Genomic DNA, 56,473 nt, shown 5'->3' with positions numbered 1-56,473 from the left:
CCAGCCGTTGCGGTCCAGGTCATCAGTGACAGCAGGAGCAGGGCCGTCAGTCTGGGCATCACGGTCTCGTTATGGCATAGGGAGGATGTTTCGAGTGTAGACGGGCAATGGGGCGGGGGGCGTAGCGAAGGGGATTTTATCTGCATAAAACAAAACCCCCGGCAGGGCCGGGGGTTTTGAAGGTCACTCGTCGAGGAAGGAGCGCAGATGCTCGCTTCGTGTCGGGTGGCGCAGTTTGCGCAACGCCTTGGCTTCGATCTGACGAATCCGCTCGCGCGTCACGTCAAACTGCTTACCGACTTCCTCGAGGGTGTGGTCGGTATTCATATCGATGCCGAAACGCATGCGCAGTACCTTGGCTTCACGGGCAGTGAGGCCAGAGAGTACTTCACGGGTCGCTTCCTTGAGGCTCTCGACGGTGGCGACATCGATCGGCGACTGCATGGTGGAGTCTTCGATGAAGTCACCCAGATGGGAATCTTCATCATCACCGATCGGCGTTTCCATGGAGATCGGCTCTTTGGCGATCTTCAATACCTTGCGGATCTTGTCCTCAGGCATTTCCATGCGTTCGCCCAGCTCTTCCGGAGTCGGTTCACGACCCATTTCCTGCAACATCTGCCGGGAAATACGGTTGAGCTTGTTGATGGTCTCGATCATGTGCACCGGAATACGGATGGTGCGGGCCTGGTCGGCGATCGAGCGGGTGATCGCCTGGCGGATCCACCAGGTGGCATAGGTCGAGAACTTGTAGCCGCGACGGTATTCGAACTTGTCCACCGCTTTCATCAGGCCGATGTTGCCTTCCTGGATCAGGTCGAGGAATTGCAGGCCGCGGTTGGTGTACTTCTTGGCAATCGAGATCACCAGACGCAAGTTCGCTTCGACCATCTCTTTCTTCGCGCGGCGGGCCTTGGCCTCACCGATCGACATGCGACGGTTGATGTCCTTGATCTCGGCGATGCTCAGGCCGGTTTCGGCCTCCAGCGCGCTCAGCTTCTGCTGGCAACGAACGATGTCCGGTTGCAGGCGGGCGATGGCCTCGGCGTATTTGGTCTTGCCTTTGGCCAGTGCATCGGTCCAGCTTTCGTCGACTTCGTTACCAGGGAACTGACGCAGGAAGTCGGCACGTGGCATGCGGGCATCACGCACGCACAGCTGCATGATTGCGCGCTCTTGCTGACGCAGACGATCCAGGGCGCTACGAACGCGCTCGACCAGGCCTTCGAATTGCTTGGGCACCAGCTTGATCGGCATGAACAACTCGGCCAGGGCCAACAGCTCGGCAATGGCCTGCTTGTTGTCACGACCGTGCTTTTTCAGCGCCTTGCGGGTGATTTCCATCTGGTCGGCCACAGCGCCGAAACGCTGTGCGGCGACAATCGGATCAGGACCGCTTTCGGCTTCTTCTTCGTCATCGCTGGCTTCGGCCTCGTCGTCATCGCTGTCGTCGTCGGCCTTCTCGGCTTTCGCGTCGATGGGCGGCGGTACTTCGGCGGCAGGCGGCGTGGTGCCGTCGTCCGGGTCGATGTAGCCACTCAGGACGTCGGACAGGCGGCCACCTTCGGTGGTGACGCGAGTGTACTCGGAGAGAATATGGTCGACCGTGCCAGGGAAGTGCGCGATTGCGCCCATCACTTCACGGATGCCTTCTTCAATACGCTTGGCGATTTCGATTTCGCCTTCACGCGTGAGGAGCTCTACCGTACCCATTTCACGCATGTACATGCGCACGGGGTCGGTGGTGCGACCAATGTCGGTCTCGACAGCCGCCAGCGCTGCGGCCGCTTCTTCAGCGGCCGCCTCGTCGGTATCGGCGTCGGCCAGCATAAGGGCATCCTTATCTGGCGCAACCTCGAATACGTTGATCCCCATGTCGTTGATCATGCGGATGATGTCTTCCACCTGTTCCGGATCTGAAATATCCTCCGGCAGGTGGTCGTTGACCTCCGCGTAAGTCAGGTAGCCCTGCTCACGACCCAATAGGATCAACTCTTTGATACGAGACTGCTGTTGCGCTTTTCCGGACATAACACCCTATCCACTGAAGGTCTTGGCGGGCAAAAAACAAGCCGAGGATTATACCTGAGCTGTGACCTCACGCGCCAGTTGAGGTCGGGTTTGATGTGGAGACATTGCGTTTTAATAGTTCACGCATTTCATTCGCTATCTGGCTGGCGTCCTCCGCGGTCAGCCCCGGCTGCTTTGCTTTCCTGATGAGGTCTTCCAGGTTCTGTGCGTGTTGACCCGCGGATAACCTAGTAATGGTGTCTAAAAACTGTTGTTCAAGATTGTCGTTTGCAATCAACCACTCTTTTTCTGCCAATGCCTTGAGCAGGCGCCCCTGATCGGTTCCGTGCCAGCGAGCCATAAGCTGAATGGAGCTTAGCTTAGGATTTTTCTGCACGGCCTCGACCAGTGCTACCAGCAGTTGTGCATAGGTATTGCTCTCGTTTGCGAAATGATCAGCGGTTTCGACCTTGCTAGCCATCTGCGGATGATGAATGAGTGTGCGAAGAGCAATTAGAGTTGGTGCTTCGACGCCTACCGGCACGCGTGGGGCACGTGGCTGGTCGCGATCGCCGCGCTTGCCATTCTTGTCCCAGGGCTTCTTGTCCCATTTCTTGCCGCCGCTGCCGGTTTTTTTCGATGTCCATTCCTGCTGCGGCGCGTAGTCCTGCTGAGGATGATGATAGTCGGCGAAATCCGGCATCGCGTCGTAGTCGATGCCCGGGTCGTACGCCGGCGGTGCCTCCGCAGGGGTGCTATGGGCCAGTTGGTTGACCGCTTCGCTGTTGAGGCCGGTGATTTCGGTCAGGCGCTGGCGCATCAAGGTGCGCAGGTTGGCACCGGGTACCTTGTCGATCAGCGGGGCCGCGAGGGTGACCATGTGGGCCTTGCCTTCGAGGGAGCGCGGGTCGGCCTCTTCGATCAACTGCTGGAAAAAATAATCGGCCAATGGCTGCGCGTGTTGATTGATTCGCGCACGGAACGCATCGGTGCCTTCGGAGCGCACCAGGGTATCCGGGTCCTCGCCTTCCGGCAGGAACAGGAAGCGTGCCCGCCGGCCATCCTGCAGGCAGGGCAGCGTGGCTTCCAGTGCGCGCCAGGCGGCATTGCGGCCGGCCTGGTCACCGTCGAAGCAGAACAGCACGCTGGGCACGACACGAAAAAGTCGCTTCATATGCTCTTCGCTGGTGGCCGTGCCCAGCGTTGCAACGGCATTGCGCAGGCCTTGCTGAGCAAGGGCAATGACGTCCATGTAACCTTCGACGACGATGATCTCGTCGAGGTTGCGGTTGTTCTTGCGGGCCTCATACAAGCCGTACAGCTCTTGGCCCTTGTGGAATACCGGTGTTTCCGGCGAGTTCAGGTACTTGGGCTTGTCGTCGCCCAGTACCCGACCGCCGAAGGCAATGATTCGCCCGCGCGTATCGCGGATCGGGAACATCACCCGGTCGCGGAAGCGGTCGTAGCGCTTGCCGGTTTCGGCGTTCTCGATCAGTAGGCCGGCGTCGATCATGGCGCGTTGCTGCAGCGTGTCGCTGCTCAAGTGCTTGTACAGATTGTCCCAGCCGGGCGGGGCGAAGCCGAGGCCGAAGTCCCGGGCGATTTCGCCGGTCAGGCCGCGACCCTTGAGGTAGTCCACCGCAGCCTTGCGGGCCGGGTGGCTTTTCAGGGCTTGGCGATAAAAATCAGCCGCCGCCGTCAGCAGTGGATAGAGCGGCGAGTCGGTGGGCTGGCGTGGCTTGTGGCCCCGACCGCTTTCCTCGCGAGGAATTTCCATGCCGGCGGCTTTGGCCAGTTCTTCGACGGCCTGGGGGAAATCCAGGTTGTCGTGGTCCATGATGAAGCCGAGGGCATTGCCGCCAGCGCCACAGCCGAAGCAGTAATAGAACTGCTTGTCGGGGCTGACGCTGAAGGATGGGGTTTTTTCCTTGTGGAACGGACAGCAGGCGGTGTAGTTCTTGCCGGCCTTTTTCATTTGCAGGCGAGAGCTGACCACATCGACGATATCGGTGCGGTTCAGGAGGTCGTCAATAAAGCTCTGGGGAATCAGCCCGGCCATGGCGTTCTCATCATCACTGCGCGAAGAAATAGGGGCCCGGAATCAGCAGGCGTAACCGGGTTCTGGTCTTGAGACACTGTAAACGGTGGCTCGACCGGGTTGTCTGCATCATTGCTGTCGGGAAGTGTATCTGCCGATAATCCACTGACGTTAATTACCATCAGTATTCGACTGTTTGAATATGTTGCGCTGAATCCGGTAACGGCCGGTCAGGCCTCGGATAGCTCATCGAGCGGGCACGCAAGCAGGTGCCATGGGCTGATCGTCGTTAGAGGAATCAGGGTGTGCTCGTCAGTAGCCTTGGAAGGCTCGTCAGAAGAGACGTGCACCGCTGGCAAAAGAGCCAGGTCTGACGTGATAAAGCAGTTGTCTCGGTCGCGTCTGCGGCTTTGACAGTGAAGCATCAAGCGTTATTCCGCAAATGCCATAAGCCCGGCTTGAAGGCCGGGCTTGGCAGAAGCTTGCTACGAACGTCTGTGTATTAGTACAGACGTACGGCGCGGCGCTGTTCGCGCTGAACTTTCTTGGCGTGACGCTTAACAGCGGCTGCTGCTTTGCGCTTACGCTCGGAAGTCGGCTTCTCGTAGAATTCGCGGCTACGAACTTCAGCCAGAACACCGGCTTTTTCGCAGGAGCGCTTGAAACGACGCAGAGCTACGTCGAAGGGTTCGTTCTCTTTTACTTTGACGGCTGGCATCCAGAGCTACCTTCATTCATTACCGGGGTCAACATCCTCGCGGCAAAAGAGCACTTGAAGACGTCGGTTTTTAAGGGTTGCGGATGTTAACCCCTCAACGCCAGGAATGCAAAGCCTCTGATCGAAAACCGCTGGTCGGGGCACAACGTGGCGACTATTATGCGCGCCTTCGAATTCAGCCTCCACAAGGCGCAAACCCATGCTAGTACTGGGATTAGAAACGTCCTGCGACGAAACCGGCGTCGCGCTTTACGACAGTGAACGCGGCCTGCTGGCCGATGCGCTGTTCAGTCAGATCGACCTGCACCGCGCCTACGGCGGCGTGGTGCCCGAGCTTGCGTCCCGCGACCACGTCAAGCGCATGCTGCCCCTGATCCGTCAGGTCCTGGCCGAAGCCGGCTGTGTGCCGACCGAGATCGATGCCGTTGCCTACACCGCGGGGCCGGGCCTGGTAGGCGCATTGCTGGTCGGGGCTTCCTGTGCCCAGGCGCTGGCCTTTGCCTGGGGCATACCCGCCTTGGGCGTGCATCACATGGAAGGCCATCTGCTGGCGCCCATGCTGGAGCCGCAGCCGCCGGAGTTTCCGTTCGTCGCTTTGTTGGTTTCCGGCGGCCATACGCAGCTGGTCCGGGTCGACGGTATCGGTCAATACGCGCTGATGGGGGAAAGCCTGGACGATGCGGCTGGCGAAGCTTTCGACAAAACCGCAAAGATGATGGGCCTCAATTATCCTGGCGGGCCGGAAATCGCACGGCTTGCGACTCAAGGGGTCGAGGGGCGTTTCGTGTTTCCCCGGCCGATGTGCGACCGACCGGGACTGGATTTCAGTTTCAGTGGCTTGAAGACCTTCGCCCTGAACACCTGGCAACAGTGCGTCAACGCCGGGGGCGACCATGAGCAAGCCCGTTGCGACATCTCGCTGGCGTTCCAGCAGGCCGTGGTGGAGACTTTGACCATCAAGTGCAAACGCGCCCTGAAACAGGCCGGGCTCAAGCGCCTGGTCATCGCCGGCGGCGTGAGTGCGAACAAGGCCTTGCGGGTGTCGTTGGAAAAAATGCTTGGCGACATGAAAGGCGACGTTTACTACGCACGGCCGCAATTCTGCACCGATAACGGCGCGATGATCGCCTTCGCCGGCTGTCAGCGCCTGCAGGCTGGCCAGCAGGAAAGCCTGGCGATCAGTGTGCAGGCGCGCTGGCCCATGGAGCAGTTGTCGCCGTTGTGAAGTATTTAGAAATGCCGTTCGCGCCCGGCGAACAGGTCGCGTAGATTGCCCCGGTGACGCCAGACGATCAGCGCGACCAGTGCGGTCATCGGCAGCAAGGCCTCGGGTTCCTGCCAGGCCAGCAACGGCAGGGTCAGCGGGGTGGCGATCAGTGCAGCCAGTGAGCTGGTGCGGGTCAGGTAGAACATCAGCAGCCAGGCCGAGACGGCCAGCAGCGCGGCGGGCGGATACAGGCCCAGCAGCATGCCGGCGGCGGTGGCGACACCCTTGCCGCCCCGAAAGCGGAAGTACAGCGGGAACAGATGGCCAATGACCGCGCAGACGCCAATCCAGGCCTGTTGCTGCAAGGAAAGCCCTGCAAGGCTGGCGATCAGTACCGGTACAAGACCTTTGCAGAGGTCGCCGAGCAAGGTCAGGACGGCGAGTTTGCGTCCGGCCAGGCGCAGCATGTTGGTGGCGCCGGCATTGCCTGAGCCGCTCATTCGCGGATCGGGGTGCCCCGTCAGGCGGCTGAGCACAATGGCGAAGGACAGCGAGCCGAGCAGGTAGGCGAAGATCGCCAGTAACCAAAACATGCTAACTATTCCGGGCGAGGATGCCCTGATTCTAACGGCGCATTGCGCCCTTGTCGTGCTGCGGAGAAGAGTGCTTGGACAGAGTGTTTATCGAGGGCCTGGAAGTCGACACGGTGATTGGTGCCTACGACTGGGAGCGAGACATCCGACAGTGCCTGCGGCTGGATCTGAGTTTCGCCTGGGATAACCGCCCGGCCGCCGCAGGCGATGACCTGAATCTGGCGCTCGACTACGCCAGTGTCTCATCGCGTGTCCAGGCATTCGCCGAGCAGGCCCGGTTTCAGTTGGTCGAGACCTTCGCCGAGCGACTGGCTCAGGAACTGATGGACGAATTCAAGATTACCTGGCTGCGTCTGAAAGTGACCAAGCCTGGCGCGGTTCCGGCGGCCAGCGGAGTGGGTGTGGAGATCGAGCGCGGATGTCGCTGACACAGGTTTTTCTCGGGCTCGGTAGCAATATCGAGCGCGAAACCCATTTGTGCGCGGGGCTTGAAGCCCTTGCGGCGTTTCTGGTGGACATACGTTGTTCAGCGGTGTTCGAGAGCCAGCCGGTGGGCATCAAGAGTGGGCCATTCTTCAATTTCGTCGTGTCGGCCTTCACCGACTTGCCGTTGATGGAGCTGGACCGTCGCCTCAAGTGCATCGAGGCGGACAATGGTCGTTATGCGCCGGACCGCAAGGGATTGCCGCTGGACATCGACGTATTGTTGTATGGCGAGCAGGTTGGCAACTTCGATGGCTTGATACTGCCGCGGGCGGAAATTCTGAAAAATGCCTTTGTCTTGTGGCCATTGTCGTTGATTGCGCCGGATCGTGTTCATCCAGGCGTAGGCAAGAGTTTTGCCACGTTGTGGGACGAATCGCAGATTGATCAGGTCCTGGCACCGGTGGCTTTTGAATGGCGGGGCGAGCAGCTGACCTCTTCGGACTTGCTGCGATCTTCCTGACGCTATCGCGAGCAGTGTCCGTGATACCCGGATCCATCCTCCTGTGGGAGCGAGCCTGCTCGCGATGGCGGTCATCCGTCCACTGAAAATGCAAGTGGACACGCAACCACGGTCAGTGGGTCCCTTCCTTGTACGCTTTCAACGCCCTGAGCCGCTCGCGCTTGATCGCCTCCCCTAGCTCAGGCCCTTTAAAGCCTTTCTCCAGCAATGGCTGCACAGCCACCCCGCGTGCCGCTGCTGCCGCGCCGCGCAGATAGTCTGCCTGTGGATAATTGCGATTTTCCAAGCCCTTGCGGCCTCGGGCATCCATTTCGCAGGCTGCGATAAACTCTTCGAAGCGCTGGGGGCGGCGGAACACATCGAAGCTCTGTAGCAATTCGAGCAAGGTCGACGCTTTCAATTCAAGCGCGCGATGGCCATGGGTGTGATATTGCCCAACCAGTAGCGCCAACTCCTGGCAGTCGCGTGGCACCTTGAAGCGTTCGTTAACCGCCTTGATCGGTTTCAATCCCTTGTGCTCATGGGCGATGTGTCGCGGCCAATCCTGCTCGGGTGTCAGGGCCTTGCCGAGATCATGCAGCAGGCAGGCCCAGCGGACTGTCAGCGGTTGTTGATGCAGGGCGGCCTGCTCCAGCACGCTCAGGGTGTGCACGCCGGTATCGATTTCCGGGTGATGGGCTTCGGGTTGCGGCACGCCGAATAGCGCATCGACCTCAGGCATCAGGACCTTCAGGGCATCGCAGTCGCGCAGGACCTGGATAAACACCTGCGGCTGGTTTTCCATGAGGGCACGGGAAATTTCCTTCCAGCTGCGTTCGGGGGTCAGTGCTTCCAGTTCGCCAGAATCGCTGAGCTGGCGCATCAGCTCCAGGGTCTCGTCCGCAACCTTGAAACCCAGGGGAGCATAACGGGCGGCAAAACGGGCAACCCGCAAGACTCGGAGCGGATCTTCGGCAAACGCCGGAGAAACATGGCGCAGCAGGCGGGCTTCGAGGTCACGCTGGCCGTGGTAAGGATCGGTGAGGTTGCCATGATCATCTTCCGCCATGGCATTGATCGTCAGGTCCCTGCGAATCAGGTCTTCCTCAAGGGTGACTTCAGGGCTGGCATGAAATACGAATCCGCCGTAGCCCCGGCCGCTTTTGCGTTCCGTGCGGGCGAGGGCGTACTCCTCGCCCGTGCGCGGGTCGAGAAACACGGGAAAGTCAGCACCCACGGGACGAAACCCTTTGGCGAGCATTTCCTCGGCGGTGGCGCCCACCACGACTCGGTCGACGTCGGTGACGGGGATGCCTAGCAGGCGATCGCGAACGGCGCCGCCGACTTTATAGATCTGCATAAAAAACCTCCGTTGGTCCGACAGGATAACCTTTGCGTCGAATCAACGGAGGCGAAAACGGGATCAAAGATGGATGACGGCCAGGTCAAGGCGGCCGTAATCGCCTTCGGTCTGTTCGTTTCTGGGAGGGACATGGTGGGTTTTCATGACCTGGTCGCCCTGCAGGGTTTCCAGGTGAATGTCGAAGCCCCACAGACGATGCAAGTGCTTGAGCACTTCATCGGTGGAGTCTCCCAGCGGTTTGCGGTTGTGCGCCTGGTGACGCAAGGTCAGCGAGCGATCTCCCCGCCGGTCGATGCTGTAGATCTGTACGTTAGGCTCGCGATTGCCCAGGTTGTACTGCGCGGCCAGGGTCTCGCGGATGATGCGGTAACCGCTTTCGTCGTGGATGGCGGGCACCAGCAGGTCGTCCTTCTGGTCGTCATCGAGAATGCTGAACAGTTTCAGGTCGCGGATCACCTTGGGCGAGAGGTATTGGAGGATAAAACTCTCGTCCTTGAAGCTGCTCATGGCGAATTTGATCGTGGATAACCAGTCCGAGCCGGCAATTTCCGGAAACCAGCGACGGTCCTCCTCGGTGGGAGCCTCGCACATGCGCCGTATGTCGCGGTACATGGCAAAACCCAATGCGTAAGGGTTGATGCCGCTGTAATAGGGGCTGTCGAATCCGGGTTGGAACACCACGCTGGTGTGGGATGTCAGGAACTCCATCATGAAGCCGTCGGTGACCAGGCCTTCGTCATACAGGTCGTTCATCAAGGTGTAGTGCCAGAACGTGGCCCACCCCTCGTTCATGACCTGCGTTTGGCGTTGCGGGTAGAAATATTGGGCAATCTTGCGCACGATGCGCACAATCTCCCGCTGCCAAGGCTCCAGCAACGGTGCGTGTTTTTCGATGAAATAGAGAATGTTTTCCTGGGGTTCGGCAGGGAATCGCGCGTTGTCCTTCTCGCTGTACTTGTCGGCGCCCTTGGGAATGGTGCGCCACAGGTCGTTGATCTGCTTTTGCAGATGTTCTTCACGATCCTTCTGGCGCCGGCGTTCTTCTTCGGCGGAAATCGGATACGGCCTTTTGTAGCGGTCCACCCCATAGTTCATCAGGGCATGGCAGGAGTCCAGGAGGTCTTCCACGGCATCGATGCCGTGGCGTTCCTCGCATTGCATGATGTACTGCTTGGCGAATACCAGGTAATCGATGATCGAACTGGCATCGGTCCAGGTGCGGAACAGGTAGTTGCCCTTGAAGAAACTGTTATGGCCGTAGCACGCATGCGCCACCACCAGTGCCTGCATGCAAATGGTGTTTTCTTCCATCAGATAGGCGATGCAGGGGTCGGAGTTGATCACGATCTCATAAGCCAGCCCCATCTGACCGCGGCTGTAGGACTTTTCGGTGCTGAGGAAATGCTTGCCGTAGGACCAGTGGTGATAGCCCAGCGGCATGCCGACCGACGCATAGGCGTCCATCATCTGCTCGGCGGTGATCACCTCGATCTGGTTGGGGTAGGTGTCGAGGGCATAACGGTCCGCGATACGGCTGATTTCGCGGTCGTAGGCCTGGATCAGCTCGAACGTCCATTCGGAGCCGGTGGAGATGGGTTGGCGCTTCTGCTCTTTTTTGGCGGTCATGTCACTAACCTGCGCTGGAAGAGTTCACGGAAGACCGGGTAGATATCCCCGGCCGAGACCAGTTGCTGTTGTGCAAACGTGTCGGAAAAGGCTTCGGCGATGCGTTCGTATTCATACCACAGGGCCTGATGTTCCCGTGGGGTAATCTCCACATAGGTGTAGTACTGGACGAACGGCATGATCTGGTTGATCAGGATGTCACGGCAGATCGGTGAGTCGTCGTTCCAGTTGTCCCCGTCGGACGCCTGGGCTGCGTAGATGTTCCATTCGTTGGCCGGATAACGCTCGGCCATGATTTCCTGCATTAGTTTCAAGGCGCTGGAGACGATGGTGCCGCCGGTTTCCCGGGAATAGAAGAACTCTTCTTCATCCACTTCCCTGGCGCTGGTGTGGTGGCGGATGAATACCACGTCGATCTTGTCGTAGTTTCGCTTGAGAAACAGGTACAGCAGGATGAAGAATCGCTTGGCAATATCCTTGGTGGCCTGGGTCATGGAGCCGGACACGTCCATCAGGCAGAACATCACGGCCTTGGAGCTGGGGTTTGGCTGTTTGACCAACAGGTTGTACTTGAGGTCGAAGGTGTCGAGAAACGGTACCCGGTGGATCCGGGCGCTGAGTTTCTCTATTTCCGCTTCCAGGTCCTGAATATCGCCGAAATTGTCAGGTTCCTCGCGCTTCAGTCGGGTCAGCTCTTCCTTGACCTCGCGCAGTTTCGCCCGGCTGCTGCCCGACAGGGCGATACGCCGGGCGTGGGCTGACCGAAGCGTGCGGATGATATTGATCCGAGATGGATTGCCTTCATTGCTGATGCCGGCGCGCACGGTCTTGAAGGTATCGGTGCCGGTCAGGTTGCGTTTGACCAGGTTCGGCAGTTCCAGGTCCTCGAACATGAACTCCAGGAACTCCTCCTGGGTGATCTGGAATACGAACTCATCCATGCCTTCGCCGGAGTTGCCGGCCTTGCCGGGGCCCTTGCCGCCCCCTCCACCCGGTGGGCGGGGGATGTGCTCGCCGCTGGTGAATTCCTTGTTGCCGGGGTGCACGACGGTCTGTTTACCACCGCGGCCATGGTGAAGCACCGGCTCGTCGATGTCGCGGCCGGGAATGCTGATCTGTTCGCCATGCTCCATATCGGTAATGGAGCGGCGGCTGACCGCTTCTTCCACGGCCTTCTTGATGTGGTCACGGTAACGCCGCAGGAAGCGCTGGCGGTTCACCGTGCTCTTGTTCTTGCCATTGAGGCGTCGGTCGATCACATAGCTCATGGGGAGCCCTCCGGGGCAGCTTCAAGTTCCCAGCTTCAAGCTGCAAGCCGTGAGCACAAGGGCGGTGAGCGCCCTTGCAGCCCATGGCTTGGTGCTTGTCGCTTCACTGCCTTACTGCGATTTCCGGACCCGCAGATACCACTCGGAAAGCAGCCGCACCTGTTTGTCGGTATAGCCACGTTCGACCATGCGTGTGACGAAGTCGTTGTGTTTTTGCTGGTCCTCCTTGCTGGCCTTGGCGTTGAAGCTGATGACCGGCAACAGGTCCTCGGTGTTGGAGAACATTTTCTTCTCGATGACCACCCGCAGTTTTTCATAACTGAGCCAGGTGGGATTCTTGCCGTTGTTGTTGGCCCGCGCCCGCAGCACGAAGTTGACGATTTCGTTGCGGAAATCCTTGGGATTGCTGATGCCTGCCGGCTTCTCGATTTTTTCCAGCTCTTCGTTGAGTGCTACGCGGTTGAGAATTTCCCCGGTTTCCGGATCGCGGTATTCCTGATCCTGAATCCAGAAATCTGCGTACAGCACGTAGCGGTCGAAGATGTTCTGGCCATATTCGCTGTAGGACTCCAGGTACGCAGTCTGAATCTCCTTGCCAATGAACTCGATATAACGCGGGGCCAGGTACTCTTTGAGGAAGCGCAGGTACCGCTCACGGGTTTCCGCCTGGAATTGTTCCTGCTCGATCTGCTGTTCCAGCACGTATAGCAGGTGCACCGGGTTGGCGGCGATTTCGTGGGGGTCGAAGTTGAAGACCTTGGACAGGATCTTGAAGGCGAAACGTGTGGACAGGCCGTTCATGCCTTCATCGACCCCCGCATTGTCGCGGTATTCCTGGATCGACTTGGCCTTCGGATCGGTGTCCTTGAGGTTTTCACCGTCATACACCCGCATCTTCGAATAGATGTTGGAGTTCTCCGGTTCCTTGAGGCGCGACAGCACGGTGAACTGGGCCAGCATCTTCAGGGTGTCGGGGGCGCAATGGGCCTTGGCCAGCGAGCTGTTGAACAGCAGTTTGTCGTAGATCTTCACCTCATCGGTGACCCGCAGGCAGTACGGCACCTTGACGATGTAGATCCGGTCGATGAACGCTTCGTTGTTCTTGTTGTTACGGAAGGTGTGCCATTCCGACTCGTTGGAGTGAGCCAGCAGGATGCCGCTGAATGGAATCGCCCCCAGCCCCTCGGTACTGTTGTAGTTGCCTTCCTGGGTTGCGGTCAGCAACGGGTGCAACACCTTGATGGGCGCCTTGAACATCTCGACGAATTCCATCAGGCCTTGGTTGGCCCTGCACAACGCGCCTGAGTAGCTGTAGGCATCGGCATCGTTCTGTGGGAATTCTTCCAGCTTGCGGATATCGACCTTGCCCACCAGGGCCGAAATGTCCTGGTTGTTCTCATCGCCCGGTTCGGTCTTGGCCACGCCGATCTGGTTGAGGATCGATGGGTAGAGCTTGACCACCTTGAACTGGCTGATGTCACCGCCGAACTCGGCCAGGCGCTTGGTGGCCCATGGCGACATGATGGTGTTGAGGTAGCGGCGTGGAATGCCGAAGTCTTCTTCGAGGATCGCGCCGTCTTCGGTGGCGTTGAACAATCCCAGGGGCGATTCGAAGACCGGTGAGCCCTTGATCGCGTAGAAGGGCACCTTTTCGATCAGTTGCTTGAGTTTTTCGGCCAGGGACGATTTACCGCCACCCACCGGGCCAAGCAGATAGAGGATTTGCTTCTTCTCCTCCAGGCCTTGGGCTGCGTGGCGGAAATAGGACACGATCTGGTCGATGCATTCTTCCATCCCGTGGAAGTCTTCAAAGGCCGGATAGCGGCGAATCACCTTGTTGGAAAAAATCCGCGAGAGCCTCGAGTTGGTCGAGGTATCCAGCAGTTCGGGTTCTCCAATCGCCAGCAACAGACGCTCCGCAGCCGATGCGTAGGCACTGCGGTCCTGCTTGCAGAGTTCGAGGTATTCCTGCAGCGAGTATTCCTCCTGCCGCGTGGACTCGAAACGTTGCTGGAAGTGGCTAAAAATACTCATGACGTCACCTCGCTCGATACGTGGAGCCGGTGTCGGATCAATCAGTCGTTGCTGGTCAGCCGCTGGGAATCCAGCTGCCGTTTATCCCCCCAGAATGCTTCCAGGATGAAGGTCCCTGAAAGCTGACTCCCGATGATCCGCGCGCCGGTGTACCGGCTCTCCCCTGTTTTGGATGGCCTGAGGCTAAGAATAGTTCGGAATCGGAGAGGCACAGGTGGAATGCGTAATAAGTTATGGCAGACCGTTCGTCTGCTATCGCTCAAGCCCGCGGTCCACGCGGGTTTGGGCCGGGATAAAAAATTATTCGTGAGAGCCTTGCGCCGTTTCTGACGGATAAGTCGTGCGCCAGAGTTCAAAGCCGCCATCCAGGCTATAGACGTCGGTGAAGCCCTGTCCGACGAGATAGGCGGCTGCGCTCTGGCTGGAATTGCCGTGATAACAAACAACCACCACCGGAGCGTCAAGATCGGCCTTGGTGATGAAATCATGCAGGGAGTGGTTATCCAGGTGCTTGGACCCGCTGATATGAAGAGCGGAAAAAGTGGCGGGATCGCGGATGTCGACGACGACCGCGCCTTGCTCTCGCAGGGCTTGGGCCTGGGCCGGGGGAATACGTTTGAATTCAGTCATGGGGGGCTCCTGTAGCAGGCCAGGCGCCGATCAGACGGCGGTGCCGGTCGGCGATGACGCAATGGTCGGGTGTTGATGGGGATTGGCGTGACCCTGTTCGTCGCAGTCGCAACGCAGTCGTTCGCCGGTATCGATGTTCATCAGTGTCAGCGCTTCGCCCCACACGCAGCCGGTATCGAGGGCAAAGAGTCCTGGCTCGTCGCATTGGCCCAGCAGGGCTGCCCAGTGACCGAAAATGATCTTCAAGTTACGGGTCTTGCGCTCCTTGTGCTTGAACCAGGGCGCATAACCGGGCGGTGCGGTCTCGATGCCTTCCTTGCCCTTGAGGTCGAGTTTGCCATCGCGGGTACAGAAGCGCATGCGGGTGAAATAATTGGTGATGACCCGAAGGCGGGTCACGCCGGTGAGGTCGTTGTCCCATTTGACCGGGTCGTTGCCGTACATGCCGTCCAGGTAGGGACCGAACAGGTTGTCGTCGCGTAGCGCCTGTTCGACTTCGCCGGCGCACTTGAGCGCCCTGCGTAGGGACCACTGGGGCGGAATGCCGGCATGGACCAGCGCCAGGTTGCGCTGTTCGTCGTAGTGCATGAGCTTTTGCTGGCGCAGCCATTCCAGCAATTCGATGCAATCGGGGGCGTCGAGGATTTCCTTCAATGTATCGGATTTCTTCAGACGCTCGATGTTTTGCCAGACGGCCAGCAGGTGCAGGTCGTGATTGCCGAGCACGCATATCAGGGACTGGCGGATGCTGAAAAGAAAACGCAACGTCTCAAGCGATTGCGGGCCACGATTGACCAGGTCGCCCACCAGCCACAGCGTGTCCTTCTGCGGGTCGAAGGCGACTCGCTCGAGCAGGCACTTGAGTGGGCTGAGGCAACCTTGCAGGTCGCCGACCGCATAGGTGGCCATCAGTGCAAGGCTCCGGGCACCGCCAGGCGAAAGGGTTTGATGACGGCATCGAAGCGTTTGCCGTCTTCGGCCAGCATCTGGTAGGTACCCTGCATGGTGCCGACCCGGGTCGTCATCACGGTGCCGCTGCTGTAGCTGTGGCTGTTGCCGGCGTCGATCAGCGGTTGTTGGCCGACCACGCCCTCGCCACGCACCTCTTCGACATGACCGTCGCCATCGGTGATGACCCAGTGCCGCGACAGCAGCCTGGCCGGTAGCGAGCCGTTGTTGCGCACGGTAATGGTGTAGGCGAAGGCAAAACGGTTGTGTTCGGGTTGCGACTGTTCTGCCAGGAAGCGGGTGGTGACGCTGACGTCGACCTGATAACGAGGATCGGACATGCAAAAGGGCCTTAGAAGCGGGACGCGGGCGTGGCTGAAGGGATCAGTCTAGGCCAAGTATCGGGTAGTAAACCAGAGGGGCGTCCCACCCGAGACGGCGATTGTCCGTCAGATGGCTTCGGCTTGCGATGCGGTCTGTTCGCTGAGTTTGTCGGCCAGGCGCACGAAGGCCGCCAGATCCAGCTGCTCGGGGCGCAGGCTGCCATCGACGCCTGCGGCCTCGATTTCGGCGCTGCTGAGCAGCAACTTCAGCGTATTGCGCAGGGTTTTTCGACGCTGGTTGAAGGCTTCGCGTACCACGCGCTCCAGCAGGCGATGATCCTTGGCCGGGTGCGGTAGCACCGCATGGGGGACGAGGCGGACAATGGCCGAGTCGACTTTTGGGGGAGGGTTGAAGGCCCCGGGGCCGACGTTGAACAGGTGTTCGACCCGGCAATGGTACTGGACCATGATCGAGAGACGGCCCCAATCACCGCCGCCGGGACCGGCGGCGAGGCGTTCGACCACTTCCTTCTGCAGCATGAAGTGCATGTCACGGATCAGCCCGGCGTTGCTCAGCAGGTGGAAGATCAGTGGCGTGGAGATGTTGTACGGCAGGTTACCCACGACCCGCAGGCTGTTCGGCGCGGCCTTCAGGCTGTTGAAGTCGAACTTCAGCGCATCGCCCTGGTGCAGGTTGAAGTTGCTCTTGCCGGCGAATTGCTGATTGAGGATCGGAACCAGGTCCTTGTCCAGCTCCACCACGTCCAGTTGCGCGCCGCTACCAAGCAGACCCTCGGTCAGGGCGCCTTGGCCCGGTCCGATTTCCAGCATGCGGTCGTCGGGCTTGGCGTTGATGGAGCGCAGGATGCGATCGATCACGCCGGCGTCATGCAGGAAATTCTGGCCGAAACGCTTGCGCGCGCGGTGTTGGTATTGCTCGGTCATAAATGGGTCTCGGCCATCTGGTAGGCGGTTTCCAGCGCGACCTGCAGGCTGCCGGTATCGATTTTTCCGCTGCCGGCCAGGTCCAGGGCGGTGCCATGGTCCACCGACGTGCGGATGATCGGCAGGCCCAGGGTCACGTTGACTGCCGCGCCGAAGCCTTTGTACTTCAGCACGGGCAGGCCCTGGTCGTGGTACATCGCCAGCACCGCGTCGCAGTGCTCCAGATATTTGGGGGTAAACAGAGTGTCGGCAGGCAGCGGGCCATGCAGGTTCATGCCTTCGCTGCGCAAGCGCTCCAATGTAGGTTCAATGATGTCGATTTCTTCGCGGCCCAGGTGTCCACCTTCACCGGCATGGGGGTTGAGCCCGCAGACCAGGATGCGTGGCTGGGCGATGCCGAACTTTTCCCGCAGGTCGGCGTGCAGTATCCGCGTGACACGTTCCAGGCGTTCCGGGGTGATGGCGTCGGCAATGTCCCGCAAGGGCAGGTGAGTGGTCACCAGGGCCACGCGCAGGCCACGGGTAGCGAGCATCATCACGACCTGTTCGGTGTGGGTCAGGTCCGCGAGGAATTCGGTGTGCCCGGAAAAGGCGATACCGGAGTCGTTGATCACGCCCTTGTGTACCGGTGCGGTGATCATGCCGGCGAAAGCGCCATCCAGGCAGCCCTGGCCGGCACGGGTCAGGGTTTCCAGGACGAAGCCGGCATTGGCCTTGTCCAACTGCCCGGTGATGACCGGGGCGCCCAGGGGCGTATCCCAGACATACAGGCTGTTGGCCGGCGCTGGGGCATCCGGCCAGGCGTCCGGTGTCACTGCAAGCAGGTTGACGGCCACGCCCAACTGCGCAGCCCGCTCAAGGAGCAGGTTGCGGCTGGTGATGGCAATCAGGGGATATGGCTGGGGTTGCGCGGCGAGCAGCAGGCACAGGTCGGGACCTATGCCGGCAGGCTCGCCGGGCGTCAGCGCGAAACGCTTGGGTTTCACTGCGCTGCCTGGTCTGCACCAGGGAGTTTGATTTCAACGTAGGCTTCGTCGCGGATCTGACGCAGCCAGGTTTGCAGCTCTTCGTCGTACTTGCGATTACGCAGTACCGTCATAGCCTGTTGTTCGCGAGCCTGGGTGGTGCTGTCGGTGGCGCGACGACCAAGGACTTCCAGGACATGCCAGCCATAAGGGCTCTTGAACGGCTTGGACAGTTGGCCTTGTGGCGTTTCGGCCATGACCTTGCGGAACTCGGGTACCAGCGCGTTTGGATCGACCCAGTTAAGGTCGCCACCGTTGAGGGCCGATCCCGGGTCTTCCGAGAAGCTCTTCGCCAGTTCGCCGAAGTCCTCGCCCGCTTCGATGCGGTCGTAGAGTTTTTCCGCCAGGCGCTTGGTTTCGGCTTCGCTGCGAATCTCACTGGGTTTGATCAGGATATGGCGAACATGGACTTCGTCACGCACCTGCGCGCCGCCACCACGTTTCTCCAGCACCTTCAGGATAATGAAGCCGCCGGGAGTGCGGGCAGGCTGAGTAATGTCGCCTACTGCCATGGCGCTCAGTTCGCGGTCGAACGGAGGCGGCAGTTGAGCAGGTTTGCGCCAGCCCATGTCGCCGCCTTCCAGGGCGTTTTCGCTGCCTGAGCGGGCGACGGCCATCTGGCCGAAGTCGGCGCCTTGCTTGAGCTGCTGGTAGACATCCATTGCCTGGCGATAAGCGCTCTGAATCGCTTCGGAGTTGGCGCTTTCCGGGGTCGGAATCAGGATGTTCGCCAGGTGCAGCTCTTCGGAAAGCTGCATCTTGCCCAGGTCGGAAGCGAGGAAGTTCTTCACTTCCTGCTCGGAAACCTGGATGCGTTCAGCTACCCGGCGCTGGCGCACGCGGCTGATGATCATCTCGCGGCGGATCTGGTCGCGGGCGTCGTCGTAGGACAGGCCATCATGCGCCAACGCGGCGCGGAACTGGTCGATGGTCATGTTGTTGCGTTGGGCGATGGTACCGACGGCCTGGTTCAGCTCTTCGTCGGTGATGCGGATACCGGAGCGTTCGCCGATCTGCAATTGCAGGTTCTCGACGATCAGGCGCTCAAGCACTTGCTGATCCAGCACGCCCGGCGGTGGCAGGCCGCCGCCGCGTTTGGCGATGGTTTGCTGCACTTCATGGACGCGCTGGTCCAGCTGGCTCTGCATGACCACGTCGTTATCGACAATGGCCACCACTTTATCGATGGACTGTACCGCGGCGTTGGCCGCGGTACCCAGGAACAGCGCGCCCAGCATCAGCGGGCGCAGACAATCAGAAAGCTTGGTCTTCACGTTCACGATAACCTTGGATGCCTTTGTCGAGGAAGCTCTCTACCTTGGCGCCGGTGAGGCCGCCGAGTCCCTTCAGGACAATTTGGAGGAAGACGCCGTGGTCGCCTTTTTCGTTTTGTGGAGCTTCCTGACTGAGTTCGTCATAGGAAACCCAGTAACGATTGATCAGGCGCAGTTTCCAGCAGCAGTTGTCGTATTCGAAACCACCGAAGGCTTCCAGGGTACGATTGCGGTTGTAGTCATACTGCCAGCGGCTGATCGCGTTCCACTGCGGAACGATCGGCCAGATGACCGAAAAATCGTGCTGCTTGATCTTGTAGTAGTCCTTCACGTAGCCAGGTGTACCCGGGGTGCCGTAGTCGCCGCCACCCACTTGCCACCGACCGGTGGTCTGGTCGTAGCGGACCAGGTCATTGCGATAGCGATAACCGGCGTTGATGACCTTGTTCGGGTTGTCTTCCGGCTGGTAGTGGAACATCGCGCTACCCGAGCGAGGGCTATGGGTGTCCGGGTCCCAGTTGTAGTCGGCCGTGGTGCGCCAGTCGCGGTTCCAGCGGTATTCGTATTCCAGGGCATAAGGTGAAACGCTGGAATGAGCGTCTTCGCGGGTCTTGGCGTCGATGCCTGGCAGTTGGACTTCGCGATCCTTGAAGTAGAAGGCCTGGCCAACGCTGATGCGCTGGCGTTCGAAACCATTTTCTTCGATCCAGCGGTTGGTGACACCCAGGGACAACTTGTTCTCATCGCCGACACGGTCGGAGCCGGTGAAGCGGTTATCCCGGAACAGCGACGAATAGCTGAAGGTGCTTTCGCTGGTATCGAAGACCGGTATGTCGCTCTGGTCTTTCTCCGGCACATAGAGGTAGTACAGGCGCGGCTCCAGGGTCTGGCGATAGTTTTTGCCGAACCACTGGGTATCGCGATCGAAGTACAGGCCGCTGTCGATGCTGGCAATTGGAACGCCGCGGTTCTGGTTACGGCTGTACGTACCATTCAGACGGTCGCCTTCGGCATTCTGATTGGCAATATCCGCTTTGCCGCGATTATCCAGATCCAGATCGTACTGGGTGTATTGATACTTGAGCGATGGTTTGATGAACCCGTAGCTTGCGTTCATTGGCAGGCTGATGACTGGGGCCAGGTTCATCCGGTCGCCAGTAGCGCGTGCCAAGCCTGTGACATTGCGGTCCAGGAATGGAGAGGATATGCCGTCTTGATCGGTGTAGTTGCCGCTTCTCAAATCACGATCAAACCGCACAAACTCGGTGTTATACGCAATATCCAGGCCGCCAGGATGCTGTGGCAACGCACCGTTGAAGGTGATCTGTGGCAGTCGATCGTAAGGCGTGATATTCGAAATCGTCGCCATCTGATAGGCCTGGACGTTCAGGCGTGCCACATACGAGTCACCACGATAGCTGACCGCGCCCTGCTGGTTCACGTAGTCCTTGGACTCGACACCGATCTGGTCGGTCTGCAGGTCCTGGAAGTAGTAGGGATCGCTGATCTTGGTGTAGTCAACTTCTGTGAGCACTCGCGAATCGAGGCCGCCCTTGTGCTGCCAGTTGTACATGTAGCGGGTCTTGCTGTAATCGGTCTGCTTGGCGCGATCGTCGTCTTCATCATTGAGGTACGCAGCGCCGAACTGACCTTCGCTGGACTTGGTCAGGTAACGGAATTCGCCTTCCATCAACAGGCCACGCTTGGCCATGTAGCGGGGGTACAACGTGGCGTCGTAGTTCGGCGCCAGGTTGAAGTAATACGGGGTGACCAAGGTGAAACCAGTGTCGCTGCCACTGCCGATGGTGGGCGGCAGGAAGCCGGACTGGCGACGGTCATCGATCGGGAAGTAGATATAAGGCGTGTAGAGGACCGGGATGTCCTTGACCCGCAGCGTCACGTTGGTCGCGGTACCGAAGCCGGTGGCCGGGTTCAGGGTGATGTTGTTGCCCTTGAGCGTCCAGGCGTTGCTGTTCGGTTCGCACGTGGTGTACGTGCCGTCCTTGAGGCGGATGATCGCGTTCTCGGCACGCTTGGCATACAAGGCGTTACCACGGATACGTGACTTGTGCATCACGTATTCGGCGTTGTCGACCTTGGCTTCGCCGGTGTCCAGCTGGACATCGGCGTGGTCGCCGACAATCAGCGCGCCGTTGTCGCGGACTCGCACATTGCCGCTCAGCTCGCCACGGTTCTCGGCCTGGTACAGGCTGGCTTCGTCCGCCTCGACCTGCATGCTGCCCTGGCGCATGACCACGTCACCGGCCAGGGTCGCCACCTGCTGCTCCTGCTCATAGCGTGAAGCCTTGGCACCGAGGAAGGTCGGCGCGTCGCTTTTGGCCGTCTTGTCATTCATGCCTGGACGCGTCGGCTCGATGTAGGCACCGGAGCAATAAGGACCGGTTTCGGCCAATTGCGCAGGGGTGAGGTTCTCCCGTGGAACCCAGTCCAGGTGGCTGTAGTCTGCACTGCGCGACTTCAGGCCGCGGCCCTTGGCTTCGGTGACCAGCACCGGCTTGTCGCCGGCTGCTTCAACCGAACTGCTGCCGGCCGCAGCGTCGCCGCTGTCGGCAACGGCACTGCCTTCATGCACCGGACGTGGCGGCAATGCGGCGGCCGGGCTCTTGGGGGAACAGTCCCAGGCACCCGAAGCGGAGACGGAGCAGTCATACTGCTGCGCCGCGACAACGAATGAAGAGGCCAGGGGTTGCAGGGCCAGCAGACTGCCGGTGACCAGCAACGGAAATTTTTTACGAAACGCGGGGGATTTCAATGCCATCTTATTAGTCCGGGCTTCCTGCGTGCCATCTGCCCGCGGTGTGGGCCGCACGCCTCTCGATGGTCTGAAAAAGATGCTGGATAATAAAGCATGACCCGCTTGACGGCTAGGGCCGTCGGAGACCCTTGCAATGCCCGACCAAGATGTACGCTTGCAACACCTGAAAGTTTGGCTCGATGAGCAACTTCCGATCCTTTTTGCCGCACAAGGCTGGGGTGCCGTACCCCCGGCCACATTGACCGCGGCCAGCAGCGACGCGAGTTTCCGGCGATATTTCCGCTGGGAAGGCGAGGGCCACAGCCTGATCGTGATGGATGCGCCGCCGCCCCAGGAAAACTGCAAACCCTTCGTGGATATTGCGTTTTTGCTGGCGAAATCCGGAATAAACGTGCCGAAAATTTATGCGGAAGATCTCGAACGCGGCTTTCTTTTGCTCAATGACCTGGGCAACCAGACCTATCTGGACGTGATCGACGCGGAAAATGCCGATGATTTGTTCCGTGATGCCTTGCAGGCACTGCTGGCTTTCCAGCAATTGCCGATGGTCGCGCCGTTGCCCAGCTATGATGTTGCATTGCTGCGCCGGGAGCTGGAACTGTTCCCCGAGTGGTACGTCAAGCGCGAACTGGGCATCGAGTTCGATTCGACACAGCAACAACTCTGGCAAGAGGCCAGCGATCTGCTGATCGACAGCGCCCTGGCCCAACCCAAAGTGCTGGTGCATCGCGACTACATGCCGCGCAACCTGATGCTCAGCGAACCGAACCCCGGCGTGCTGGATTTCCAGGATGCGGTCTACGGCCCGGTGACCTACGACGTGACCTGCCTGTTCAAGGACGCCTTCCTCAGTTGGCCCGAGGCGCGTGTGCGTGGTTGGCTGGAGGATTACTGGCGGCAGGCTGGCGCGCTGGGCATCCCGGTCCAGCCGGATCTCGAAGACTTCCTGCGGGCCAGCGACCTGATGGGCGTACAGCGTCATCTCAAGGTCATCGGGATCTTCGCACGCATCTGCCATCGCGATGGCAAGCCGCGTTACCTGGGCGATGTGCCGCGCTTCTTTGCCTATATAGAGGCAGTCCTCGCGCGTCGTCCTGAACTGGCGCAACTGCACGCATTGTTGTCCAGTCTGCCTCGTCCGGCCGGAGCGACGGCATGAAGGCGATGATCCTGGCGGCGGGCAAGGGCGAGCGCATGCGTCCCTTGACCCTGACGACCCCCAAGCCGTTGATTCGCGTCGGCGGCATTCCATTGATCGAATACCATCTGCAGGCGCTGGTCTCGGCCGGTTTCAGCGAAATCGTGATCAATCACGCCTGGCTCGGTCAGCAGATCGAGGATCATCTGGGGGATGGTTCGCGATTTGGCGTGCGGATTCGTTACTCACCCGAAGGTGAGCCGCTGGAAACCGGCGGTGGGATTTTCCGGGCGTTGCCGCTGCTGGGCGATGAGGCGTTCGTGGTGGTCAATGGCGATATCTGGACCGATTACGATTTCAGTGCCTTGCGTGGGCGGTTTGAAGGGTTGGCACACCTGGTGTTGGTGGATAATCCCGAACATCACCCAGGGGGTGATTTCATCCTGGCCGACGGAAAGGTTCACGAAGGGGAACCGGCTGCCGACAAACTGACTTATAGCGGCATTGCCGTCCTGCACCCACGGCTGTTCGAGGGCTGCTCGGATGGCGCGTTCAAGCTCGCACCGCTGCTGCGCCGAGCTATGTCGGAAGGGCAAGTCAGTGGCGAGCGCCTGGAAGGGCACTGGGTCGACGTGGGAACCCATGAACGTTTGATGCAAGTCGAAACCTTGATAGAAGCGAGCCGTTGATATGTGGTGGCCAGGGACTCTGATCGGAGCCGGAGCGGGCTTTGCCATAGCCAGCATTCCGGGGGCCATGCTCGGTGCGTTGTTGGGGCAGGCGCTGGACCGGCGCCTGAACCTGCACGGCTGGGCACAGGTACGTGAGCGCCTGGGCGGTCGCCCGGCGTTGCGCAACGACGAACTGCTGTTTGTCTTGCTGGGCCGGTTGGCGAAAATCGATGGTCGGGTGGTCGACGGCCACATTCAGCAGGCCCGCCAGGAAATGCGTGCGCTGGACCTGAGTGAGCCGGCACAACGCCGGGCCATTGCGGCATTCAACCGAGGCAAGTCCGGAAACGATCGTTTGCGCGGTTATCTGCGCCGTCTCGCCACTCAACCCCATGCCGCCGAAGGTGTGTTGCGGGCCTGTTGGCGGATGGTCTGGGCGGACGGTCGCGCTGGCGTCAGTGAGCGCGAGTTGCTTATCCAGTGGGGCAAGTGGCTGGGCTGGACGCCCCAGCAGGTCCAGGCGCTGGCGATTGATTACGAACCACAGAAAGCGTCGCTGCCCAACAGCGGCGTGACCTATCAGGAAGCGTTGCGCTTGCTGGGGGTCTCAGCCACCACCGAGCCGTCGCAGATCAAGCGGGCCTATCGTCGGCTGCTCAGCCGTCACCATCCGGACAAGATTGCCGGCAGCGGCGCAACACCCTTGCAGGTGCGCGAAGCCACGGACAAGACCCGGGAGCTGCATAACGCTTATCGGTTGATTCGGGAGCGGCGGGATTTTCGCTAGTTCATTGAATAGATCGTGGCCCAGGGGCGGCTTCGCCGCCCGCGGGGATGAACAGACCGGTGCCTGGCGAAAGAACCGAGTAGGTGTCATTCACCGGGATTCTGCGGGTTCAACCACCCTCGAACCCGCCGAAACAATTGCTCCTGCTGCGCCGCCGCATTGGGCAAGGCCTTGAGAGAAACCTGGCTGAAATTCGACCCCTTCAGGCGTTTGCTCGCCTGCAAGCGTTCCAGCGCTGCGTTGCGATCCAATGGTTTATCCATATAGAAGACATCGGCAGTCGCCAGCTTCAACGTCGGCGTCAGTTCGGCCAGGCCGGGTTTGGCGGTGACCGGGGTTTGCGCGGCGACCATCACGAAACGTTCTATTTGCGAAGGTTGCTTTTCGCTGACGTAGCGCGCCGCCCAGTAGGCGCCAGTGCCGTGGCCCAGCAGCACGATGCGACGCGAGCTTTGTTGCTCGGCATAAGCCAGTGCCGCATCGATGCGGGCGAAAATGCGTTCGACATCGGCCTTGGCATGTTCCTCATCGGCTTCGGCGACGACCGGGTCGACGGCATCTGCCTCGCCACCGGCCACCTGTTCGATCGGGGCCGCAGTCGTCGCGTCCGGGGCAGCGGCGGCTGTGTCGGCTGGTTTGGTTTGCGGCGGAGGTTCCACTGCGCGGGGTGCGATGACATCGCTTTGCGGGTCCGGCAGGGTGATACTCAGGGTGTTCCATTCGACATCGGGCAGTTTTTTCCGCAACGGCCCGATGACTTGGGGCCAGTCGGCGGTTTCACCCGCACCAGGGATTATGATGACCGCGCCCTTGGGGTCGCTGGTGTTGGCCGGTTTCCAGAGTGCCAGGAAGGTGTCGCTACCGGTCTGCAGCTGTTGCTGTTCCTGGGGTGGGACTTTTCGTTCCAGCGCGACCGCTTCTTCCTGGCTACGCTCCAGCAGGGGCTGGCGTTCGAGCGGTTTTGCCTCGGTGGGTTGATCCGTCACGGCGGGCGCCGGTTCGTCAGCCTGCACAGAAAACGCAGTCGGCAGGATCAGCGACAGGCACAATGCTGGCAATGCCAGGCGGTGGACAAAGGGCATCGGATATTCCAGGGCCAGAAGTATTCCCGGCAGCCTAATGGGTTGGTCAGTATTTGTCAGTGCATGAGACTTCAATGATGCGTTTTTGCTGCCTGTGGGTTATCGGCTGTTTATGGTTTCCCTTGATGACGTGGGGTGCCCCCGCGCCTTCTGCCCATGGGGTGCAATTGAGTGCCGGGCAGCGCCAGTGGCTGGCACAACATCCCCAGTTGCGGGTTGGCCTGGTCCTGCAGGCGCCGTATGCGCAGTACGATCGGCGCTTGCAGCGCCTGTCCGGCACCAACGTCGAGTTGATGCAGTGGCTGGGCAAGGTATTGAATGTCGAGCTGACCTGGCGCAATTTCCAGGACGTGGCGCAACTGGAGGCCGCGCTGCGCGACGGTGAGGTGGATATCGCCCCGGGCCTGACCCAGACCCCGGGTGGACTCAGGCTCTGGCTGTTTTCCGATCCGTACATGCGCGTGCCGCAGTTGATTGTCGGTGAGCAGAAAAGCGCCGAGGGCGTGGAGCTGGAAAAGCTCGGCGCCCAGGTCCGGGTCGCGGTGCGCATGCCCAGCGCCACGGCGGATTACCTGCATGGCACCTATCCGATGCTGAACCTGCAAGGCGTACCGATGGAGCGTGAGGCCCTGCAGCTGTTGCTCAGCCAGCAGGCCCGGTACGCCGTGGTCGATGAAGCGCAGTTGGGCAGGCTCATGATCGAGCCGGAGTTCGCCGAGCTGGTGGTGGTCGGCGACATCGGCCTGCCGCAACTGCTGCGGGTCGCTACGCGTCGGGATTGGCCGGAGCTGGCCGAGATCGTCGACAAGGGGCTGCAGGCGATTCCGGCCAAGGAGCTGGAGCAACTGCACAGCCGCTGGCTCAAGCCCAAGTATCCGCGCCTGACCGAGACCCCGGGGTTCTGGCAGAACCTGACGTTGTTGATGCTGGCCTTGCTATTGAGCGCCATCGCCATCGTATTCTGGCAGCGTCGCCAGCAACGTGGGCTGGAGCGTCGTCTGCGCTCCGCGCGCGAGGACATCGCCCAACGTGCGGCCAGCGAAGAAGCGTTGCGTCTCACCCAGTTTTCCATCGATCAAAGTACAGTCGGCATTCTCTGGGTCAACTGGGACAGTCATGTGCGCTATGCCAACCGCGCCGCTGAAACCATGCTTGGCTATGGACCCGGTGCGATCATCGAGCGACCTTTGATCGACTTCGAACCGGGCCTGCACATGGATCGCTGGTTGAACCTGTGGAAGCGCGCCCGGGCCAGCGAGGATGGCCCACAGAGCTTCGAGACCGAGTGCGTGCGGGCCGATGGCAGTATCCTGCCGGCCGATGTTTCCTTGAGCTTCCTGCGTTTCCGTGATGCCGAATACCTGGTGGTCTACCTCAACGACGTGACGGAGCGCCGTCGTGCGCTGGCGGCGTTGCGCGAAAGCGAAGCACGCCTGCAAGGCATCGCCGCCAACGTGCCGGGCCTGGTCTTTCGCCTGGAACGGGCACCGGTGACCGGTCAGATCGATTTTGCCTACATCAGTGAAGGCAGCGAAAGCCTGGTGGGCTATTCCCCCGCGACGCTGGCGCGCAGCGATACTGGCTTGCGAAGCGTGGTGCATCCTGAGGACAAGGCCGATTATCACCGCACCCAGGACCAGGCGCTCGACAGCGACAGTGACTGGTCGTGGCAGGGGCGCATCCTGACCCGCGAAGGCCGGGAGCGCTGGGCCGAGATCAAGGCGATCACCCGTCGTCTCGAGGATGGCGCCTACGTCTGGGACGGCATTGTCTGGGACATCACCGAAAGCAAGCGTATCGAGCTGGAACTGGCCAGCTCCCGGGAGCAATTGCGTGAATTGTCAGCGCATCTGGAGAGTGTGCGGGAAGAGGAAAAGGCCCGTATCGCCCGGGAAGTCCATGACGAGCTGGGACAGATGTTGACGGTGTTGAAGCTGGAAACCTCCATGTGCGAATTGGCCTATGCGCAACTGGACCCCGGTCTGCAGGAGCGACTCAACAGCATGAAGCGTCTGATCGCTCAGCTGTTCCAGTTGGTGCGGGATGTGGCGACGGCGTTGCGACCGCCTATCCTCGATGCAGGCATCGCCTCGGCCATCGAATGGCAGGCCCGACGCTTCGAGGCGCGTACGCAGATCCCGTGTCTGGTGCAGGTGCCCGACAATCTGCCACCCCTGAGCGATGCCAAGGCGATCGGCCTGTTCCGTATTCTCCAGGAAGCGCTGACCAATGTGATGCGGCATGCCCAGGCGCACACCGTGGAGCTGACGCTGGTTCGCGAAGGCGATGAATTGTGTCTGATCGTGAGTGATGACGGTGTAGGATTTATTGCCGATACAGGTCGGCCGACATCTTTTGGGTTGGTAGGGATGCGTGAGCGGGTGTTGATTATGGGCGGGCGGTTGACCCTGGAGAGTGAACCGGGGGAGGGGACTACCTTGGCGGTGCGGGTGCCGTTGCATGAGGGCTGATGGGTGGGTTGCCTGGGCGGGCCAATTGCGAGCAGGCTCGCTCCCACAGGGCTATGTGGACATTAATGTGGGAGCGAGCCTGCTCGCGATTGGATTCTGAATCTGGAGAAGAACGTGATCCGTGTACTGGTAGCCGAAGACCACACCATTGTCCGTGAAGGCATCAAGCAATTGATCGGCCTGGCAAAGGATCTGGTGGTGGCGGGAGAGGCGAGCAACGGCGAGCAGTTGCTCGAGACCCTGCGGCACGTGCCCTGCGAAGTGGTGCTGCTGGATATTTCCATGCCGGGGGTCAATGGCCTGGAGGCGATCCCGCGAATCCGTGCGCTGAACAATCCACCGGCGATCCTGGTGTTGTCGATGCATGACGAGGCGCAGATGGCGGCCCGGGCGCTGAAGGTCGGCGCGGCTGGCTACGCAACCAAGGACAGCGACCCGGCATTGCTGCTCATGGCGATTCGCAAAGTCGCGGCCGGCGGTCGTTACATCGACCCGGACCTGGCCGACCGCATGGTGTTCGAAGTCGGCCTGACGGACGCGCGCCCGCTACATTCGTTGTTGTCCGAGCGTGAGTTCTCGGTCTTCGAGCGCCTTGCCCAAGGCGCCAACGTCAACGACATCGCCCAGCAACTGGCCCTGAGCAGTAAAACCATCAGCACCCACAAGGCGCGCTTGATGCAGAAGCTCAACATCACTTCGCTGGCGGAACTGGTGAAGTACGCGATGGAGCATAAGCTGCTCTGAGTTCACCGCAGATCCCTTGTGGGAGCGAGCTTGCTCGCGATAGCGGTGGGTCAGCATTGCAACCATGTTGAATGTGCCGCCGTCATCGCGAGCAGGCTCGCTCCCACAGGGAACTCGGGTTGGCATATCAATTTGCGACATGCCTCAGAGCCCGCAATTTCAGCGTTATCCCCAAATCCCCCAGCGCCCTTATCCAATCCCGCCGCCCTTGTAGGGCAATCCCTACCCCGACTCTTCCATCCGGCTGAGGCGATTCTCTCCTGCGCCCCGATTTGCGTGGGCACGAGGCTCCACTAGGCTTGATTCACAAGCAGTCATCAATACAAAAGGTGCGGGTATGAGCCAGGTTGATTCAAGCGCGGGGGCCAGCGATGTGCTGGTCAGCTTTCGTGGTGTGCAAAAGAGCTACGACGGCGAGAACCTGATCGTCAAAGACCTCAACCTGGACATTCGCAAAGGCGAATTCCTGACCTTGCTCGGGCCGTCCGGCTCCGGCAAGACCACCAGCCTGATGATGCTCGCGGGTTTTGAAACCCCGACCGCCGGCGAGATCCAGTTGGCTGGCCGTGCCATCAACCATGTGCCGCCGCACAAGCGCGACATCGGCATGGTGTTCCAGAACTATGCTCTGTTCCCCCACATGACGGTCGCCGAGAACCTGGCGTTCCCACTGACCGTGCGCGGCCTGAACAAGAGCGATGTCAGCGACCGCGTCAAGCGGGTACTGAGCATGGTCCAGCTGGACACTTTCGCCCAGCGCTACCCGGCGCAATTGTCCGGCGGCCAGCAACAGCGTGTCGCCTTGGCCCGGGCATTGGTATTCGAGCCGCAGCTGGTGCTGATGGACGAACCCCTTGGTGCACTGGACAAGCAGCTGCGTGAACACATGCAGATGGAAATCAAACACCTGCACCAGCGTCTCGGCGTGACCGTGGTCTATGTGACCCACGACCAGGGCGAAGCCTTGACCATGTCCGATCGTGTGGCGGTGTTCCACCAGGGCGAGATCCAGCAGATCGCCCCGCCGCGCACGCTCTACGAAGAGCCCAAAAACACCTTCGTCGCCAACTTCATCGGCGAAAACAACCGTCTCAGCGGTCGCCTGCACAGCCAAGCCGGTGATCGCTGCCTGGTGGAGCTGGGCCGTGGCGAGAAGGTCGAGGCGCTGGCGGTGAACGTCGGCAAGCCCGGCGAGCCGGTGACCCTGTCGATTCGTCCGGAGCGGGTGAGCCTCAACGGCGCAAGCGAACAATGTGTCAACCGCTTCTCAGGGAGGGTGGCGGAATTCATCTATCTGGGCGACCACGTCCGGGTTCGCCTGGAGGTCTGCGGCAAGAACGACTTCTTCGTGAAACAGCCGATTGCCGAGCTCGACCCCGAGCTGGCCGTCGGCGACGTGGTTCCGCTTGGCTGGCAGGTTGAGCACGTGCGCGCGCTCGACCCACTTCTAGAGGCGAATTGATCGCCCCCCTGCTGTAATCAACACACCAACCCTGCACGTGGAGAGAACAATAAATGTTGAGATCCCTGAAGTTCACCGCCCTGACCCTGGGCATGATGGGTGCGGCAAGCGCGATGGCGGCGGGCCCGGACCTGACCGTGGTGTCTTTCGGCGGGGCGAACAAGGCGGCTCAGGTCAAAGCCTTTTACGCACCGTGGGAAGCGGCCGGCAACGGCAAGATCGTGGCAGGCGAATACAACGGCGAAATGGCCAAGGTCAAGGCCATGGTCGACACCAAGAGCGTCTCGTGGGACCTGGTTGAAGTCGAGTCCCCTGAGTTGTCCCGTGGCTGTGACGAAGACATGTTCGAACAGCTCGACCCAGCGCTGTTCGGCAAGACCGAAGACTACGTCAAGGGTGCCATCCAGCCTTGCGGCGTAGGTTTCTTCGTATGGTCGACCGTCCTGGCCTACAACGCCGACAAACTGAAAACCGCGCCAACCAGCTGGGCGGATTTCTGGGACACCAAGCAGTTCCCGGGTAAACGTGGCCTGCGCAAGGGCGCCAAGTACACCTTGGAATTCGCCTTGATGGCCGACGGTGTCGCGCCAAAAGACGTCTACAAAGTACTGGCCGGCAAGGATGGTCAGGATCGCGCGTTCAAGAAGCTCGACGAACTCAAGCCGAACATTCAGTGGTGGGAAGCCGGCGCACAGCCGCCGCAGTACCTGGCTTCCGGTGATGTGGTCATGAGCTCGGCCTACAACGGCCGGATCGCCGCGGTACAGAAAGAAAGCAATCTGAAAGTGGTGTGGAACGGCGGCATCTACGACTTCGACGCCTGGGCCATCCCACGTGGCCTGGACAAGACCCGTGCCGAAGCGGCGAAGAAATTCATCGCCTACTCGGTGGCGCCACAGCAACAGAAGACCTACTCGGAAAACATCGCCTACGGCCCGGCCAACACCCAGGCAGTACCGTTGCTGGCCAAGGATGTCTTGAAAGACATGCCGACCACCCCGGAAAACATCGCCAACCAGGTGCAGATCGATGTCAGCTTCTGGGCTGACAACGGTGAGCAACTGGAGCAGCGCTTCAACTCCTGGGCTGCGAAGTAACCCAACCCTGAAGGCTGGATGAGGTCCTTGTGGGAGCGAGCCTGCTCGCGATAGCGGTCTGTCAGGCACATCAATATTGAATGTGTCGCAGCCATCGCGAGCGGGCTCGCTCCCACAGGACATCGGTCTCGACAGGTTGGGTGTTTCAACAGAACAGGGGCGGCACACCGTCCCTGTAACGATAAAAAAAGATTTGCGGAGTTCGCCATGGCCATCGCCGTTCCACTGAACGCGGGCACCAGCCCCACCTTGAAGCAGCGGCTCAAGCGCGCCGAGCGGGTCAACCGCTGGAAGGCCCAGGCCTTGATCGCGCCGCTGGTGCTGTTTCTGTTGCTGGTGTTCCTGGTGCCGATCGTGGCGCTGCTGTTCAAAAGCGTCAGCAACCCGGAAGTGGTCGGCACCATGCCGCGTACCGTGGCTGCGATTGCAGCGTGGGATGGGCGCGGATTACCTGGGGAGCCGGTGTACAAGGCCGCCAGTGAAGACCTGGCCGAAGCTCGCAAGAATCAGACCCTGGGCGACTTGTCCAAGCGCCTGAACATGGAATCGGCCGGCTATCGCAGCCTGCTGACCAAGACCGCTCGCGCGCTGCCGTTTGCCAGCGAGCCGCCTTCTTATAAAGAAGCACTGGAAAACCTCGATGAGCGTTGGGGCGATCCTGCGTATTGGCAGGTCATCCGCCGCAACACCAGCAATGTCACCCCCTATTACCTGCTGGCGTCCGTCGATCATCGCATCGACGACCTCGGCGAACTGGCCCCGGCCACGCCTGACCAGGCGATTTACCTCGATATTTTTGCCCGCACGTTCTGGATGGGCCTGATCATCACTGCGATCTGCCTGGTGCTGGCTTATCCACTGGCCTACCTGTTGGCGAACCTGCCGTCGCGTCAGAGCAACCTGCTAATGATCCTGGTGTTGCTACCGTTCTGGACCTCGATCCTGGTGCGGGTGGCGGCATGGATCGTACTGTTGCAGTCCGGTGGATTGATCAACAGTGCCCTGCTGGCCATGGGGGTCATCGACAAGCCCCTGGAGTTGGTGTTCAACCGTACCGGTGTCTACATCTCGATGGTCCACATCCTGCTGCCGTTCATGATCCTGCCGATCTACAGCGTGATGAAGGGCATCTCGCCCACCTACATGCGGGCGGCGATTTCCCTGGGCTGTCATCCCTTTGCCAGTTTCTGGCGGGTGTACTTCCCGCAAACCTATGCCGGTGTCGGCGCCGGTTGCCTGTTGGTGTTCATCCTCGCCATCGGCTACTACATCACCCCGGCACTGTTGGGCAGCCCGAACGACCAGATGGTCAGCTACTTCGTCGCGTTCTACACCAACACCAGCATCAACTGGGGCATGGCCACGGCGCTCGGTGGGCTGCTTTTGCTGGCGACCATCGTGCTTTATCTGATTTACAGCTGGCTGGTGGGCGCCAGTCGCCTGCGCCTGAGCTAAGGGGAGATCGAAATGCTGAGTCCTTACATGTCTCCCGTCGAACGGGTGTGGTTCTACTGCTTGCGCACGCTCTGCGGGCTGATCCTGTTGTTCCTGATCCTGCCGGTGCTGGTGATCGTCCCGCTTTCGTTCAACTCCGGCAGTTTCCTGGTGTATCCGCTGCAAGGCTTTTCGCTGCACTGGTACCAGGATTTCTTCGCCTCGGCCGAGTGGATGCGGGCGCTGAAGAACAGCATCATCGTGGCCCCTGCCGCTACGTTGTTGGCGATGGTCTTCGGTACGCTGGCGGCCATTGGCCTGACCCGTGGCGATTTCCCGGGCAAGGCGCTGGTCATGGCCCTGGTGATTTCACCCATGGTGGTCCCGGTGGTGATCATCGGCGTGGCCAGCTACCTGTTCTTCGCGCCGCTGGGAATGGGCAACAGTTTCATCTCACTGATCGTGGTCCACGCGGTGCTGGGCGTACCGTTCGTCATCATCACCGTCTCGGCGACCTTGCAGGGGTTCAACCATAACCTGGTGCGAGCCGCCGCCAGCCTGGGCGCTTCGCCATTGACGGCGTTTCGTCGGGTGACCCTGCCGTTGATCGCTCCGGGTGTGATCTCCGGGGCGTTGTTCGCCTTCGCGACCTCGTTCGATGAAGTGGTGGTGACCCTGTTCCTCGCCGGCCCCGAGCAGGCGACCCTGCCACGGCAGATGTTCAGCGGCATCCGCGAAAACCTCAGCCCTACCATTGCGGCGGCGGCGACATTGTTGATCGCCTTCTCGGTGATCCTGTTGCTGACCCTGGAATGGTTGCGTGGGCGTAGCGAGAAACTGCGTACCACCCAAGCCTGAGTACTCTGTGGGAGCGAGCCTGCTCGCGATGGCGTCGGATCAGCTGTATCAGTGCTGGCTGACACGCCGCTATCGCGAGCAGGCTCGCTCCCACATTGGGTTTGTGATGCATTCAGGCGCTGAATGGCAGAACAACGCGCAATACCGAGCTATCCTTGTGCCAGCCCATATTCGAACAAGAGGCCGTGCACATGAGTCTTTCCTCATTCAAGATCGCCCACAAACTGATCACCGGTGCTGCTGCCATCGAACAACTGGCGGCCGAGCTGACCCGTCTGGATGTGGATAACCCGCTGATCGTCACCGATGCCGCGCTGGTCCGGTCCGGCACCGTGGATCTGGCCCTGCAACACCTGGGCGGACGGGACTACGAGATTTTCGACCGAGTCATGCCGGACCCGGAAATCGCCATCGTCGAAGATTGCATGCAGGCCTACCGCGACGGTGGCCATGACGGCCTGATCGGCCTGGGTGGCGGCAGTGCCATCGACATCGCCAAGTGCGTGGGCGTCTACGCCGGTTATCACGGCGAGCTGCAGGACATGTTCGGAGTCGACCAGGTCCCCCGCAAGGGCCCGCCGATGATTGCCATTCCCACCACGGCGGGGACCGGCTCGGAGGTCACTAACGTGGCGATCCTGTCCGACAAGGCTGCGCAGCTGAAAAAGGGCATTGTCAGCGACTATCTGCTGCCGGACGTGGCGCTGGTCAGCCCGCAGATGACCCTGACCTGTCCTCCCGGCGTCACTGCCGCCAGTGGTGTCGATGCCCTGGCTCATGCCGTCGAGTCCTACCTGTCGCTCAATGCGTCGCCGATCACCGATGCCCTGGCCATCGGTGCGATCAAACTGATCAGCCGCGCATTGCCGAAAGCATATGCCAACCCCGGCCACCTGCAGGCCCGCGAGGATATGGCAACCGCCAGCCTGATGGCCGGCATGGCGTTCGGCAATGCCGGGGTCGGGGCGGTGCATGCGCTGGCTTATCCACTGGGCGGGCGCTTCCACGTGTCCCATGGCGTTGCCAATGCCTTGCTGCTGCCTTATGTCATGCAATGGAACAAACTGGCCTGTGTGGAGCGCATGCGGGACATTGCCGAAGCGATGGGCATCAAGACCGGCCACCTGAGTGACCTTGAAGCCGCCGATGAGGCGGTGGAGGCCATGGCCGCGCTGTGTAGCGCCGTAGAGATCCCCAAGGGCCTGAGCGGCCTGGGTGTCACCGAGGGCGTGATTCCGGCCATGGCCGTGGAGGCGGCGGGGATCGAGCGGTTGATGCGTAACAATCCACGCAAGCTGAGCGTCGCTGATATCGAGAAGATCTACCGCGCAGCGTATTGATCGTCGGCCACGGTGGGCGCGCCAAACCTTGAGGTATACAATGCGCGCCATCGCGATTTCGCTCAAAACAGGTGCGTCATGCAGCCCTTCGCCATTGCTCCGTCGATTCTCTCCGCCGACTTCGCCCGCCTGGGCGAAGAAGTGGACAACGTCCTGGCCGCCGGGGCCGACATCGTGCATTTCGATGTCATGGACAACCACTACGTCCCCAACCTGACCATCGGCCCGATGGTTTGCTCGGCACTGCGCAAGTACGGCATCACCGCGCCGATCGACGCGCACCTGATGGTCAGCCCGGTGGACCGTATCGTCGGCGACTTCATCGAAGCCGGTGCCACCTACATCACGTTCCACCCCGAAGCCACGCTGCACGTCGATCGCTCCCTGCAGTTGATCCGTGAGGGCGGTTGCAAGGCTGGCCTGGTGTTCAACCCGGCGACACCGCTGGACGTACTCAAGTACGTGATGGACAAGGTCGACATGATCCTGCTGATGAGCGTCAACCCTGGTTTCGGCGGCCAGAAGTTCATCCCGGCGACCCTCGACAAACTGCGCGAGGCCCGCGCGCTGATCGATGCTTCGGGACGTGATATTCGCCTGGAAATCGACGGCGGCGTGAACGTGGGCAACATCCGTGAGATCGCCGCGGCCGGCGCCGACACCTTTGTGGCAGGCTCGGCGATCTTCAACGCGCCGGACTACAAGGAAGTCATCGAAAAAATGCGCGCCGAACTGGCCCTGGCCCGCCCATGAGCGGTTTCGAGCAGCTGTTCCCCGGCTGCCTGCCGCGTCTGGTGATGTTCGACCTCGATGGCACCCTGGTCGATTCGGTCCCGGACCTCGCGGCAGCGGTGGACGACATGCTGCTCAAGCTCGGGCGCCCGCCGGCCGGCCTCGAGGCGGTGCGCCACTGGGTCGGCAACGGTGCGCCCATGCTGGTGCGCCGGGCCCTGGCCAACCATATCGATGCCCAGGGGGTCGATGATGCCGAGGCTGAGCGAGCGTTGGAGTTGTTCAATGAAGCCTATGAAGGCAATCACCCGCTGACGGTGGTCTACCCCGGCGTGCGCTCGACTCTCAAGTGGCTGCACAAGCAAGGCGTGGAGATGGCGCTGATCACCAACAAGCCGGAACGCTTTGTCGCACCATTGCTGGACCAGATGAAAATCGGCCGCTACTTCCGCTGGATCATCGGCGGCGATACCTTGCCGCAGAAGAAGCCCGACCCGGCGGCGCTGTTCTTCGTCATGAAAATGGCCAACATCCCGGCCTCCCAATCGTTATTCGTCGGCGACTCGCGCAGCGATGTGCTGGCGGCGAAAGCGGCGGGGGTCAAGTGCGTGGCGTTGAGTTATGGCTACAACCACGGCCGGCCGATCGCAGAAGAGTTTCCCTCGCTGGTGATCGACGACCTGCGCCTGTTAATTCCCGGTTGCCTGGACCCGGCCGCTGAGATAACGTTGCCCGACGCTGTTCAATCCTCTTCTGGAAACGCCATCGTGGTGGTCACTCGCAAACTCTGGATGAAAGTCATGAAGGCCCTGGCCCGCTGGCGTTGGCGCGCCTGACTTGATCCTGGCCGGTTATCCGGCGCGTTTGCATACCTGACTGTCAGCTCCTCTTGCCACGAGGCACCCCATGATCCGCGAAGAATTCCTGCGCCTGGCCACTGCCGGCTACAACCGTATCCCGCTCGCCTGCGAAACCCTGGCCGACTTCGACACCCCTCTGTCGATCTACCTCAAGCTGGCCGACCAGCCCAACTCCTACTTGCTCGAGTCGGTGCAGGGTGGTGAGAAATGGGGCCGTTATTCCATCATCGGCCTGCCATGCCGCACGGTGCTGCGGGTCCATGACCATCGCATCAGCGTGACCCACGACGGCGTCGAGATCGAAAGCCACGAAGTCGAAGACCCACTGGCCTTCGTCGAAACCTTCAAGGCCCGCTACAACGTGCCGACCATCCCCGGCCTGCCGCGTTTCAACGGTGGCCTGGTGGGGTATTTCGGCTACGACTGCGTGCGCTATGTGGAAAAACGCCTGGGCACCTGCCCGAACCCGGACCCCTTGGGCGTGCCGGACATCCTGCTGATGGTTTCCGATGCGGTGGTAGTCTTCGACAACCTCGCCGGCAAGATGCACGCGATTGTCCTGGCGGATCCTTCCCAGGACGATGCCTACGAACAAGGTCAGAAAAGCCTGCAGGCGCTGTTGGAAAAACTCCGTCAGCCGATTACCCCGCGGCCGGGGCTGGATTTCAGCAAGCAGGCGGCCGCTGATCCGGTGTTCCGTTCCAGCTTTACCCAGGCCGATTACGAAAGGGCCGTCGATACCATCAAGGAGTACATCCTGGCGGGCGACTGCATGCAGGTGGTGCCGTCGCAACGGATGTCCATCGACTTCAAGGCCGCGCCCATCGATTTGTACCGGGCATTGCGCTGCTTCAACCCGACGCCTTACATGTATTTCTTCAATTTTGGTGATTTCCACGTCGTGGGCAGTTCGCCGGAAGTGCTGGTGCGGGTCGAGGACAACCTGATCACCGTGCGACCGATTGCCGGTACCCGCCCTCGTGGCGCCACGGAGGAGGCGGATCGGGCGCTGGAAGAGGACCTGTTGTCGGATGCCAAGGAAATCGCCGAGCACCTGATGCTGATCGACCTGGGCCGCAACGACACCGGGCGGGTTTCGGAGGTCGGCTCGGTGAAGCTCACCGAGAAGATGGTCATCGAACGTTACTCCAACGTGATGCACATCGTGTCGAACGTCACCGGCCAGTTGAAGGCCGGGCTGACGGCGATGGACGCCTTGCGGGCGATCCTGCCGGCGGGGACCTTGTCCGGCGCGCCGAAAATCCGCGCGATGGAAATCATCGACGAACTGGAACCGGTCAAGCGTGGTGTATACGGTGGTGCCGTGGGTTATTTCGCCTGGAACGGCAACATGGACACCGCCATTGCCATCCGCACTGCGGTGATCAAGAACGGCGAACTCCATGTGCAGGCCGGTGGCGGCATCGTTGCCGATTCGGTACCGGTGCTGGAATGGGAGGAAACCCTGAACAAGCGCCGGGCGATGTTCCGTGCCGTAGCACTGGCCGAGCAAACCTCGAACGACTGAGTTCACCTGCATCTGTGAGCCACAATCACTGTGGGAGCGAGCCTGCTCGCGATTGACGGCGGCACATTCCAAGACAATGTGTCTGATGTGCCGCCATCGCGAGCAGGCTCGCTCCCACAGGTTCCTCGATCAAAAGTCCAAGCTGACCCCTACATTCACTCCTTGCTGGGTGAAATCATCATCTTTGCGTAATGTATAGCCGCCCCGCAGCGCCAGGTCGTTGGTCAACTTGTGGCTGATCCCCAGGCTCAGGCGATTCAGGTGGCTCTGTGGCGTGTAGCCTTCAAGCGTGAAGTCGTTGGCCGGCAGGCTGTTGAGGGCAATGTTCACCTTCTGCGTGTCATCTTCATACTCACGTTCGTGGGCATATTCACCAAACACCTGGGTCTGGCGAGTGAAGTTGTATTTGCCCTGTAAGCCAATGCCCAGGCGTTTCGAGTCGCGGGTCTGGTCATCGAACGTCAGGGCCGTGGAGCGGCCGCTCTTCTCGGAATAGCCGTCGACTTCCACCTTCGCATAATCGGCGCTGATGAACGGTGACAGGTGCCATTCACTGCCGGGCCGGGCAATGTCATAGCCCAGACGACTGCTGAACGCCCAGAGACGGCCGTCGGCATCGCCTTTTTCCTGGGCCTCGCTGGCGCCCAGGTCGAACTTGCGTTCCAGGTTGTCGTAGTCGAGCTTGCCGCCGGTCAGCGCTGCGTCAGCCCACCAGCGATTTTGCTGGAATTGGGCGAATGCGGTCGCCAGGTAGCTGTTTAGCCTGTAGTCCGAATCGTTATGCCCTGCTTCCATGTCCTGGCGATAGAAACCGGTGGCCACCCCCACGCGCCAGGCTTCGCTGAGGCGATAACTGCCTCCGATATTCAGGCTCTGGCCACTGCCGTTGCCGCTGGCGCTGTTGCTCTGGCTGTCCATGTCCAGATGCTGGCCGCCGCCCGCGACGATCGCTCGCCACTGGCCGACCGACTGCCAGCTGTCCCAGTCGGATTGCCATTGGTTGCGCAGTTCATCCTGGTGGGCTCGAAGCGTCGAATGGGCCATTTCGGGCAGCAATGTCAGTTCCCACGGCGCTGAGAGCAGGGAGTAGGCATAGTCGGCGATCAGCTTCTGTCCGGCTTCGGTGGGGTGGACCGAGTCGTTGTAGACCAGTTTGCTCGGATCGGGTGTGGCGCTGTGGATGCCATAGGTGGTGTTTTCGGCGCAGCCATTGCCGCTGAAGCAGGTCGCGACGAGGTTCGTACCACTGGCAAAGCCGAATCGCGCGGGATCGGCGAAGCTTTCCTGCAGTAGCAGTGGAACATTCAGTGGAATGACTTCGGCGTCGATACCTTGCAGTCGGGTAATCAACTGCTGGTTGAACTGGTTGCTGAGTTGCGAGACGGCATTCTGCAAGGGGGTGCCATTCAAGGCTGGTGTCAGGCCGAGGTCGGGCAGCAGCCAGACCATGACATATCGGGCGCCCGCCGTTTGCAGCGTCTGAACACTGTCGGCCAGGCGGTTCGCGGCGTCCTGCGCCTGGCGGGGGGTCAACACCCGGCCCTGGAGAAAATCGTTGCCGCCACCGGAAATGTAATACAACGCATTCGGGTCGGCGCGCAGCCCGTTGGCCAGGTAACCGGCTCGGCTACGTTCGCCGGTATCGGAAACGCTGGTGATCGAATCGAGAATCTGATCGGTGCGGTAGCCACCCACGGCCCAGTTGTTGCCGTCCGCCAGGCCGGCACCGGCACGGGCCGCCGAGGTGGAGGCGGCGGTTTCATCCGCGGAGTAGCCCAACCGTCCACCGAGCAGTTGAGTGGCGTTGGCGGAATAGACCTCGCCGCTGCCATCCAGGTAAACCGGGCCGGTGCGGTTGGTAAAGCGTCGGGTGGCCCCGGCCGGCCCGTCGGGGTCGGTGAGCTGACCGGCGTCGTTGAGGCTGTCGCCGAAGACGATGAAGCTGGAATAGGGGGCTGCGTTTACGTGGGTGCCGGCCAGCGTCAGCAGGCAAGCGGTGACGGGTATGAGCAATGTTTGTCTGATCATGGGCAAAGTCCGTTTTGTCTTGTCATTGTTGGAGTAACGACAGCGCCAGACTGTTTGCGTTCGGCCATCCATCCGGAACGTTGCGATTGTTTGTAAGCCCTTCGGGTCGCTCATATTGCGCGCTCCGCCCAGCTAAGCTACTGTGCCGGAACGTATGAACGAGACTTCCCCCGTGTCGATTGTCAGCAAACTTCTGGATCAAATGATCAAGGCTCACGCCCGTTGGCGTTGGCGCGCCTGACCGTTCTCTGCCGGCCTTGCCGGACCTGTACCGATTTGCCTTCTTTACCCGCTTGAAAGCCGTTTCGCTGGCGCACGATTTGCCCGGCCAAGCGCAGTACCGTGCGGGTTCTTCTCGAAGGCTGTATTTAAAGTCAGTGAATTCAATAGGTTGCTTACGCCATGTTGCTGATGATCGATAACTACGACTCCTTTACCTACAACGTTGTGCAGTACCTCGGCGAGCTGGGCTCCGAGGTGAAGGTCGTGCGCAACGACGAATTGACCATTGCCGAGATTGAAGCCCTCAAGCCTGAGCGCATTGTGGTTTCGCCAGGCCCGTGCACGCCGACCGAAGCGGGCGTCTCCATCGAAGCCATCAAGTATTTCGCCGGCAAATTGCCCATCCTGGGCGTCTGCCTGGGTCATCAATCGATCGGCCAGGCCTTCGGCGGCGATGTGGTGCGGGCCCGGCAGGTCATGCACGGCAAGACCAGTCCGGTATTTCATGAAGACAAGGGTGTGTTCGAAGGCCTGAACCGTCCGCTCACCGTCACCCGCTATCACTCCCTGATCGTCAAGCGCGAAACTCTGCCGGACTGCCTGGAACTGACCGCCTGGACCCAGTTGGAAGACGGTTCGGTGGACGAAATCATGGGGTTGCGCCACAAGACGTTGAACATCGAGGGTGTGCAGTTCCACCCCGAGTCCATTCTTACCGAACAGGGCCACGAACTGTTCGCCAACTTCCTCAAACAAACCGGCGGCACGCGCTAAGGACTTTCCATGGATATCAAGACAGCCCTGGGTCGTATCGTTGGTCATCTCGACCTGAGCACCGACGAGATGCGCGACGTGATGCGCGAAATCATGACCGGACAGTGCACGGATGCGCAGATTGGCGCATTCATGATGGCCATGCGCATGAAGAGTGAAAGCATCGACGAAATCGTTGGTGCGGTCTCGGTGATGCGCGAGTTGGCGGACAAGGTCGAACTCAAGACTCTGGACGGCGTGGTGGATGTGGTGGGTACTGGCGGTGATGGCGCCAATATCTTCAACGTGTCCACAGCCTCGGCCTTCGTCGTCGCGGCTGCCGGTTGCACCGTCGCCAAGCACGGCAACCGGGCGGTCTCGGGCAAGAGCGGCAGTGCCGACTTGCTGGAAGCGGCCGGCATCTACCTGAACCTGACGCCGGTCCAGGTGGCGCGTTGCATCGATAACGTGGGCATCGGCTTCATGTTTGCCCAGACCCATCACCAAGCCATGAAACATGCCGCCGCACCGCGTCGTGACCTGGGTCTGCGTACCCTGTTCAACATGCTCGGCCCGCTTACGAATCCGGCCGGCGTGAAACATCAGGTGGTCGGCGTGTTCAGCCAGGCGTTGTGCCGGCCGTTGGCGGAGGTCCTGCAACGCTTGGGTAGCAAGCATGTCCTGGTGGTTCATTCGAAAGACGGCCTGGACGAGTTCAGCCTGGCAGCGCCGACTTTCGTGGCTGAACTAAAAAATGACCAGATCAGCGAATACTGGGTCGAACCTGAAGACCTGGGTATGAAGAGCCAGAGTCTGCACGGCCTGGCGGTGGATGGACCGGCCCAGTCGCTGGAGCTGATCCGTGATGCCTTGGGGCGTCGCAAGACCGAGAATGGCCAGAAGGCCGCAGAAATGATTGTGCTCAACGCCGGTGCTGCGTTGTACGCCGCCGACCAGGCCAGCAGCCTCAAACAAGGCGTGGAACTGGCCCATGATGCATTGCATACCGGCCTGGCTCGGGAGAAGCTGGAAGAGCTGGGCGCCTTTACAGCCGTATTCAAAGTGGAGAACGAAGGATGAGCGTGCCAACGGTTTTGGAGAAAATTCTGACTCGCAAGGCTGAGGAAGTGGCCGAGCGCAGGGCTAGGATCGGTCTGGCCGAGTTGGAAACCCTGGCGCGAACGGCGGATGCTCCCCGTGGCTTTGCCAGCGCACTGATCAATCAGGCGAAGAAAAAGCATCCTGCCGTGATTGCCGAAATCAAGAAGGCTTCTCCGAGCAAGGGTGTAATCCGGGAGCACTTCGTGCCGGCCGACATCGCTCGCAGCTACGAGAAGGGCGGTGCGACTTGCCTTTCGGTGCTGACCGATATCGATTTTTTCCAAGGTCACGACGACTACCTGAAGCAGGCACGTGCGGCGTGCAAGCTGCCGGTGATCCGCAAGGATTTCATGGTCGATCCCTATCAGATCGTAGAAGCCCGAGCCCTGGGTGCCGACTGTGTGCTGTTGATCGTCTCCGCGCTGGACGACGTGAAAATGGCCGAACTGGCCTCCGTCGCCAAGGATGTAGGGCTGGATGTGCTGGTTGAAGTGCATGATGGAGACGAGCTGGAGCGAGCCCTGAAAACCCTCGATACCAGGCTGGTCGGCGTAAACAACCGCAACCTGCATACCTTTGAAGTCAGCCTGGAAACCACCTTGGACCTGTTGCCGCGTATCCCCCGTGATCGCTTGGTCATCACCGAGAGTGGCATTCTCAATCGGGCCGATGTCGAACTGATGGAAGTCAGCGACGTGTACTCGTTCCTGGTGGGCGAGGCGTTCATGCGGGCTGAAAGTCCGGGGACTGAGTTGCAGCGGCTGTTCTTCCCCGAGCGGGGTACTCCGGTGACGGGTTCGGCGCTGGATTGATCCGATGCCGTCGGTGATCTCTCTTTGCGTCGAAGCTGGCCTGCAAGCCGAACAGGAACTGTTGGCCAGCATCTGCGCGGGCGATGCCGAATCTGGCCTGCTGTTCTGGCGACCCAATGACCGTGCGTTGGTGATGCCGCGCCGTTTGAGTCGCCTGCCGGGGTTCGAACTCGCCTGCGAAGTTTCGGCTGCCAACGGCTGGCCTGTACTGCTGCGCGAAACCGGTGGCGAGCCAGTGCCGCAATCGGCCGCGACCGTCAATATCGCACTGGTCTACGCACCGCCCCGCAGCGAAGGCGACCACGGCCGGATCGAAACCGCGTATCGCCGATTGTGCGACCCCATCTGCCAGTTGCTGGATGAACTGGGCGGTGTGGCTTCGTTGGGCGAGGTGGACGGAGCGTTTTGCGACGGGCGATTCAACGTCAATCTCGACGGCCGGAAAATGGTCGGCACCGCTCAGCGTTGGCGCCAGAGCAAGGGTGGGCAACGCCCGGTAGGTCTGGTGCACGGGGCGCTGTTGCTGGAAGACGAACGCGAATCGATGGTCGCTGCGGTCAACCGCTTCAATGAAGCCTGCGGTCTGGAACAACGCGTGCGTGCCGGGAGCCACATCGCCCTGCATGAGAAATTCCCCGCCCCCCACGCGCTGGAGCGACTCGAGGGGCTTTATCGGGACTTACTCCGCGCGCTGGTCTAGCGTGTTCCGAACACCACCATGGTCTTGCCCTTGACATTGACCAGGTTGCGTTCCTCCAGATCCTTGAGAACACGACCGACCATCTCCCTTGAACAACCGACGATCCGACCGATTTCCTGCCGGGTGACCTTGATCTGCATGCCGTCGGGGTGCGTCATGGCATCGGGCTGCTTGCACAGTTCAAGCAGGCAACGGGCGACGCGACCGGTCACGTCGAAGAAGGCGAGGTCGCCTACCTTGCGGGTGGTATTACGCAGACGCTGGGCGATTTGTCCGCTAAGTACGTAAAGAATATCGGGATCTTGCAGGGACAACTCCCTGAATTTGCCATAGCTGATTTCCGCGACTTCACATTCGATCTTGCTCCGCACCCAGGCGCTGCGTTCCTGCTCCTTACCCGCCTGTTCGAACAACCCCAACTCTCCGAAGAAGTCTCCGGAGTTGAGATAAGCGATGATCATTTCCCGGCCATCGTCATCCTCGATCAGAATCGTGACCGACCCCTTGATGATGAAAAACAGCGTGTCGGAACGGTCGCCCGCGCAAATGATGTTGTGCTTGGCTGGATAGCGGCGACGCTGACAATGCATCAAGAGCTTGTCGAGATTCTTGATCTTGAATGTGGGAGTAATGGCAACCATGGTTGTGTCCCGAAATACTGCGCGGTGTGTTGGTCTGGTTTTTTTATGGGAGCGAGTGGCAGATCGCTACGAGCTGGCGATACGCCAGCGGTTGGGCGCCAGCTTAACAGAGGCACTCTCAATTGATTCGAGAATTTACCTGGGTGGAGATGTCCCAGGCGACTTACGGCAAGGGCTGTCATACCGGGGGGCTGTGCTAAGCTGGCGACCCTTTTTTAGACAGTGGAGTCTTGGCGATGAAGGCACGCATCCAATGGGCTGGCGAAGCCATGTTCCTCGGTGAGTCGGGCAGCGGTCATGTGGTCGTCATGGACGGCCCGCCGGAAGCCGGGGGTCGGAACCTGGGTGTCCGACCAATGGAAATGCTCCTGCTGGGTGTAGGAGGCTGCAGTAACTTCGACGTCGTCAGCATTCTCAAGAAGTCGCGCCAGGCTGTCGAAAGTTGTGAGGCCTTCCTGGAAGCGGAGCGCGCCACCGAAGACCCGAAGGTATTCACCAAGATCCACATGCACTTCGTGGTGAAGGGCCGGGCCCTGAAGGAAGCCCAGGTCAAGCGTGCCATCGAGCTGTCCGCCGAGAAATATTGCTCGGCTTCGATCATGCTCGGTGCAGCCGGCGTTGAAATCACCCACGATTATGAAATCATCGAATTGGGTTGAATCGACATCCAACCATCATAAAAGCGGTGCAAGCTCTGGCGATCAGAAGCCGACGTCTGCATAATGCGCCACTTTTTTCAGGGCAGTGGCCGATCTCCTGATCGGTCGCTTGTCTGGACAGACAACCAAAATCGCCATCGCGAAGAGGTGTTAACCGTCCTACGCAGATGCGTCGTTCGCATCTGACGGGCATGCTTGATCACGCGGCCGGGCCGCAATACACAGAGAGTTTTCAAACGGTGAAAAGCAAACTCAAGCTCCATGGTTTCAACAACCTGACAAAGACCTTGAGCTTCAACATCTATGACATCTGCTATGCGGAAACCCCGCAAGACCAGCAGGCCTACGTCGAGTACATCAATAAAGAGTACAACGCCAAGCGCCTCACGCAGATCCTCACGGAAGTTGTCGATATCATTGGTGCCAACATCCTGAACATAGCCAGTCAGGACTATGAACCCCAAGGCGCCAGCGTGACCATTCTGATCTCGGAAGAGCCGGTGACACCGACCGACAGCCAGATCGAAGAGTCTCCGGGCCCGTTGCCCGAAATCATCCTGGCCCACCTCGACAAGAGCCATATCACGGTGCACACCTACCCGGAAATACATCCGGTAGACGGTATTGCGACGTTCCGTGTGGACATCGATGTTTCGACCTGTGGCGTCATTTCACCGCTCAAGGCCCTCAACTTCCTGATCCACCAGTTCGACTCGGACATCGTGACCGTGGATTACCGCGTGCGTGGTTTTACCCGCGACGTGGAAGGCCACAAGCACTTCATCGATCATGAGATCAATTCGATTCAGAACTACCTGTCCGAAGACACCCGTGACGCGTATCAGATGACCGATGTGAACGTGTATCAGGAAAACCTGTTCCACACCAAGATGCTGCTCAAGGATTTCGAACTGGATAACTATCTGTTCGGCGACGCCACCAGCAACCTGTCCGCAGAACAGCGTGACCAGGTGGAAGAGCGTGTGAAGCATGAGATGTTGGAAATCTTCTACGCACGCAACATGCCGCGCTGAAATTTCGGGTGCAAAAAAGGCGACGGAAGTCGCCTTTTCTGTTTCCTCAAGGCACGGAGAGGTTTCTGTCAGATCCGATAAGTGCTCTTGGTCATGACCTTTGCCAGCAGGCTCATGCCGAATTTCACCGGTGCCGGAAAGCGGAAACCACCTGCCTCCAGTGCACTTTCCGCATGGTGCTCTTCATCTTCGCGCATCTGTTCCAGGATCGCCCGCGACTTTTCATCTTCCACCGGCAATTGCTCCAGGTGTTCATTCAGGTGTTTGCACACCTGATGCTCGGTCGCCGCAACGAAACCGAGGCTGACCTTATCGCTGATCAGCCCGGCCACTGCGCCGATTCCGAATGACATCCCGTAGAACAGCGGATTCAGCACGCTGGTATGGCTGCCCAGCTGGCGGATGCGCTGTTCGCACCAGACCAGATGGTCGACTTCTTCCTCGGCGGCATGCTCCATCGCCTCACGAACCTTCGGCAACTTCGCTGTCAGCGCCTGGCCCTGATACAGCGCCTGGGCGCAGACTTCGCCGGTGTGGTTGATGCGCATCAGCCCGGCAACATGGCGGGTCTGTTCGTCATTCAGTTGCGCGTCCGGCTGTACGATGGCCGGCGATGGGCGATACGGTTGGCCACTGAAAGGCAACAACGTGCGCATCGCTGCATCGGCTTGCAACAGCAGGCGGTCAATCGGCGAGTAGTGACGTTGGGTAGTCATGCTTACCTCCGGAAAAATCATGGCGGCCAGTTTAACCCAATCGGCCGCTCAGGATTTGCGTTGGGTCAGGGTATCAACCCGGTGGCCAGTTCATCTGGCGCTGCCCGAGTACGTGCATATGAATGTGATAGACGGTCTGTCCACCGAGTTCATTGCAGTTCATCACCACCCGGAAACCGTCCTCGCAGCCTTGCTCCTTGGCGAGGCGCTGGGCTGTGAACAGGATATGTCCGGCCAGCCCTTTGTCTTCCTCGGTCAGGTCATTGAGGGTGCGAATCGGTTTTTTCGGAATGACCAGGAAATGCACTGGCGCCTGTGGGGCGATATCGTGGAATGCCAGGACCTGGTCATCCTCGTAGATGATCTTCGCCGGGATTTCCCGGTTGATGATCTTGGTAAACAAAGTATCCACAGCTATTTCTCCCTTTGGTTGTGGAAGTCGAGTGTACTGAAGGTTCGGTGGCTGAGCCCGGGTTTCCATTCAAATTTCATTCAGCGTGGGCAGTACGCCTTGTTGATCAGCCCGGCGATGCTCCGCACCATCCAGCGCGAGCCTAGCCGCGGCAGCATGGCGAGCCAGCGATTGCGGCGTCCGGGGATGATGATCGCTCGGTTTCTGTCGAGCGCCCGCACGGCATACAACGCCACTTCTTCCGGGCTCATCAGCAGGTTACTGTCCTTGAGTTTCTGTTCGTCGAGATGGGCCTTGGCGAAGAAACCGGTCCGGGTCGGACCTGGGCAAAGGACCGAGACCTTGATCGCGCATTTTTTCAGCTCGACTCGCAGGGCTTCGGAGAAGTGCAGCACATAGGCCTTGCTGGCGTGATAGGTGCTCATCCAGGGGCCCGGCCGGAAAGCTGCAATCGAGGCAACGTTCAGGATCTGCCCGCCGCCGTGCAGTGCCATGCTATTGCCAACGGCGTGACAGAGGCGTGTCAGGGCGAGAATGTTGACTTCGATCAGGTCCTGCTCGGTCATCCAGTCCTGGCCCAGGAACGGGCCACAGGTACCGATCCCGGCGCAATTGACCAGCAGATCGATCTGGCGCTCGCTTTCCTCCAGTTCCAGCAGGAAACCTGAAAGCCGTAGCGGCTCGCCCAGGTCGCACGCCCGGAAAAGTACCTCCACGCCAAATCGCTGGGTCAGCTCTATCGCAATGCTTTCCAACCGATCACGTTGCCGGGCCACCAGCAGCAGATTGCGGCCACGCCGGGCCAAAGCTTCGGCCATGGCCAGGCCAATGCCACCGGAGGCACCGGTGATCAGGGCGTAACGGGTCATGCAGTTCTCCATCGCAACGGCCCGTCGCCAGTTGACTTGACTGTCACCGGAGCGAGGGGCGCTTACTGTTCCTCGGAGTCTACAGAAGGTGCCTCTGCCTCGGCAGGTTCTTCGGCAGGTTCCGCGGCATCTTCATCCGTGGACTCGCTGCTTTCGTAGCTGCTCAGCGAGCTGGTGCCGTAATCCTGTTCGATAGCACTGAAGACGCCAGCCACGGTTGCGAAGATGATCAGTACGATCATGACGAGCCAGAGCGACGCAAGTACCTTGACCCCGGTGTTGTTACGCGGCGGAGGAGGGCCATAGCGATTGGCGCCTTCATTGCCCGGGGCGAAAATGAGCACAAACGGAAAGACGCTGCCCACGAATGGGATGAGGTTCAGCAGCCACAGCCAGCCGGACCAGCCAAGGTCATGCAGGCGCTGGACGTTGAACTGGATGCTCACGTAGGCAAAGCCGAGAAATACGACCGCTGCCAGCAAACCGCCGACGATCATTGCAGCTATCGAACCCGAGGTGAAAATCCATGCCGCCCCGAGTGCGAAGGCCACGCCGACCACCAGCATCATGACCAGGGTCAAAGCCATGGTCCAAGCCAGGTATCGCAGGCGACCGATGCGTCCATCGAAGCTGAACGGCTTCAGCGTGGCGTACTCGGCAACGGCGTCACCGACATGGGCCCGGGGTGGTGCGTACGGGGAGGCCGGTTCAATAGGCGATTCAGGATGACGTACAGTCATGGGGGGTGACGATTGTTGCACTTCGTCGAGATTCAGCTGGAGGGCTGGCTCGGCTTCGATGCGTGCATCGATCCCGCTCTGGTTGAGGGCTTCCAGATACTTCTGCGCCTCGGTCTGGGACAGGTTGCTTTTCAGGGCCACCTTGTGTCCGCCGAACAGGCGCTCGATGGCGCTGATGTCGCTCCTGAACAGATTGGCGAGGTTGAGTTTGGCGGTGGCCGCATCGACGCCCGGTAGTAGGGTTCCGTCGAATACGATGTTGAAACGGGTTTCGCTCATGACGGGCATCCTTGTCATTGAAAGTTTGATATTTGTTTTGATCAGGCCGGTGTCAGCGGGGCCATCGGCCGCCAAACTGTACCGCTCGGGCCTGGGCCTCACGGTATTCTTCATCCAGGCGCGCCACCAACTGATCGACGCTTGGCAAATCACGGATTTCCCCAACGCCCTGACCTGCGGACCAGACGGTTTTCCAGGCTTTGGCTTCATCGTTCAATGGTTTGAGTTTCGAACCTGAAGCCGCGTCACTTTTGCCCTGCTGGGCGGCCAGGTCAAAGCCTGCGTTTTCCAGGCTTTGGCGCATGAAACTGGCCGGTACACCGGACACGGCAGGAGTATGCACGATGTCTGCGGCTCGGGATGTGAGCAACATCTCTTTATAGGCGTCAGGCGCGTGACTTTCAGTCGTGCCGATAAAGCGTGTTCCCAGGTAGGCCAGATCCGCGCCGAGCATTTGTGCCGCCAGGATCTGGTGGCCGTGGTTCAGGCACCCCGCAAGCAGCACGGTCTTGTCGAAGAATTGGCGGATTTCGGCGACCAGCGAAAAAGGGCTCCAGGTCCCTGCATGCCCGCCTGCACCGGCGGCCACGGCGATCAGGCCGTCGACGCCGGCTTCGGCGGCTTTCTCGGCATGACGACGTGTGGTCACGTCATGAAACACCAGACCTCCGTAGCTATGGACGGCATCGACCAGTTCTTTGACTGCGCCGAGACTGGTGATGACGATCGGCACCTTGTGCTCGATGCAGATGGCCAGGTCGGCCTGAAGCCTTGGATTGCTTTGGTGGACGATCAGGTTGACGGCATAGGGCGCGGGGTTCTCCATACTTGCCAGGCCCGCTTCGATTTCTTCCAGCCAAGTCTTGAAACCGCTGCTTTCTCGCTGGTTCAGTGCAGGGAAACTGCCGACGATGCCGTTTCGGCAGCAAGCCAGCACCAGCTGTGGATTGGAGATCAGGAACATCGGTGCCGCCACGACGGGCAGGCGCAAATGTTGTTCAAGCAGAGCGGGTAGCGACATGGGAAGTGCCCCGGATGAAAAGGCCAATAGGAAGTCAGAACGGTCGGACGACGACCAGGATGACGATAGCCAGCAATATCAGTACCGGCACCTCATTGAACCAGCGATAAAAGACGTGACTGCGGGTGTTCTCCCCCCGGGCGAAGCGTTTTACCTGTGCTCCGCACATGTGGTGATAACCGATCAACACCACCACCAGGGTCAGCTTTGCGTGCATCCAGCCACCTTGGCCGAAATAGGCGCCGGCGTTGAGGCTGAGCAGCCAGATGCCAAACACCAGGGTGGCAATCATCGCTGGCCCCATGATGCCGCGATACAACTTGCGCTCCATGACGCTGAAGCGTTCCTTGCTGACACTGTCCTCGCTTTGAGCGTGATAGACGAACAGGCGAGGCAGGTAGAACAGGCCGGCGAACCAGCAGACCATACTGACGATGTGAAGTGCTTTGAGCCACAGATAGAGCATTTTTGATGATTCCCGATTTACGATCGTTCGATAGTAGTCATTCATGCGGTCACACGTCACCTTGGCGGTTGTCGGCGGGCTGCGTGCCCCCTATTATCGACGGCTTTCCAGTGGGTTCGTTGAGGGCAGGTTTATGGTCAAGGTCGGTATCGTCGGCGGCACGGGTTACACCGGTGTCGAACTGCTGCGTCTGTTGGCACAGCATCCGCAAGCTGAGGTGGTGGTCATTACCTCCCGATCCGAGGCCGGTCTGGCCGTTGCCGACATGTATCCGAATCTGCGAGGCCATTACGATGGCCTGGCATTCAGTGTTCCGGATATCAAGACCCTGGGTGCCTGCGATGTGGTGTTCTTTGCTACGCCGCATGGTGTCGCCCACGCCCTGGCGGGTGAACTGCTGGCTGCCGGGACCAAGGTCATCGACCTGTCGGCGGACTTCCGCCTGCAGGACGCGGATGAGTGGGCCAAGTGGTACGGCCAGCCCCACGGTGCCCCGGAATTGTTGGACGAAGCGGTCTATGGGCTGCCGGAAGTCAATCGCGAAAAAATCCGGCAGGCACGGCTGATCGCGGTACCGGGTTGCTATCCGACCGCTACGCAATTGGGCTTCCTGCCGCTGCTTGAAGCCGGCCTTGCCGATGCCTCGTGTCTGATCGCCGACTGCAAGTCCGGTGTCAGTGGCGCCGGTCGTGGTGCCAGTGTCGGTTCGCTGTACTCCGAGACATCGGAAAGCCTCAAAGCGTACGCCGTCAAAGGTCACCGTCATCTGCCTGAAATTCGCCAGGGTCTGCGCCGGGCGGCGGGCAAGGACGTCGGCCTGACGTTCGTGCCGCACCTGACGCCCATGATCCGCGGTATCCACTCCACGCTGTACGCAACTGTTGTAGACCGCTCCGTGGATCTGCAAGCGCTGTTCGAGAAGCGTTATGCCGACGAACCGTTCGTCGACGTGATGCCTGCGGGCAGCCACCCGGAAACGCGCAGTGTGCGGGGCGCGAATGTCTGCCGGATTGCGGTGCATCGTCCACAGGATGGCGATCTGGTCGTGGTGTTGTCGGTCATTGATAACCTGGTCAAGGGCGCGTCCGGTCAGGCGGTGCAGAACCTGAACATTCTGTTCGGCCTGGATGAGCGGCTGGGCTTGTCCCATGCGGGGATGTTGCCTTAACTGCGGTCTTGGGCGGCAAGCTTCAGGCTTGCCGCTGCTCTTCTAATAGTTGACCAATTTTCTAGGAGAAGCGGATAATGCCTGCCATTAGGCATTATGGCGGCGTCAGCGCCGGGAGATATTCAGCATGAGCGTCGAAACCTTCACTCCCACGGCTTTGCAATTCACCCACGGTGCCGCGCACAAGGTGAAGAGCCTCGTCGATGAAGAGGGAAATGATCGTTTGAAGCTGCGCGTCTTCGTGACGGGCGGCGGTTGTTCGGGTTTTCAATACGGCTTCACGTTCGATGAGGAAGTGGCCGAAGATGACACCATCGTCGAGCGCGAAGGCGTCAGTCTGGTGGTCGACCCCATGAGTTTCCAGTACCTGGCCGGTGCCGAGGTGGACTACCAGGAAGGTTTGGAAGGTTCGCGTTTCGTGATCAAGAATCCGAACGCGACTACCACTTGTGGTTGCGGTTCTTCGTTCTCGATCTGATCGTCGCCGACAGCTTCAACAAAACGCCGCAGAGCCTTAGGCCCTGCGGCGTTTTGCTGCCCAGCGTTCAGCCAGGCGAGATCAAGCGGGGTAGATGGCGCCGAGTACACGCAAGCCGCGTGCGCCTGTAACGCTTGGGCGATTTGCAGGAATGTTTTCCAGGCAGCAATGCGCGAGCCACGCGAAGGCCATGGCTTCGACCCAATCCGGGTCTACGCCGTAAACAGCCGTGCTGCTGACCTTGGTGCGGGGCAGGAGATCGGCAAGGCGCTTCATCAGCGTGCGGTTGTGCACACCACCACCGCAGACCAGCAATTCATCAGTATGCGGTTGGGCACTTTGCAGTGATTCGACGATGGTCAGGGCCGTCAACTCGAGTAACGTAGCCTGCACGTCTTCGGCAGCGAAAGTGGGCAAATGCGACAGATGCCGGGTCAGCCAGGGCAGGTTGAATACTTCCCGCCCGGTACTTTTTGGGCCCTTGGTCAGAAAGAAAGGGTCGCTGAGCAGGGCCTTGAGTAACGTCGGTTCTACCTTGCCGCTCGCTGCCCACTGGCCGTCGCGATCGAAATGTTCATTGCGCTGTTGGTGAATCCAGGCATCCAGCAATACGTTGCCGGGACCACAATCGAAACCGGCCACGGGCTTTTCAGGTTCTATCAGGCTGAGATTGCTGAAGCCGCCAACGTTCAGCACGGCGCGGTGGCCGATCTGCCCTTCAAACAGCGCTTCGTGAAATGCGGGGACCAGCGGTGCGCCTTGTCCACCAGCGGCGACATCGCGGCTGCGGAAGTCGCTGACGACGGTAATGCCGGTCAGCTCGCTCAGCAGCGCCGGGTTGCCAATCTGCACGGTAAAGCCGCGTGCGGGCTCGTGACGGATGGTCTGGCCATGGCTACCAATCGCCCTGATAGCCTGCGGCTTGAGCTTCTGGCTGTCGAGCAGGACATGAATACCTTGCGCCGCCAGGCGTACCCAGTTCTGCTGGGCAATGGCGGAGCGGGCGATCTCGTCGGGCCCGCTGCTGCATAAGTCAAACAGCTCGGTGCGCAGCGCGTCGGGCATGGGAATGTAGTGCGTGGCGATCAATCTGATCGCCGGGGTCAGTTCAACCAGCGCGATGTCCAGGCCGTCCAGGCTGGTTCCGGACATCACACCGATATAAAGCGCCATGGCTTAGCGTTTGCTCGAGGCCAGTAGAGTGGCTTTCTCTTGATCCATGCGAGCCATCAAGGGTTGGCTTTGAGCCAGGAAGCGTGCGCGCTCGGACTTGGCGATCGGATCGGCCATCGGCAGCTTCTGGCCCAGTGGATCGACGTGAACGCCATTGACCTGGAACTCATAGTGCAGATGCGGACCGGTGGAAAGGCCTGTGGTACCGATATATCCGATCACCTGGCCTTGCTTGACGGTGCCGCCCGTCTTCACGCCTTTGGCGAAGCCCTGCATGTGCCCGTACAAGGTGCGGTAGGTGTTTCCGTGCTGGATGATCACAGTATTGCCATAACCGCCACGACGCCCGGCCAGCAGTACCTTGCCGTCGCCGGCGGCCTTGATGGGGGTGCCTCGGGGGGCAGCGTAGTCAACGCCCTTGTGAGCACGGATCTTGTTCAGGATCGGGTGTTTGCGGCCTGCGGAGAATTTCGAGCTGATACGGGCAAAGTCAACCGGTGTGCGGATGAAGGCCTTGCGCATGCTGTTGCCGTCGGCGGTGTAGTAGCTGCTGTTGCCTTGTTTGTTGGTGTAGCGCACCGCCGTGTATGTCTTGCCACGGTTGGTGAAACGCGCGGAGAGGATCGGGCCGTTGCCGACGCTCTTTCCATTGACCACTTTCTGCTCATAGATGACATCGAACTCGTCACCCTGGCGAATATCCTGGGCGAAGTCGATGTCGTAGCCAAAGACGCTGGCCATGTCCATTGTCAGACTGTGGGAAAGACCGGCGCGCGCGGCCGATTGCGACAGCGAGCTGTTGATCACGCCATGAACGTATGCCGAGCGTACGGTTGGCTTGGCGGTCACGCGGTTGAATACATAACCCTTGTCATTCTTGGTCAGGGTAATGCTTTCCAGATCGCTCAGCTTGGTGTGCAGGTTGGTCAGTTGCCCCTCGGGGTTGAGCTCGAACTCGAGCTTCTGGCCGTGTTTCAACTGAGTGAATTGCTTGGCTTGTTTGTCGCTGCCCAGCACTTCATGGACTGATGCGGCGGGCAGGCCAACCTTCTCGAAGAGAGTGGACAGCGTGTCGCCTTTGGCTACGATCACCTCACGGTGGCCCGGCTCCTTCTTTTCTTCCACGGCTGGAGGCTGTGCCTGGGCGGCCTCGGTGGTGTCATCGGCGCTATCGTCTATCTGCGCGAAAGGAGAGGCGGCCGGTTCGTTTGTGGCTTGAACGGCTTCGGCAGCGTCTTGTTCTTGTGTCAGTTGTTCAGCGGGACTTTCCAGTTCAAGACTCAGAGTCGTCTTTTTGGCTTCGACATCGCTGGAAGGAAACACCAGGAGCGCCAGGCTAAGGAGGGCTGCGATGCCGCTTGCGGCGAGCAGGTGGGTCTTTGGGTAAAGCGGTGGCGCTTTAGACGGTTCTGTGGTCATAAGTAATTTGACTTTTGAAAATATGAATTGGAAAAGATGAATGACATGATGAAGATGAAATAACTGTATAAAATATAACCAAATCCCCTGCGAAGCAAGCCCGCACGCGCTCTGCTTGCGGATTGGTGTCCGCGCGCCGGGCAAACCTTGTATTTGGTGCGCGATCTTGTATGGTTGGGGCCCTTTGAATCTGAGCCTTGCGGGTCTGTTATGAAGTCGGTTGAAGAGCAGCTAGCGCTGATCAAACGTGGTGCGGAAGAACTGTTGGTCGAGTCCGAGCTGGTCGAGAAGCTCAAGCGCGGGCAGCCGCTGCGTATCAAGGCTGGTTTCGATCCGACGGCGCCCGATCTGCACTTGGGTCATACCGTGCTTATTAACAAGCTGCGTCAGTTCCAGGATCTGGGGCATCAGGTCATCTTTCTCATCGGTGACTTCACCGGGATGATCGGTGATCCGAGTGGAAAGAGCGCAACGCGTCCCCCGTTGACCCGCGAGCAGGTTTTGGATAATGCCGAGACCTACAAGACTCAGGTGTTCAAAATTCTCGACCCGGCCAAGACCGAAGTGGCTTTCAACTCCACTTGGATGGATCAGATGGGGCCGGCGGATTTCATTCGCCTGACGTCCCAGTACACCGTGGCTCGCATGCTCGAGCGCGATGACTTCGATAAGCGCTACACAACCAATCAGCCAATCGCCATCCATGAGTTCCTCTATCCGCTTGTGCAGGGCTATGACTCGGTCGCGTTGCGCGCGGACGTTGAGCTTGGTGGTACGGATCAGAAGTTCAACCTGTTGATGGGGCGTGAGCTGCAGCGTGGTTACGGTCAGGAAGCTCAGTGCATCCTGACCATGCCGTTGCTGGAAGGTCTGGATGGTGTGAAGAAGATGTCCAAATCGCTGGGCAACTATGTTGGCATCCAGGAAGCGCCAGGTGTCATGTACGGCAAGTTGGTTTCCATTCCTGACGTGTTGATGTGGCGTTATTTCGAGCTGCTGAGCTTCCGCTCCATGGATGAGATCAATGCGTTCCGCGCAGATGTCGAGGCAGGGGCTAACCCGCGGGACATCAAGATCAAGTTGGCTGAAGAGATCGTTGCTCGCTTCCATGGTGAAGAGGCTGCGGCCAGTGCTCATCGTGCGGCGGGTAATCGCATGAAGGATGGCGAGCTTCCGGATGATCTGCCAGAGATCGAGCTGTCTGCTACCGAGGCCATGCCGATTGCTGCCGTCCTTAATAAGGCGGGGTTGGTCAAGAACGCAGCGGTGGCGCGAGATCTTCTGGGTTCGGGTGGGGTGCGTATAGATGGTGAGGTTGTGGATCGCACCTATATATATGAACTGGACTCTACCCATGTATGCCAGGCGGGTAAGAAGGCTTTCGCGCGAATCACGCTGAAATCCGAATAAGACTGCAAATAGGTGTTGACGGCAAATTCTGAGTCTCTATAATTCGCCCCACTTCCGGCGCAGTCGAAACGGAAAACTCCTTGAGTTTCAATGAGTTAGACGTTTAAAGGCAGCGCAGGGACTTCAGTTCATCGAAGTCCGGAAGGAGTCAGTAGGGCGCGTTATTGGGCCCGGTTGACGGTTCGATCTTCTCGGTCGAAAGCGGTGAAAAAGAGGTGTTGACAGCAGCGACTAACGCTGTAGAATTCGCCTCCCGCTAACGAGAGATCGAAAGCGCAAGTGGTTGAAGTTGAAAAGGAAACTTTGAAAACTTCTAAAATAATCGCTTGACAGATACACGAGGCGCTGTAGAATGCGCGCCTCGGTTGAGACGAAAGGCTCAACCCACCGCTCTTTAACAACTGAATCAAGCAATTCGTGTGGGTGCTTGTGGAGTCAGACTGCTAGTCAACAGATTATCAGCAT

The 56,473-nt window shown here is 59.9% G+C and carries 52 protein-coding genes (1 of these 52 cut by a window edge); 25 read left to right on the top strand and 27 right to left on the bottom strand.

The features are described from left to right. From CGA22_RS04375 to rpsU, 4 genes are all read right to left on the bottom strand, one after another. Nucleotides 1-59, bottom strand: the start of a protein-coding gene (locus CGA22_RS04375) for a bifunctional diguanylate cyclase/phosphodiesterase (protein WP_041023933.1). Its footprint begins 3,685 nt before the window's first position; the window shows 59 of its 3,744 coding nt (coding positions 1-59); its start codon is at nt 57-59; the stop codon falls past the left edge of the window. 124 nt (nt 60-183) lie between these two features. After that, complete coding sequence (gene rpoD / locus CGA22_RS04370) at nt 184-2,031, bottom strand: RNA polymerase sigma factor RpoD (RefSeq protein ID WP_041023934.1); 1,848 nt, start codon at nt 2,029-2,031, stop codon at nt 184-186. Nucleotides 2,032-2,098: 67 nt separating this feature from the next. Then, nucleotides 2,099-4,069 (bottom strand): DNA primase, encoded by a 1,971-nt coding sequence (gene dnaG / locus CGA22_RS04365; RefSeq protein WP_041023935.1) that lies wholly within the window; start codon nt 4,067-4,069, stop codon nt 2,099-2,101. Nucleotides 4,070-4,550: 481 nt separating this feature from the next. Next, the gene (rpsU, locus tag CGA22_RS04360; RefSeq protein WP_002551877.1) at nt 4,551-4,766 is read right to left on the bottom strand and encodes a 30S ribosomal protein S21; all 216 of its coding nucleotides are present in this window, start codon (nt 4,764-4,766) and stop codon (nt 4,551-4,553) included. A gap of 199 nt (nt 4,767-4,965) precedes the next feature. On the opposite strand from rpsU, the gene tsaD reads away from it, so the two are divergent. Then, entirely contained in the window at nt 4,966-5,991 is a 1,026-nt protein-coding gene (gene tsaD / locus CGA22_RS04355; RefSeq protein WP_041023936.1) for a tRNA (adenosine(37)-N6)-threonylcarbamoyltransferase complex transferase subunit TsaD, read from the top strand. A 5-nt stretch (nt 5,992-5,996) separates the two neighbouring features. Here the strand turns inward: tsaD and plsY are convergent, their stop codons facing one another. Continuing rightward, complete coding sequence (gene plsY, locus CGA22_RS04350; protein WP_041023937.1) at nt 5,997-6,566, bottom strand: glycerol-3-phosphate 1-O-acyltransferase PlsY; 570 nt, start codon at nt 6,564-6,566, stop codon at nt 5,997-5,999. Between the two features lie 74 nt (nt 6,567-6,640). Here plsY and folB point away from each other — a divergent pair, with 74 nt between their 5' ends. Next, the gene (gene folB, locus CGA22_RS04345; RefSeq protein ID WP_041023938.1) at nt 6,641-6,994 is read left to right on the top strand and encodes a dihydroneopterin aldolase; all 354 of its coding nucleotides are present in this window, start codon (nt 6,641-6,643) and stop codon (nt 6,992-6,994) included. Further along, the gene (folK, locus tag CGA22_RS04340; RefSeq protein ID WP_041023939.1) at nt 6,985-7,512 is read left to right on the top strand and encodes a 2-amino-4-hydroxy-6-hydroxymethyldihydropteridine diphosphokinase; all 528 of its coding nucleotides are present in this window, start codon (nt 6,985-6,987) and stop codon (nt 7,510-7,512) included. The genes folB and folK overlap by 10 nt, the downstream gene beginning before the upstream one ends. Before the next feature lie 112 nt (nt 7,513-7,624). On the opposite strand, the gene CGA22_RS04335 is transcribed toward folK, so the two are convergent. The 11 genes from CGA22_RS04335 to CGA22_RS04285 form a co-directional block, all read right to left on the bottom strand. Further along, nucleotides 7,625-8,851 carry a multifunctional CCA addition/repair protein gene (locus CGA22_RS04335; RefSeq protein ID WP_041023940.1) on the bottom strand — a complete coding sequence of 409 codons (1,227 nt, stop codon included), beginning with the start codon at nt 8,849-8,851 and terminating at the stop codon, nt 7,625-7,627. 63 nt (nt 8,852-8,914) lie between these two features. After that, entirely contained in the window at nt 8,915-10,480 is a 1,566-nt protein-coding gene (locus CGA22_RS04330) for a SpoVR family protein (protein ID WP_041023941.1), read from the bottom strand. Beyond that, nucleotides 10,477-11,748 (bottom strand): YeaH/YhbH family protein, encoded by a 1,272-nt coding sequence (locus CGA22_RS04325; RefSeq protein ID WP_041023942.1) that lies wholly within the window; start codon nt 11,746-11,748, stop codon nt 10,477-10,479. The genes CGA22_RS04330 and CGA22_RS04325 overlap by 4 nt, the downstream gene beginning before the upstream one ends. Before the next feature lie 111 nt (nt 11,749-11,859). Beyond that, nucleotides 11,860-13,782: a PrkA family serine protein kinase gene (locus CGA22_RS04320; RefSeq protein WP_041023943.1), complete on the bottom strand. Its 1,923-nt coding sequence runs from the start codon at nt 13,780-13,782 to the stop codon at nt 11,860-11,862. 300 nt (nt 13,783-14,082) lie between these two features. Further along, nucleotides 14,083-14,412, bottom strand: coding sequence for a thiosulfate sulfurtransferase GlpE (gene glpE, locus CGA22_RS04315; RefSeq protein WP_024777409.1), 330 nt, complete (start codon nt 14,410-14,412; stop codon nt 14,083-14,085). A gap of 30 nt (nt 14,413-14,442) precedes the next feature. Then, nucleotides 14,443-15,321, bottom strand: a complete 879-nt coding sequence (locus CGA22_RS04310; RefSeq protein WP_041023944.1) for a symmetrical bis(5'-nucleosyl)-tetraphosphatase — start codon at nt 15,319-15,321, stop codon at nt 14,443-14,445. Next, a complete protein-coding gene (gene apaG, locus CGA22_RS04305; RefSeq protein WP_041023945.1) occupies nt 15,321-15,701 on the bottom strand; it encodes a Co2+/Mg2+ efflux protein ApaG in 381 nt (126 codons plus the stop codon). The genes CGA22_RS04310 and apaG overlap by 1 nt, the downstream gene beginning before the upstream one ends. A 108-nt stretch (nt 15,702-15,809) precedes the next feature. Then, nucleotides 15,810-16,628, bottom strand: coding sequence for a 16S rRNA (adenine(1518)-N(6)/adenine(1519)-N(6))-dimethyltransferase RsmA (rsmA, locus tag CGA22_RS04300; RefSeq protein WP_041023946.1), 819 nt, complete (start codon nt 16,626-16,628; stop codon nt 15,810-15,812). Continuing rightward, nucleotides 16,625-17,614, bottom strand: coding sequence for a 4-hydroxythreonine-4-phosphate dehydrogenase PdxA (gene pdxA / locus CGA22_RS04295; protein WP_041023947.1), 990 nt, complete (start codon nt 17,612-17,614; stop codon nt 16,625-16,627). The genes rsmA and pdxA overlap by 4 nt, the downstream gene beginning before the upstream one ends. Next, nucleotides 17,611-18,933 carry a peptidylprolyl isomerase SurA gene (gene surA, locus CGA22_RS04290; RefSeq protein ID WP_177329278.1) on the bottom strand — a complete coding sequence of 441 codons (1,323 nt, stop codon included), beginning with the start codon at nt 18,931-18,933 and terminating at the stop codon, nt 17,611-17,613. Before surA ends, pdxA begins: the two co-directional genes overlap by 4 nt. Beyond that, a complete protein-coding gene (locus CGA22_RS04285) occupies nt 18,908-21,706 on the bottom strand; it encodes an LPS-assembly protein LptD (RefSeq protein ID WP_041023948.1) in 2,799 nt (932 codons plus the stop codon). Before CGA22_RS04285 ends, surA begins: the two co-directional genes overlap by 26 nt. Nucleotides 21,707-21,836: 130 nt before the next feature. On the opposite strand from CGA22_RS04285, the gene CGA22_RS04280 reads away from it, so the two are divergent. From CGA22_RS04280 to CGA22_RS04270, 3 genes are read left to right on the top strand one after another with little or no spacing between them, the layout of a single operon-like run. Next, complete coding sequence (locus tag CGA22_RS04280; protein WP_041023949.1) at nt 21,837-22,862, top strand: aminoglycoside phosphotransferase family protein; 1,026 nt, start codon at nt 21,837-21,839, stop codon at nt 22,860-22,862. Continuing rightward, entirely contained in the window at nt 22,859-23,530 is a 672-nt protein-coding gene (gene murU, locus CGA22_RS04275) for an N-acetylmuramate alpha-1-phosphate uridylyltransferase MurU (RefSeq protein WP_041023950.1), read from the top strand. The genes CGA22_RS04280 and murU overlap by 4 nt, the downstream gene beginning before the upstream one ends. Nucleotide 23,531: 1 nt before the next feature. Continuing rightward, nucleotides 23,532-24,299: a TerB family tellurite resistance protein gene (locus tag CGA22_RS04270; protein WP_041023951.1), complete on the top strand. Its 768-nt coding sequence runs from the start codon at nt 23,532-23,534 to the stop codon at nt 24,297-24,299. 86 nt (nt 24,300-24,385) lie between these two features. On the opposite strand, the gene CGA22_RS04265 is transcribed toward CGA22_RS04270, so the two are convergent. Continuing rightward, entirely contained in the window at nt 24,386-25,381 is a 996-nt protein-coding gene (locus tag CGA22_RS04265) for an alpha/beta hydrolase family protein (RefSeq protein ID WP_041023952.1), read from the bottom strand. 74 nt (nt 25,382-25,455) lie between these two features. Here CGA22_RS04265 and CGA22_RS04260 point away from each other — a divergent pair, with 74 nt between their 5' ends. From CGA22_RS04260 to trpE, 10 genes are all read left to right on the top strand, one after another. Beyond that, complete coding sequence (locus CGA22_RS04260) at nt 25,456-27,852, top strand: PAS domain S-box protein (RefSeq protein WP_041023953.1); 2,397 nt, start codon at nt 25,456-25,458, stop codon at nt 27,850-27,852. Nucleotides 27,853-27,966: 114 nt separating this feature from the next. After that, on the top strand, nt 27,967-28,596 hold the full coding sequence (locus CGA22_RS04255) for a response regulator transcription factor (protein WP_041023954.1): 630 nt from the start codon (nt 27,967-27,969) through the stop codon (nt 28,594-28,596). Between the two features lie 337 nt (nt 28,597-28,933). After that, nucleotides 28,934-30,058 carry an ABC transporter ATP-binding protein gene (locus CGA22_RS04250; protein ID WP_041023955.1) on the top strand — a complete coding sequence of 375 codons (1,125 nt, stop codon included), beginning with the start codon at nt 28,934-28,936 and terminating at the stop codon, nt 30,056-30,058. 53 nt (nt 30,059-30,111) lie between these two features. Further along, nucleotides 30,112-31,155, top strand: coding sequence for an ABC transporter substrate-binding protein (locus CGA22_RS04245; RefSeq protein WP_041023956.1), 1,044 nt, complete (start codon nt 30,112-30,114; stop codon nt 31,153-31,155). Nucleotides 31,156-31,362: 207 nt separating this feature from the next. Beyond that, nucleotides 31,363-32,610, top strand: a complete 1,248-nt coding sequence (locus CGA22_RS04240) for an ABC transporter permease (RefSeq protein WP_041023957.1) — start codon at nt 31,363-31,365, stop codon at nt 32,608-32,610. A 12-nt stretch (nt 32,611-32,622) separates the two neighbouring features. Beyond that, entirely contained in the window at nt 32,623-33,447 is an 825-nt protein-coding gene (locus tag CGA22_RS04235; protein ID WP_041023958.1) for an ABC transporter permease, read from the top strand. Between the two features lie 191 nt (nt 33,448-33,638). Further along, nucleotides 33,639-34,787: an iron-containing alcohol dehydrogenase gene (locus tag CGA22_RS04230; protein ID WP_041023606.1), complete on the top strand. Its 1,149-nt coding sequence runs from the start codon at nt 33,639-33,641 to the stop codon at nt 34,785-34,787. A 78-nt stretch (nt 34,788-34,865) separates the two neighbouring features. Continuing rightward, nucleotides 34,866-35,540: a ribulose-phosphate 3-epimerase gene (rpe, locus tag CGA22_RS04225; protein WP_041023607.1), complete on the top strand. Its 675-nt coding sequence runs from the start codon at nt 34,866-34,868 to the stop codon at nt 35,538-35,540. Then, entirely contained in the window at nt 35,537-36,355 is an 819-nt protein-coding gene (locus tag CGA22_RS04220; RefSeq protein ID WP_041023608.1) for a phosphoglycolate phosphatase, read from the top strand. Before rpe ends, CGA22_RS04220 begins: the two co-directional genes overlap by 4 nt. Before the next feature lie 70 nt (nt 36,356-36,425). Then, nucleotides 36,426-37,907, top strand: coding sequence for an anthranilate synthase component I (trpE, locus tag CGA22_RS04215; RefSeq protein WP_041023609.1), 1,482 nt, complete (start codon nt 36,426-36,428; stop codon nt 37,905-37,907). Between the two features lie 129 nt (nt 37,908-38,036). On the opposite strand, the gene estP is transcribed toward trpE, so the two are convergent. Beyond that, nucleotides 38,037-39,935 (bottom strand): esterase EstP, encoded by a 1,899-nt coding sequence (estP, locus tag CGA22_RS04210; RefSeq protein WP_041023610.1) that lies wholly within the window; start codon nt 39,933-39,935, stop codon nt 38,037-38,039. Between the two features lie 402 nt (nt 39,936-40,337). Between estP and CGA22_RS04205 the strand changes: the two genes are divergently transcribed. The 4 genes from CGA22_RS04205 to CGA22_RS04190 are packed head-to-tail and all read left to right on the top strand — an operon-like array spanning nt 40,338 to nt 43,523. Further along, entirely contained in the window at nt 40,338-40,931 is a 594-nt protein-coding gene (locus CGA22_RS04205; RefSeq protein ID WP_019693903.1) for an aminodeoxychorismate/anthranilate synthase component II, read from the top strand. A gap of 9 nt (nt 40,932-40,940) precedes the next feature. Beyond that, nucleotides 40,941-41,990 (top strand): anthranilate phosphoribosyltransferase, encoded by a 1,050-nt coding sequence (gene trpD, locus CGA22_RS04200; protein WP_041023611.1) that lies wholly within the window; start codon nt 40,941-40,943, stop codon nt 41,988-41,990. Further along, nucleotides 41,987-42,823 (top strand): indole-3-glycerol phosphate synthase TrpC, encoded by an 837-nt coding sequence (trpC, locus tag CGA22_RS04195; RefSeq protein ID WP_041023612.1) that lies wholly within the window; start codon nt 41,987-41,989, stop codon nt 42,821-42,823. The genes trpD and trpC overlap by 4 nt, the downstream gene beginning before the upstream one ends. A gap of 4 nt (nt 42,824-42,827) precedes the next feature. Continuing rightward, a complete protein-coding gene (locus tag CGA22_RS04190) occupies nt 42,828-43,523 on the top strand; it encodes a biotin/lipoate A/B protein ligase family protein (protein WP_041023613.1) in 696 nt (231 codons plus the stop codon). Here CGA22_RS04190 and crp read toward each other — a convergent pair. After that, nucleotides 43,520-44,164 carry a cAMP-activated global transcriptional regulator CRP gene (crp, locus tag CGA22_RS04185; protein WP_041023614.1) on the bottom strand — a complete coding sequence of 215 codons (645 nt, stop codon included), beginning with the start codon at nt 44,162-44,164 and terminating at the stop codon, nt 43,520-43,522. The genes CGA22_RS04190 and crp overlap by 4 nt on opposite strands. 236 nt (nt 44,165-44,400) lie before the next feature. On the opposite strand from crp, the gene CGA22_RS04180 reads away from it, so the two are divergent. After that, nucleotides 44,401-44,823: an OsmC family protein gene (locus CGA22_RS04180; protein ID WP_003206127.1), complete on the top strand. Its 423-nt coding sequence runs from the start codon at nt 44,401-44,403 to the stop codon at nt 44,821-44,823. 239 nt (nt 44,824-45,062) lie between these two features. Beyond that, entirely contained in the window at nt 45,063-45,857 is a 795-nt protein-coding gene (gene speD, locus CGA22_RS04175) for an adenosylmethionine decarboxylase (protein ID WP_024777437.1), read from the top strand. A 68-nt stretch (nt 45,858-45,925) separates the two neighbouring features. Here the strand turns inward: speD and coq7 are convergent, their stop codons facing one another. The 6 genes from coq7 to hemJ all read right to left on the bottom strand — a co-directional run bounded on the left by coq7 (nt 45,926) and on the right by hemJ (nt 50,360). Next, on the bottom strand, nt 45,926-46,573 hold the full coding sequence (gene coq7, locus CGA22_RS04170) for a 2-polyprenyl-3-methyl-6-methoxy-1,4-benzoquinone monooxygenase (protein ID WP_041023615.1): 648 nt from the start codon (nt 46,571-46,573) through the stop codon (nt 45,926-45,928). A 73-nt stretch (nt 46,574-46,646) separates the two neighbouring features. Beyond that, complete coding sequence (locus CGA22_RS04165; protein WP_041023616.1) at nt 46,647-46,985, bottom strand: histidine triad nucleotide-binding protein; 339 nt, start codon at nt 46,983-46,985, stop codon at nt 46,647-46,649. A gap of 80 nt (nt 46,986-47,065) precedes the next feature. After that, nucleotides 47,066-47,854: an SDR family NAD(P)-dependent oxidoreductase gene (locus tag CGA22_RS04160; RefSeq protein WP_041023617.1), complete on the bottom strand. Its 789-nt coding sequence runs from the start codon at nt 47,852-47,854 to the stop codon at nt 47,066-47,068. A 62-nt stretch (nt 47,855-47,916) separates the two neighbouring features. Continuing rightward, nucleotides 47,917-48,873 carry a DUF805 domain-containing protein gene (locus tag CGA22_RS04155; protein ID WP_041023618.1) on the bottom strand — a complete coding sequence of 319 codons (957 nt, stop codon included), beginning with the start codon at nt 48,871-48,873 and terminating at the stop codon, nt 47,917-47,919. 52 nt (nt 48,874-48,925) lie between these two features. Then, complete coding sequence (locus CGA22_RS04150) at nt 48,926-49,894, bottom strand: NAD(P)H-dependent flavin oxidoreductase (protein ID WP_041023619.1); 969 nt, start codon at nt 49,892-49,894, stop codon at nt 48,926-48,928. 34 nt (nt 49,895-49,928) lie between these two features. Then, entirely contained in the window at nt 49,929-50,360 is a 432-nt protein-coding gene (gene hemJ, locus CGA22_RS04145; protein WP_041023620.1) for a protoporphyrinogen oxidase HemJ, read from the bottom strand. 133 nt (nt 50,361-50,493) lie between these two features. Here hemJ and argC point away from each other — a divergent pair, with 133 nt between their 5' ends. Then, nucleotides 50,494-51,528, top strand: coding sequence for an N-acetyl-gamma-glutamyl-phosphate reductase (gene argC, locus CGA22_RS04140; RefSeq protein WP_041023621.1), 1,035 nt, complete (start codon nt 50,494-50,496; stop codon nt 51,526-51,528). Nucleotides 51,529-51,655: 127 nt separating this feature from the next. Then, nucleotides 51,656-52,006: an iron-sulfur cluster insertion protein ErpA gene (gene erpA, locus CGA22_RS04135; RefSeq protein WP_003177727.1), complete on the top strand. Its 351-nt coding sequence runs from the start codon at nt 51,656-51,658 to the stop codon at nt 52,004-52,006. Nucleotides 52,007-52,087: 81 nt separating this feature from the next. Here the strand turns inward: erpA and CGA22_RS04130 are convergent, their stop codons facing one another. Together CGA22_RS04130 and CGA22_RS04125 are read right to left on the bottom strand one after the other, a co-directional pair. After that, on the bottom strand, nt 52,088-53,179 hold the full coding sequence (locus CGA22_RS04130) for an anhydro-N-acetylmuramic acid kinase (RefSeq protein ID WP_041023622.1): 1,092 nt from the start codon (nt 53,177-53,179) through the stop codon (nt 52,088-52,090). A 3-nt stretch (nt 53,180-53,182) separates the two neighbouring features. Continuing rightward, complete coding sequence (locus CGA22_RS04125) at nt 53,183-54,598, bottom strand: peptidoglycan DD-metalloendopeptidase family protein (RefSeq protein ID WP_188258530.1); 1,416 nt, start codon at nt 54,596-54,598, stop codon at nt 53,183-53,185. A 210-nt stretch (nt 54,599-54,808) separates the two neighbouring features. Here CGA22_RS04125 and tyrS point away from each other — a divergent pair, with 210 nt between their 5' ends. Continuing rightward, on the top strand, nt 54,809-56,008 hold the full coding sequence (tyrS, locus tag CGA22_RS04120; RefSeq protein WP_041020444.1) for a tyrosine--tRNA ligase: 1,200 nt from the start codon (nt 54,809-54,811) through the stop codon (nt 56,006-56,008). The last annotated feature ends 465 nt before the right edge of the window (nt 56,009-56,473 follow it).

This window comes from Pseudomonas sp. PSB18 (assembly GCF_014596565.1).
Classification (GTDB): domain Bacteria; phylum Pseudomonadota; class Gammaproteobacteria; order Pseudomonadales; family Pseudomonadaceae; genus Aquipseudomonas.
Note: the sequence above shows the minus strand (reverse complement) of the source record. Positions and strands in the feature narration are given on the sequence as shown.

What these genes read in the sequence shown, in the direction of transcription:
- rpoD (WP_041023934.1), bottom strand. Translation starts at nt 2,031, where the DNA reads ATGTCCGGAAAAGCGCAACAGCAGTCTCGTATCAAAGAGTTGATCCTA.
- dnaG (WP_041023935.1), bottom strand. Translation starts at nt 4,069, where the DNA reads ATGGCCGGGCTGATTCCCCAGAGCTTTATTGACGACCTCCTGAACCGC.
- rpsU (WP_002551877.1), bottom strand. Translation starts at nt 4,766, where the DNA reads ATGCCAGCCGTCAAAGTAAAAGAGAACGAACCCTTCGACGTAGCTCTG.
- tsaD (WP_041023936.1), top strand. Translation starts at nt 4,966, where the DNA reads ATGCTAGTACTGGGATTAGAAACGTCCTGCGACGAAACCGGCGTCGCG.
- plsY (WP_041023937.1), bottom strand. Translation starts at nt 6,566, where the DNA reads ATGTTTTGGTTACTGGCGATCTTCGCCTACCTGCTCGGCTCGCTGTCC.
- folK (WP_041023939.1), top strand. Translation starts at nt 6,985, where the DNA reads ATGTCGCTGACACAGGTTTTTCTCGGGCTCGGTAGCAATATCGAGCGC.
- CGA22_RS04335 (WP_041023940.1), bottom strand. Translation starts at nt 8,851, where the DNA reads ATGCAGATCTATAAAGTCGGCGGCGCCGTTCGCGATCGCCTGCTAGGC.
- CGA22_RS04330 (WP_041023941.1), bottom strand. Translation starts at nt 10,480, where the DNA reads ATGACCGCCAAAAAAGAGCAGAAGCGCCAACCCATCTCCACCGGCTCC.
- CGA22_RS04325 (WP_041023942.1), bottom strand. Translation starts at nt 11,748, where the DNA reads ATGAGCTATGTGATCGACCGACGCCTCAATGGCAAGAACAAGAGCACG.
- CGA22_RS04320 (WP_041023943.1), bottom strand. Translation starts at nt 13,782, where the DNA reads ATGAGTATTTTTAGCCACTTCCAGCAACGTTTCGAGTCCACGCGGCAG.
- glpE (WP_024777409.1), bottom strand. Translation starts at nt 14,412, where the DNA reads ATGACTGAATTCAAACGTATTCCCCCGGCCCAGGCCCAAGCCCTGCGA.
- CGA22_RS04310 (WP_041023944.1), bottom strand. Translation starts at nt 15,321, where the DNA reads ATGGCCACCTATGCGGTCGGCGACCTGCAAGGTTGCCTCAGCCCACTC.
- apaG (WP_041023945.1), bottom strand. Translation starts at nt 15,701, where the DNA reads ATGTCCGATCCTCGTTATCAGGTCGACGTCAGCGTCACCACCCGCTTC.
- rsmA (WP_041023946.1), bottom strand. Translation starts at nt 16,628, where the DNA reads ATGACCGAGCAATACCAACACCGCGCGCGCAAGCGTTTCGGCCAGAAT.
- CGA22_RS04285 (WP_041023948.1), bottom strand. Translation starts at nt 21,706, where the DNA reads ATGGCATTGAAATCCCCCGCGTTTCGTAAAAAATTTCCGTTGCTGGTC.
- CGA22_RS04280 (WP_041023949.1), top strand. Translation starts at nt 21,837, where the DNA reads ATGCCCGACCAAGATGTACGCTTGCAACACCTGAAAGTTTGGCTCGAT.
- murU (WP_041023950.1), top strand. Translation starts at nt 22,859, where the DNA reads ATGAAGGCGATGATCCTGGCGGCGGGCAAGGGCGAGCGCATGCGTCCC.
- CGA22_RS04270 (WP_041023951.1), top strand. Translation starts at nt 23,532, where the DNA reads ATGTGGTGGCCAGGGACTCTGATCGGAGCCGGAGCGGGCTTTGCCATA.
- CGA22_RS04265 (WP_041023952.1), bottom strand. Translation starts at nt 25,381, where the DNA reads ATGCCCTTTGTCCACCGCCTGGCATTGCCAGCATTGTGCCTGTCGCTG.
- CGA22_RS04260 (WP_041023953.1), top strand. Translation starts at nt 25,456, where the DNA reads ATGATGCGTTTTTGCTGCCTGTGGGTTATCGGCTGTTTATGGTTTCCC.
- CGA22_RS04250 (WP_041023955.1), top strand. Translation starts at nt 28,934, where the DNA reads ATGAGCCAGGTTGATTCAAGCGCGGGGGCCAGCGATGTGCTGGTCAGC.
- CGA22_RS04245 (WP_041023956.1), top strand. Translation starts at nt 30,112, where the DNA reads ATGTTGAGATCCCTGAAGTTCACCGCCCTGACCCTGGGCATGATGGGT.
- CGA22_RS04240 (WP_041023957.1), top strand. Translation starts at nt 31,363, where the DNA reads ATGGCCATCGCCGTTCCACTGAACGCGGGCACCAGCCCCACCTTGAAG.
- CGA22_RS04235 (WP_041023958.1), top strand. Translation starts at nt 32,623, where the DNA reads ATGCTGAGTCCTTACATGTCTCCCGTCGAACGGGTGTGGTTCTACTGC.
- CGA22_RS04230 (WP_041023606.1), top strand. Translation starts at nt 33,639, where the DNA reads ATGAGTCTTTCCTCATTCAAGATCGCCCACAAACTGATCACCGGTGCT.
- rpe (WP_041023607.1), top strand. Translation starts at nt 34,866, where the DNA reads ATGCAGCCCTTCGCCATTGCTCCGTCGATTCTCTCCGCCGACTTCGCC.
- CGA22_RS04220 (WP_041023608.1), top strand. Translation starts at nt 35,537, where the DNA reads ATGAGCGGTTTCGAGCAGCTGTTCCCCGGCTGCCTGCCGCGTCTGGTG.
- trpE (WP_041023609.1), top strand. Translation starts at nt 36,426, where the DNA reads ATGATCCGCGAAGAATTCCTGCGCCTGGCCACTGCCGGCTACAACCGT.
- estP (WP_041023610.1), bottom strand. Translation starts at nt 39,935, where the DNA reads ATGATCAGACAAACATTGCTCATACCCGTCACCGCTTGCCTGCTGACG.
- CGA22_RS04205 (WP_019693903.1), top strand. Translation starts at nt 40,338, where the DNA reads ATGTTGCTGATGATCGATAACTACGACTCCTTTACCTACAACGTTGTG.
- trpD (WP_041023611.1), top strand. Translation starts at nt 40,941, where the DNA reads ATGGATATCAAGACAGCCCTGGGTCGTATCGTTGGTCATCTCGACCTG.
- trpC (WP_041023612.1), top strand. Translation starts at nt 41,987, where the DNA reads ATGAGCGTGCCAACGGTTTTGGAGAAAATTCTGACTCGCAAGGCTGAG.
- CGA22_RS04190 (WP_041023613.1), top strand. Translation starts at nt 42,828, where the DNA reads ATGCCGTCGGTGATCTCTCTTTGCGTCGAAGCTGGCCTGCAAGCCGAA.
- crp (WP_041023614.1), bottom strand. Translation starts at nt 44,164, where the DNA reads ATGGTTGCCATTACTCCCACATTCAAGATCAAGAATCTCGACAAGCTC.
- CGA22_RS04180 (WP_003206127.1), top strand. Translation starts at nt 44,401, where the DNA reads ATGAAGGCACGCATCCAATGGGCTGGCGAAGCCATGTTCCTCGGTGAG.
- coq7 (WP_041023615.1), bottom strand. Translation starts at nt 46,573, where the DNA reads ATGACTACCCAACGTCACTACTCGCCGATTGACCGCCTGCTGTTGCAA.
- CGA22_RS04160 (WP_041023617.1), bottom strand. Translation starts at nt 47,854, where the DNA reads ATGACCCGTTACGCCCTGATCACCGGTGCCTCCGGTGGCATTGGCCTG.
- CGA22_RS04155 (WP_041023618.1), bottom strand. Translation starts at nt 48,873, where the DNA reads ATGAGCGAAACCCGTTTCAACATCGTATTCGACGGAACCCTACTACCG.
- CGA22_RS04150 (WP_041023619.1), bottom strand. Translation starts at nt 49,894, where the DNA reads ATGTCGCTACCCGCTCTGCTTGAACAACATTTGCGCCTGCCCGTCGTG.
- hemJ (WP_041023620.1), bottom strand. Translation starts at nt 50,360, where the DNA reads ATGCTCTATCTGTGGCTCAAAGCACTTCACATCGTCAGTATGGTCTGC.
- argC (WP_041023621.1), top strand. Translation starts at nt 50,494, where the DNA reads ATGGTCAAGGTCGGTATCGTCGGCGGCACGGGTTACACCGGTGTCGAA.
- erpA (WP_003177727.1), top strand. Translation starts at nt 51,656, where the DNA reads ATGAGCGTCGAAACCTTCACTCCCACGGCTTTGCAATTCACCCACGGT.
- CGA22_RS04130 (WP_041023622.1), bottom strand. Translation starts at nt 53,179, where the DNA reads ATGGCGCTTTATATCGGTGTGATGTCCGGAACCAGCCTGGACGGCCTG.
- CGA22_RS04125 (WP_188258530.1), bottom strand. Translation starts at nt 54,598, where the DNA reads ATGACCACAGAACCGTCTAAAGCGCCACCGCTTTACCCAAAGACCCAC.
- tyrS (WP_041020444.1), top strand. Translation starts at nt 54,809, where the DNA reads ATGAAGTCGGTTGAAGAGCAGCTAGCGCTGATCAAACGTGGTGCGGAA.